This is a genomic window from Pseudomonas sp. NFPP12, assembly GCF_900103205.1.
Taxonomy (GTDB): domain Bacteria; phylum Pseudomonadota; class Gammaproteobacteria; order Pseudomonadales; family Pseudomonadaceae; genus Aquipseudomonas; species Aquipseudomonas protegens.
In genome coordinates, this window is the sequence record NZ_FMWW01000002.1 from 398717 (window position 1) to 454409 (window position 55693).

At 62.6% G+C, this 55693-nt stretch carries 53 protein-coding genes and 1 riboswitch (1 of these 54 only partly in view); of the genes, 18 read left to right on the forward strand and 35 right to left on the reverse strand.

Features of this window, described 5'->3' with window-relative positions; genetic code table 11:
• Positions 1-44 precede the first annotated feature (44 nt).
• The 4 genes from csrA to ltaE all read right to left on the reverse strand — a co-directional run bounded on the left by csrA (position 45) and on the right by ltaE (position 5535).
• The gene (gene csrA, locus BLS75_RS09405) at positions 45-233 is read right to left on the reverse strand and encodes a carbon storage regulator CsrA (protein WP_002554426.1); all 189 of its coding nucleotides are present in this window, start codon (positions 231-233) and stop codon (positions 45-47) included.
• Between the two features lie 187 nt (positions 234-420).
• Entirely contained in the window at positions 421-1662 is a 1242-nt protein-coding gene (locus tag BLS75_RS09410; RefSeq protein WP_011062761.1) for an aspartate kinase, read from the reverse strand.
• Positions 1663-1759: 97 nt separating this feature from the next.
• The gene (gene alaS / locus BLS75_RS09415; RefSeq protein WP_072450713.1) at positions 1760-4384 is read right to left on the reverse strand and encodes an alanine--tRNA ligase; all 2625 of its coding nucleotides are present in this window, start codon (positions 4382-4384) and stop codon (positions 1760-1762) included.
• 146 nt (positions 4385-4530) lie between these two features.
• Positions 4531-5535 carry a low-specificity L-threonine aldolase gene (ltaE, locus tag BLS75_RS09420; protein ID WP_072450986.1) on the reverse strand — a complete coding sequence of 335 codons (1005 nt, stop codon included), beginning with the start codon at positions 5533-5535 and terminating at the stop codon, positions 4531-4533.
• A gap of 218 nt (positions 5536-5753) precedes the next feature.
• Positions 5754-5924: riboswitch (FMN riboswitch) on the forward strand.
• A 121-nt stretch (positions 5925-6045) separates the two neighbouring features.
• Between ltaE and BLS75_RS09425 the strand changes: the two genes are divergently transcribed.
• Positions 6046-6555 (forward strand): 6,7-dimethyl-8-ribityllumazine synthase, encoded by a 510-nt coding sequence (locus BLS75_RS09425; protein ID WP_011062764.1) that lies wholly within the window; start codon positions 6046-6048, stop codon positions 6553-6555.
• Positions 6556-6613: 58 nt separating this feature from the next.
• Here the strand turns inward: BLS75_RS09425 and astE are convergent, their stop codons facing one another.
• From astE to acs, 14 genes are all read right to left on the reverse strand, one after another.
• Complete coding sequence (gene astE / locus BLS75_RS09430; protein ID WP_011062765.1) at positions 6614-7624, reverse strand: succinylglutamate desuccinylase; 1011 nt, start codon at positions 7622-7624, stop codon at positions 6614-6616.
• A 13-nt stretch (positions 7625-7637) separates the two neighbouring features.
• The gene (locus tag BLS75_RS09435) at positions 7638-7925 is read right to left on the reverse strand and encodes a hypothetical protein (RefSeq protein ID WP_011062766.1); all 288 of its coding nucleotides are present in this window, start codon (positions 7923-7925) and stop codon (positions 7638-7640) included.
• A gap of 56 nt (positions 7926-7981) precedes the next feature.
• A complete protein-coding gene (astB, locus tag BLS75_RS09440) occupies positions 7982-9328 on the reverse strand; it encodes an N-succinylarginine dihydrolase (RefSeq protein WP_011062767.1) in 1347 nt (448 codons plus the stop codon).
• Between the two features lie 136 nt (positions 9329-9464).
• Entirely contained in the window at positions 9465-10931 is a 1467-nt protein-coding gene (gene astD, locus BLS75_RS09445) for a succinylglutamate-semialdehyde dehydrogenase (RefSeq protein ID WP_072450714.1), read from the reverse strand.
• Positions 10928-11956: an arginine N-succinyltransferase gene (astA, locus tag BLS75_RS09450; RefSeq protein WP_011062769.1), complete on the reverse strand. Its 1029-nt coding sequence runs from the start codon at positions 11954-11956 to the stop codon at positions 10928-10930. Before astA ends, astD begins: the two co-directional genes overlap by 4 nt.
• Before the next feature lie 84 nt (positions 11957-12040).
• The gene (aruF, locus tag BLS75_RS09455; protein WP_011062770.1) at positions 12041-13060 is read right to left on the reverse strand and encodes an arginine/ornithine succinyltransferase subunit alpha; all 1020 of its coding nucleotides are present in this window, start codon (positions 13058-13060) and stop codon (positions 12041-12043) included.
• Positions 13061-13193: 133 nt separating this feature from the next.
• Positions 13194-14414: an aspartate aminotransferase family protein gene (locus tag BLS75_RS09460; protein WP_011062771.1), complete on the reverse strand. Its 1221-nt coding sequence runs from the start codon at positions 14412-14414 to the stop codon at positions 13194-13196.
• 362 nt (positions 14415-14776) lie between these two features.
• Positions 14777-15757: a transcriptional regulator ArgR gene (gene argR / locus BLS75_RS09465; RefSeq protein WP_011062772.1), complete on the reverse strand. Its 981-nt coding sequence runs from the start codon at positions 15755-15757 to the stop codon at positions 14777-14779.
• A 112-nt stretch (positions 15758-15869) separates the two neighbouring features.
• The gene (locus BLS75_RS09470) at positions 15870-16634 is read right to left on the reverse strand and encodes an ABC transporter ATP-binding protein (RefSeq protein WP_011062773.1); all 765 of its coding nucleotides are present in this window, start codon (positions 16632-16634) and stop codon (positions 15870-15872) included.
• Between the two features lie 23 nt (positions 16635-16657).
• Positions 16658-17770 (reverse strand): succinylglutamate desuccinylase/aspartoacylase family protein, encoded by a 1113-nt coding sequence (locus BLS75_RS09475; protein ID WP_072450715.1) that lies wholly within the window; start codon positions 17768-17770, stop codon positions 16658-16660.
• 1 nt (position 17771) lies between these two features.
• A complete protein-coding gene (locus BLS75_RS09480) occupies positions 17772-18470 on the reverse strand; it encodes an ABC transporter permease (protein WP_015636682.1) in 699 nt (232 codons plus the stop codon).
• A complete protein-coding gene (locus BLS75_RS09485; protein ID WP_011062776.1) occupies positions 18467-19156 on the reverse strand; it encodes an ABC transporter permease in 690 nt (229 codons plus the stop codon). The genes BLS75_RS09480 and BLS75_RS09485 overlap by 4 nt, the downstream gene beginning before the upstream one ends.
• A gap of 92 nt (positions 19157-19248) precedes the next feature.
• Positions 19249-20025: an ABC transporter substrate-binding protein gene (locus BLS75_RS09490; RefSeq protein ID WP_072450716.1), complete on the reverse strand. Its 777-nt coding sequence runs from the start codon at positions 20023-20025 to the stop codon at positions 19249-19251.
• Positions 20026-20628: 603 nt separating this feature from the next.
• Complete coding sequence (acs, locus tag BLS75_RS09495; protein ID WP_011062778.1) at positions 20629-22584, reverse strand: acetate--CoA ligase; 1956 nt, start codon at positions 22582-22584, stop codon at positions 20629-20631.
• A gap of 411 nt (positions 22585-22995) precedes the next feature.
• Here acs and BLS75_RS09500 point away from each other — a divergent pair, with 411 nt between their 5' ends.
• The 3 genes from BLS75_RS09500 (at position 22996) to BLS75_RS09510 (ending at position 26397) form a co-directional block, all read left to right on the forward strand.
• Complete coding sequence (locus BLS75_RS09500) at positions 22996-23259, forward strand: DUF2790 domain-containing protein (protein ID WP_011062779.1); 264 nt, start codon at positions 22996-22998, stop codon at positions 23257-23259.
• A gap of 753 nt (positions 23260-24012) precedes the next feature.
• A complete protein-coding gene (locus tag BLS75_RS09505; RefSeq protein WP_011062780.1) occupies positions 24013-25260 on the forward strand; it encodes a ribonucleotide-diphosphate reductase subunit beta in 1248 nt (415 codons plus the stop codon).
• Between the two features lie 156 nt (positions 25261-25416).
• Positions 25417-26397, forward strand: a complete 981-nt coding sequence (locus tag BLS75_RS09510) for a hypothetical protein (protein ID WP_072450717.1) — start codon at positions 25417-25419, stop codon at positions 26395-26397.
• 12 nt (positions 26398-26409) lie between these two features.
• Here BLS75_RS09510 and BLS75_RS09515 read toward each other — a convergent pair whose 3' ends face one another.
• Together BLS75_RS09515 and BLS75_RS09520 are read right to left on the reverse strand one after the other, a co-directional pair.
• Entirely contained in the window at positions 26410-27609 is a 1200-nt protein-coding gene (locus BLS75_RS09515) for a hypothetical protein (RefSeq protein WP_072450718.1), read from the reverse strand.
• A 121-nt stretch (positions 27610-27730) separates the two neighbouring features.
• The gene (locus BLS75_RS09520; protein WP_011062783.1) at positions 27731-28546 is read right to left on the reverse strand and encodes a sulfite exporter TauE/SafE family protein; all 816 of its coding nucleotides are present in this window, start codon (positions 28544-28546) and stop codon (positions 27731-27733) included.
• Between the two features lie 114 nt (positions 28547-28660).
• Here BLS75_RS09520 and BLS75_RS09525 point away from each other — a divergent pair, with 114 nt between their 5' ends.
• Both BLS75_RS09525 and BLS75_RS09530 read left to right on the forward strand, forming a co-directional pair.
• A complete protein-coding gene (locus BLS75_RS09525; RefSeq protein ID WP_011062784.1) occupies positions 28661-29452 on the forward strand; it encodes an AraC family transcriptional regulator in 792 nt (263 codons plus the stop codon).
• A 106-nt stretch (positions 29453-29558) separates the two neighbouring features.
• Positions 29559-29876: an XRE family transcriptional regulator gene (locus BLS75_RS09530; protein WP_026020019.1), complete on the forward strand. Its 318-nt coding sequence runs from the start codon at positions 29559-29561 to the stop codon at positions 29874-29876.
• A gap of 169 nt (positions 29877-30045) precedes the next feature.
• Here the strand turns inward: BLS75_RS09530 and BLS75_RS09535 are convergent, their stop codons facing one another.
• The gene (locus BLS75_RS09535; protein WP_072450719.1) at positions 30046-31104 is read right to left on the reverse strand and encodes an MBL fold metallo-hydrolase; all 1059 of its coding nucleotides are present in this window, start codon (positions 31102-31104) and stop codon (positions 30046-30048) included.
• Between the two features lie 203 nt (positions 31105-31307).
• On the opposite strand from BLS75_RS09535, the gene BLS75_RS09540 reads away from it, so the two are divergent.
• The 4 genes from BLS75_RS09540 (at position 31308) to BLS75_RS09555 (ending at position 35476) form a co-directional block, all read left to right on the forward strand.
• Entirely contained in the window at positions 31308-31916 is a 609-nt protein-coding gene (locus tag BLS75_RS09540; RefSeq protein ID WP_011062787.1) for a TetR/AcrR family transcriptional regulator, read from the forward strand.
• A gap of 183 nt (positions 31917-32099) precedes the next feature.
• Positions 32100-33170, forward strand: coding sequence for a diguanylate cyclase (locus BLS75_RS09545; protein WP_072450720.1), 1071 nt, complete (start codon positions 32100-32102; stop codon positions 33168-33170).
• A 357-nt stretch (positions 33171-33527) separates the two neighbouring features.
• Positions 33528-34847: a methyl-accepting chemotaxis protein gene (locus BLS75_RS09550; RefSeq protein ID WP_072450721.1), complete on the forward strand. Its 1320-nt coding sequence runs from the start codon at positions 33528-33530 to the stop codon at positions 34845-34847.
• A gap of 89 nt (positions 34848-34936) precedes the next feature.
• The gene (locus tag BLS75_RS09555; RefSeq protein ID WP_072450722.1) at positions 34937-35476 is read left to right on the forward strand and encodes a DUF1003 domain-containing protein; all 540 of its coding nucleotides are present in this window, start codon (positions 34937-34939) and stop codon (positions 35474-35476) included.
• A 5-nt stretch (positions 35477-35481) separates the two neighbouring features.
• On the opposite strand, the gene BLS75_RS09560 is transcribed toward BLS75_RS09555, so the two are convergent.
• Complete coding sequence (locus tag BLS75_RS09560) at positions 35482-36360, reverse strand: LysR family transcriptional regulator (protein WP_072450723.1); 879 nt, start codon at positions 36358-36360, stop codon at positions 35482-35484.
• Between the two features lie 88 nt (positions 36361-36448).
• Here BLS75_RS09560 and BLS75_RS09565 point away from each other — a divergent pair, with 88 nt between their 5' ends.
• Positions 36449-37168 carry a CTP synthase C-terminal region-related (seleno)protein gene (locus BLS75_RS09565; protein WP_072450724.1) on the forward strand — a complete coding sequence of 240 codons (720 nt, stop codon included), beginning with the start codon at positions 36449-36451 and terminating at the stop codon, positions 37166-37168.
• Complete coding sequence (locus BLS75_RS09570; protein WP_011062793.1) at positions 37165-37488, forward strand: antibiotic biosynthesis monooxygenase family protein; 324 nt, start codon at positions 37165-37167, stop codon at positions 37486-37488. Before BLS75_RS09565 ends, BLS75_RS09570 begins: the two co-directional genes overlap by 4 nt.
• 55 nt (positions 37489-37543) lie before the next feature.
• On the opposite strand, the gene BLS75_RS09575 is transcribed toward BLS75_RS09570, so the two are convergent.
• Positions 37544-37879 (reverse strand): DUF2025 family protein, encoded by a 336-nt coding sequence (locus BLS75_RS09575; RefSeq protein ID WP_072450725.1) that lies wholly within the window; start codon positions 37877-37879, stop codon positions 37544-37546.
• A gap of 247 nt (positions 37880-38126) precedes the next feature.
• Here BLS75_RS09575 and BLS75_RS09580 point away from each other — a divergent pair, with 247 nt between their 5' ends.
• Both BLS75_RS09580 and BLS75_RS09585 read left to right on the forward strand, forming a co-directional pair.
• Positions 38127-39254, forward strand: coding sequence for a glycerophosphodiester phosphodiesterase (locus BLS75_RS09580; protein WP_011062795.1), 1128 nt, complete (start codon positions 38127-38129; stop codon positions 39252-39254).
• On the forward strand, positions 39255-39935 hold the full coding sequence (locus BLS75_RS09585) for a helix-turn-helix domain-containing protein (RefSeq protein WP_072450726.1): 681 nt from the start codon (positions 39255-39257) through the stop codon (positions 39933-39935).
• Here BLS75_RS09585 and BLS75_RS09590 read toward each other — a convergent pair.
• On the reverse strand, positions 39913-40824 hold the full coding sequence (locus BLS75_RS09590; protein WP_072450727.1) for a sterol desaturase family protein: 912 nt from the start codon (positions 40822-40824) through the stop codon (positions 39913-39915). The two genes, BLS75_RS09585 and BLS75_RS09590, sit on opposite strands and share 23 nt — an antisense overlap.
• A 155-nt stretch (positions 40825-40979) precedes the next feature.
• On the opposite strand from BLS75_RS09590, the gene BLS75_RS09595 reads away from it, so the two are divergent.
• Complete coding sequence (locus tag BLS75_RS09595; protein WP_072450728.1) at positions 40980-41303, forward strand: PepSY domain-containing protein; 324 nt, start codon at positions 40980-40982, stop codon at positions 41301-41303.
• 69 nt (positions 41304-41372) lie between these two features.
• On the opposite strand, the gene BLS75_RS09600 is transcribed toward BLS75_RS09595, so the two are convergent.
• Positions 41373-41816 (reverse strand): hypothetical protein, encoded by a 444-nt coding sequence (locus BLS75_RS09600; protein ID WP_072450729.1) that lies wholly within the window; start codon positions 41814-41816, stop codon positions 41373-41375.
• A 110-nt stretch (positions 41817-41926) separates the two neighbouring features.
• Positions 41927-43552 (reverse strand): methyl-accepting chemotaxis protein, encoded by a 1626-nt coding sequence (locus BLS75_RS09605; protein ID WP_072450730.1) that lies wholly within the window; start codon positions 43550-43552, stop codon positions 41927-41929.
• 273 nt (positions 43553-43825) lie between these two features.
• On the opposite strand from BLS75_RS09605, the gene BLS75_RS09610 reads away from it, so the two are divergent.
• Positions 43826-44848 (forward strand): transporter, encoded by a 1023-nt coding sequence (locus tag BLS75_RS09610; RefSeq protein ID WP_011062801.1) that lies wholly within the window; start codon positions 43826-43828, stop codon positions 44846-44848.
• A 241-nt stretch (positions 44849-45089) separates the two neighbouring features.
• Positions 45090-46700, forward strand: a complete 1611-nt coding sequence (locus BLS75_RS09615; RefSeq protein ID WP_015636700.1) for an inorganic phosphate transporter — start codon at positions 45090-45092, stop codon at positions 46698-46700.
• A gap of 122 nt (positions 46701-46822) precedes the next feature.
• On the opposite strand, the gene BLS75_RS09620 is transcribed toward BLS75_RS09615, so the two are convergent.
• The 5 genes from BLS75_RS09620 to BLS75_RS09640 form a co-directional block, all read right to left on the reverse strand.
• Positions 46823-47797, reverse strand: a complete 975-nt coding sequence (locus BLS75_RS09620) for a 5-oxoprolinase subunit C family protein (protein WP_072450731.1) — start codon at positions 47795-47797, stop codon at positions 46823-46825.
• Complete coding sequence (locus BLS75_RS09625) at positions 47794-48666, reverse strand: 5-oxoprolinase subunit B family protein (protein ID WP_072450732.1); 873 nt, start codon at positions 48664-48666, stop codon at positions 47794-47796. The genes BLS75_RS09620 and BLS75_RS09625 overlap by 4 nt, the downstream gene beginning before the upstream one ends.
• The gene (locus tag BLS75_RS09630) at positions 48663-50036 is read right to left on the reverse strand and encodes an acetyl-CoA carboxylase biotin carboxylase subunit (protein WP_072450733.1); all 1374 of its coding nucleotides are present in this window, start codon (positions 50034-50036) and stop codon (positions 48663-48665) included. The genes BLS75_RS09625 and BLS75_RS09630 overlap by 4 nt, the downstream gene beginning before the upstream one ends.
• A gap of 10 nt (positions 50037-50046) precedes the next feature.
• Entirely contained in the window at positions 50047-50289 is a 243-nt protein-coding gene (locus BLS75_RS09635; RefSeq protein ID WP_072450734.1) for an acetyl-CoA carboxylase, read from the reverse strand.
• 95 nt (positions 50290-50384) lie between these two features.
• Positions 50385-51143: a 5-oxoprolinase subunit PxpA gene (locus BLS75_RS09640; RefSeq protein ID WP_015636704.1), complete on the reverse strand. Its 759-nt coding sequence runs from the start codon at positions 51141-51143 to the stop codon at positions 50385-50387.
• A 199-nt stretch (positions 51144-51342) separates the two neighbouring features.
• Here BLS75_RS09640 and BLS75_RS09645 point away from each other — a divergent pair, with 199 nt between their 5' ends.
• The gene (locus tag BLS75_RS09645; RefSeq protein WP_011062808.1) at positions 51343-52260 is read left to right on the forward strand and encodes a LysR family transcriptional regulator; all 918 of its coding nucleotides are present in this window, start codon (positions 51343-51345) and stop codon (positions 52258-52260) included.
• 103 nt (positions 52261-52363) lie between these two features.
• Here BLS75_RS09645 and BLS75_RS09650 read toward each other — a convergent pair whose 3' ends face one another.
• The 4 genes in view from BLS75_RS09650 to BLS75_RS09665 are tightly spaced (each overlapping or abutting the next) and all read right to left on the reverse strand, a layout consistent with a single transcriptional unit that may run on beyond the window.
• Positions 52364-52948, reverse strand: a complete 585-nt coding sequence (locus tag BLS75_RS09650; RefSeq protein WP_072450735.1) for a PqiC family protein — start codon at positions 52946-52948, stop codon at positions 52364-52366.
• Positions 52945-54636 carry a PqiB family protein gene (locus tag BLS75_RS09655; RefSeq protein ID WP_015636705.1) on the reverse strand — a complete coding sequence of 564 codons (1692 nt, stop codon included), beginning with the start codon at positions 54634-54636 and terminating at the stop codon, positions 52945-52947. The genes BLS75_RS09650 and BLS75_RS09655 overlap by 4 nt, the downstream gene beginning before the upstream one ends.
• Positions 54629-55243 (reverse strand): paraquat-inducible protein A, encoded by a 615-nt coding sequence (locus BLS75_RS09660; protein ID WP_011062811.1) that lies wholly within the window; start codon positions 55241-55243, stop codon positions 54629-54631. The genes BLS75_RS09655 and BLS75_RS09660 overlap by 8 nt, the downstream gene beginning before the upstream one ends.
• Positions 55243-55693 carry the 3' portion of a paraquat-inducible protein A gene (locus tag BLS75_RS09665; RefSeq protein ID WP_015636707.1) on the reverse strand. It continues 158 nt past the right edge of the window, so the window shows 451 of its 609 coding nt (coding positions 159-609); its start codon lies beyond the right edge, outside the window — the gene reads right to left on this strand; the stop codon is at positions 55243-55245. Before BLS75_RS09665 ends, BLS75_RS09660 begins: the two co-directional genes overlap by 1 nt.

Consider the following 55693-nt stretch of genomic DNA (forward strand, 5'->3'; position numbering starts at 1 on the left):
TAACCAGCTTTCTCCCCGTTTGCAAACAAAAAAAACGATAAAAATTAATGGCTTGGTTCTTCGTCCTTCTCTTTCTTAATCCGCAGGTAAATTTCCTCACGGTGAACCGCCACTTCTTTGGGGGCGTTGACACCAATACGCACTTGATTACCTTTGACGCCGAGCACGGTCACAGTGATCTCGCCATCACCAATGATCAGGCTTTCTGCGCACCGACGAGTCAGAATCAGCATACCTTTCTCCTCACGCATTACATTTTCAGGGACTACAGTCTGCAAAAAAAAGGGTGTTGGCCTACAACCGGGTCGGCTGCAGTCCTACACGCCTAAGTATTGACTAGCACGGGCAAAAGAACAGTTTTCTCCCGTGCCGATCAAAAACACAAAGGGCGCGGTCAGACCGCGCCCTTTCAAACACGCATCACTCGCCCTGTCGGGCCGGAGCGTCGAGCTCGAAAGCGGTGTGCAGCGCACGTACCGCCAACTCCAGGTACTTCTCCTCGATCACCACCGAAACCTTGATTTCAGAAGTGGAGATCATCTGGATGTTGATGCTCTCTTTAGCCAGGGCCTCGAACATGCGGCTGGCAACGCCCGCGTGGGAGCGCATGCCGACACCAACGATCGATACCTTGGCAATGTCCGTGTCGCCTACCACTTCGCGGGCACCGATTTCACGTGCGGTGTTCTCCAGCACGGTCTGGGCCGCCAGGTAGTCATTGCGGTGCACGGTGAAGGTGAAGTCGGTGGTGTTATCGTGCGAAACGTTCTGCACGATCATGTCGACTTCAATGTTCGCCGCGCTGATCGGGCCAAGGATCTTGAAGGCCACGCCAGGATTGTCTGGCACGCCACGGATAGTCAGCTTGGCTTCATCGCGGTTGAAAGCGATGCCGGAAATGATCGGCTGTTCCATGGATTCCTCTTCATCAATAGTAATGAGGGTGCCCGGACCCTCCTGAAAGCTGTGCAGAACGCGCAGCGGAACGTTGTACTTGCCAGCAAACTCGACCGCACGGATCTGCAACACCTTGGAACCGAGACTGGCCATTTCCAGCATCTCTTCAAAGGTGATCTTGTCCAGGCGCTGAGCCTTGGGCACAACCCGCGGATCGGTGGTGTAGACGCCGTCGACATCGGTATAGATCTGGCACTCATCGGCCTTCAGAGCCGCCGCCAGCGCCACACCGGTGGTGTCGGAACCACCACGCCCCAGGGTGGTGATGTTGCCGTGCTCGTCAACGCCCTGGAAACCAGCAACCACTACCACACGACCGGCTTTCAGATCGCCACGAATCTTCTGATCATCAATCTGCAGGATTCGCGCTTTATTGTGAGCGCTGTCGGTTAGGATGCGCACCTGGTTACCGGTATAGGACACCGCCGGAACACCGCGCTTGATCAACGCCATGGCCAGCAACGCGATAGTCACTTGCTCGCCGGTGGAGACGATCACATCCAGCTCACGGGGAACCGGTTTGGCTTCGCCACTGATCTGCTTGGCCAGATCGATCAGGCGGTTGGTTTCGCCACTCATCGCCGACAGCACGATCACCAGGTCATCGCCGGCTTCGCGGAACTTCTTCACCTTGTCGGCGACCTGCTCGATCCGCTCGACAGAGCCGACCGAGGTGCCTCCAAATTTCTGTACGATCAAAGCCATTTTCTAAGCCGCCTCAGCCCGTAAAGGGGCGCCCGTTAAACAATCAAACTGCACAGCGCAAGGACCCGCCACTAGACGACGGGCCCGGCTCGGCGCCTTAAATACCCTGCTCGACAAATGGCACGGTCAGGGCCAGCGCGGCATCCAGTGCAGCGGCATCAACACCGCCGCCCTGCGCCATGTCTGGACGACCACCGCCCTTCCCGCCCACTGCCGCAGCGGCTTGCTTCATCAAATCACCGGCTTTGAGTTGGCCAGTCAGGTCCTTGGTTACACCGGCAACCAGTACGACCTTTTCCTCATGGACACTGCCGAGCAGGATCACTGCGCGGCCGAGTTTGTTTTTCAACTGATCCACCAGCGCCAGCAGCGCCTTGCCGTCCTGGCCGTCGAGACGCGCAGCCAGCACTTTCACGCCCTTGACGTCTGCCGCCTGAGCGGACAGATCATCGCCCGCGGCGCTTGCAGCCTTGGCCTGCAACTGCTCGAGTTGCTTCTCCAGCAAGCGGTTGCGTTCCAGCACTGCCGACAGCTTGTCGATCAGGTTGTCGCGGCTACCCTTGACCAGGGTCGCCGCTTCCTTGAGTTGTTCTTCCGCCGCATTCAGGTACGCCAGGGCCGCAGCACCAGTCACTGCCTCGATACGACGCACGCCGGAAGCCACACCGCCTTCGCTGGTAATTTTCAGCAAGCCGATATCGCCGGTACGGTTGGCGTGGATACCGCCACACAGTTCTACCGAGAAGTCGCCGCCCATGCTCAGTACGCGCACGCTGTCGCCGTACTTCTCGCCGAACAGCGCCATGGCGCCCTTCTTCTTGGCGGTATCGATATCAGTTTCTTCGGTTTCCACCGGGGTGTTCTTGCGAATCTCGGCGTTGACGATGTCTTCCAGCGCCTTGATCTGCTCGGGCTTGATCGCCTCGAAGTGGCTGAAGTCGAAACGCAGGCGCTGGCTGTCCACCAGCGAGCCCTTCTGCTGTACGTGCTCGCCCAATACCTGACGCAGCGCAGCGTGCAGCAAGTGGGTGGCCGAGTGGTTCAGCGAGGTCGCGTGGCGCACTTGCGCGTCGACCTGGGTTTCAACCGGCGCACCAACAGTCAGGCTACCCTTGGCCAGCACGCCATGGTGCAGGAAGGCACCGCCGGTCTTGGTGGTGTCGCGCACGTCGAAACGCGCGTTGCCAGCCTGAAGATAACCGCAGTCACCGATCTGGCCGCCGGATTCGGCATAGAACGGGGTCTGGTCAAGAACCACCACACCCTCTTCGCCTTCGCTCAGCACGTCGACCGATTGTCCTTCCTTATAAAGAGCAACCACTTTCGCCGAACCGCTGGTGGCGTGGTAACCGGTGAACTCGGTAGCCACGTCGACCTTGACCAGGCTGTTGTAGTCCATGCCGAAAGAACTGGCGGAGCGGGCACGCACACGCTGGGCTTCCATTTCGCGCTCGAAGCCTTCCTCGTCGAGAGTCAGGTTGCGCTCGCGGGCGATATCGCCAGTCAGGTCCATCGGGAAACCGTAGGTGTCGTACAGCTTGAACACCACGTCGCCCGGCACCACCGTGCCCTTGAGCTCGGCCAGGTCCTGCTCGAGGATCTTCAAGCCCTGCTCCAAGGTCTTGGCGAACTGCTCTTCTTCGGCTTTAAGCACACGCTCGATGTGCGCCTGCTGGGACTTCAGCTCCGGGAAGGCTTCGCCCATCTCGGCAACCAGGGCGGCAACGATCTGATAGAAGAAGCTGCCCTTGGCGCCCAGTTTGTTGCCGTGACGGCAAGCGCGGCGAATGATCCGGCGCAGCACATAGCCACGGCCTTCGTTGGACGGCAGTACGCCGTCGGCAATCAGGAAGCCGCAGGAACGAATATGGTCCGCCACCACTTTCAGCGAAGCCTGGGCATCGTTGGTGCAGCCGATGGCCTTGGCTGCCGCATCCAGCAAGCTCTGGAACAGGTCGATCTCATAGTTCGAGTGCACGTGCTGCAGCACCGCGCTGATCCGCTCCAGGCCCATGCCGGTGTCCACCGACGGCGCGGGCAGCGGGTGCAACACACCATCGGCGGTGCGGTTGAACTGCATGAACACGTTGTTCCAGATTTCGATGTAACGGTCGCCGTCCTCTTCCGGCGAGCCGGGCGGGCCGCCCCAGATATCGGCGCCGTGATCGTAGAAAATCTCGGTGCAAGGGCCGCACGGGCCGGTATCGCCCATGGTCCAGAAGTTGTCGGACGCGTAAGGCGCACCCTTGTTGTCGCCGATACGCACCATGCGCTCGGCGGGTACACCGACTTCCTTGGTCCAGATGTCGTAGGCCTCGTCGTCGGTGGCATACACCGTGACCCAGAGCTTTTCCTTGGGCAGGTTGAGCCACTTGTCGGAGGTCAGGAAGGTCCAGGCGAAGGTGATCGCATCACGCTTGAAGTAGTCACCGAAGCTGAAGTTACCCAGCATTTCGAAGAAGGTGTGGTGACGAGCGGTGTAACCGACGTTTTCCAGGTCGTTGTGCTTGCCGCCGGCGCGGACGCACTTCTGGCTGCTGACAGCGCGGGTATAGGCGCGCTTTTCCTGCCCCAGAAAGCAATCCTTGAACTGGTTCATCCCCGCGTTGGTGAACAGCAGGGTGGGGTCGTTGCCTGGGATCAAGGAGCTGGAGGCTACACGGGTGTGGCCTTGCTCTTCGAAGAAGCGGAGGAAGGCTTCACGGATTTCTGCGCTTTTCATTAGGTTCTTCCACGGAGACTGCGGCCAAAGGCCTGTGCGCAACGTCAACAGACGAAACGACGGCAAAGGGCCGCATTATATCGGCGTTAATCACTAGGTACAGCGTGTTTGTACGATACAAACAGTCAATTGGACGGAGAACACTGTCAGTTACGGGAAAACTCGGCAAAAGTGCTCAGCACGTGCTCGATTTGCCCGGCGCTGACGTCCAGATGAGTGACCAGACGCAACCGTGATGCGGCGCTGAGCTTGATCCCGCGCTCGGCGGCGAACGCCTTGAGCGCCTCGGCCCGGTCCCCCATCTCTACATACACCATGTTGGTCTGCACCGGCTCGACACTGTAGCCCAACCGCCGCAGGCCATCGGCCAGCAATTGTGCATGGGCGTGGTCGTCAGCCAGACGCTGTACCTGATGGTCCAGGGCATACAGCCCCGCTGCCGCCAAACCGCCTGCCTGGCGCATGCCGCCACCGACCATCTTGCGCAGGCGCCGGGCCTTGGCGATCAGTTCCACCGAGCCACACAGCACCGAGCCCACCGGCGCACCAAGACCTTTGGACAGGCACACCGACACCGAGTCGAAATGCTCGGCAATCACCCGTGCATCCACCCCCAGCTTGACCGCTGCGTTGTACAGCCGCGCGCCATCCAGATGCAGGGCCAGCCCGTGTTCCCGGGTAAAGGCCCGCGCCTGGGCCAGGTAGGCCAAGGGCAGCACCTTGCCCTGCATGGTGTTTTCCAGGGCCAGCAGGCGGGTGCGGGCAAAATGAAAGTCATCGGGCTTGATGGCCGCAGCCACCTGGACAAGGTCCAGCGAACCGTCAGCCTGCAATTCCAGTGGCTGGGGCTGGATAGAGCCGAGTACCGCCGCGCCCCCGCCTTCATATTTATAGGTATGGGCCTGCTGCCCGACGATGTACTCGTCGCCCCGCTCACAGTGAGCCATCAAGGCCAGCAGGTTGCTCATGGTGCCCGAGGGCACGAACAGCGCCGCAGCAAAACCCAGGCGCCGCGCCAATTCACCTTCCAACCGATTGACTGTCGGATCTTCGCCGTACACATCATCCCCGGTGGGCGCACTGGCCATGGCATCGAGCATGCCAGGGGTCGGCTGGGTCACGGTGTCACTACGAAGATCGATCACGCTCATCACATCTGGCCTCGGCTGTGGGACCTGCAAGGTCCGCTCTTGAACAGGGGGAACTCCCTTTCAAAACGAAACTGCGGCCATGGCCGGCAATAATCAAGCAACAACTGTAGAAAAGCCTGAGTCTGGCGTTGAAAAATCCGATGAGAATTATCCAAAAGGTGCGATGCGTCTCGCGAGGATCTGTGTTAAAAACTCACCGCCCGCGAAAAATTGCGGGCAAACGTTCTCAGGGCGGGGTGCAATTCCCCACCGGCGGTAATTGCGTGCAATGCGCATAGCCCGCGAGCGCTTGGCGAGACCGGTGGCTTGGCCACAGGTGACGACAAGGTCAGCAGACCCGGTGTGATTCCGGGGCCGACGGTCATAGTCCGGATGAAGAGAGAACGGGATTGGCGCCAAAGGGCCGTTGCCGGGCAGTTCGTGGGAAATCCACGACCGTTCTGCGCGCACCCTTAAATCCCATTCGATTCATATATGCCCTGTTTTTCACACAAACAGGAGTCAGAACAGATGCAACCCACTGCAATCGATAGCAAAAGCAAACACCACCCCAACGAGCGCGTCGCCTTTATCCAGGCCTGCTGGCACAAGGAAATCGTCGATCAGAGCCGTCAGGGCTTCGTCACTGAAATGCTCGCCCAGGGCTATCAGGAATCCGATATCGACTTCTTCGAAGTCGGCGGCGCCTTCGAAATCCCGCTGCACGCCAAACTGCTGGCCAAATCCGGTCGTTATACCGGGATCGTTGCTGCCGGCCTGGTGGTGGACGGTGGCATCTACCGTCACGAGTTCGTCGCCCAGTCGGTCATCAGCGGCCTGATGCAAGTGCAACTGGAAACCGAAGTGCCGGTCTTCTCGGTGGTGCTGACCCCGCATCATTTCCATGCGGGTGAAGAGCATCAGAAGTTCTTCTTCGAGCACTTCGTGCACAAAGGCCAGGAAGCGGCAAGAACCTGTGCCGACACCCTGCAGAAGGTCCGCGCCCTGCGCCGTAACGAGCAGCGTGCGGTAGCGGTTTAAGCGTTAGCGGTATCGCCGGCAGGCCGGCTCCTGCGGGGGCCCGGCTTGCCGGCGAACCTCAGGCCAGGCCGTCGGCCGTGGCCGGCACAATCAGAATCCCTGCGCGCAAGCCGTTCTTCACCTTGGGATTGGGAAAAATGATCCGTGCCCCCGTCTCCTCGATGACCCAGCGGGTCTGGGCGATATCCTCGGCCAGCAGGTAACCCACTTCCAGTTCGGAAAAGTTCTCGATGTCTGCCGGCAGATGCAGGTGGAAGCTGTCGCTGTGCTTGATGACTTCCCGAGCCACGCTGAACAACTGCAACCCGTCGAGGCTGTCCTGCTCCGCAGGTGGTTCGCTACCGTCGATGATCTGCTTGAGCCGGGTTTCCAGGCGTTCGACATTGACCCCCTGGTTCTGCCCGAATGGCCGTGCCTTGCCCAACTCCAGGGTGAAGGACTCGGCCCCCAGCTGATCGTAGGTGTAGGCACTGAAGACGATGGAGGGCTTGTTCTGCAACAGCACCGCTTCCATACCGGCAGCCCGCAGGCGGGCCAGCTCGCGGCGTGAGTGCTGACGCCCGTCCTTCCATGGGTACAGGGCAAACTGCTCGATCTTCGAGCCGCGGATTGCCGTGTGCAGGTCGTAGTGCAAGCGCTGGCGATCGGGCTGGCTGAAGAAGCTCGCCGCCAGTCGCTCCAATTCACAAGCGCGCAGGGCTTCGAAACCACTGCTCGATTCATGCCGGCCATTGAATAGCCGGTTGACGTCCTGTTCGACAAAACGCTCGCCGCGGCGCATGGCCTCGGGGTTGCCGAACAGGAACAGGATACGTGCGCGGGGCTTCAGATCGCCCCGGGCGATGTCATGCAACAAGCGGTCGAGCAGCTCGATGGGAGCCGTCTCGTTGCCATGGATTCCCGCGGACAGCAGCAGGTCCAGGCCGTTATCGCGAGCCTCGGGCGGCCGCACTTCCAGCGCCCCCTCGCTCAGCCAGCGCATGCGCACGCCGTCGACAGTCAGTTGAGTCTTCTCCGCCGGTTCACGGCCGGCGAGGGTCAGTTCAAGCAGTTTGCCGAGGGCGAGCATAGAGCGGACTTCCTTAGTGGGCGTGGCCGCAGTCAGGGCCGTGCACGTGATCATCGTCACCGGCATCGGCCGGCTCCATTTCCAGTTGCAGGCTGACCAGGTTGGTCGCCAGTGGGCGCAGCAGCAGGCTGGCGTATTCCGCATCGCCTTCTTCCACATCCACGCCGATCAGCAGCTGGCCGCGGCCGTCCTGCTGGATCCACACTTCCTTGCCCTGCCACAGCACGGCGAAGCGGGTGCAGGACGTTTCCAGCTGAGTGCCGTCGGTGTCTTCAAGGATCAGCTGCAGGGTATCGCTCATGGGTCGGTTCTCATCTGGGGTAAAGCTGCGCGCCCGGGATCGCCGGGCGCTGGCTTTCAATTGATCTGGAAGGGATAAACCGCGCCCAGTTTAAGGATTTGCGTCAGTTCATCCAGTGCCGTCCGGCACTCAAGCAGCAGTTGCGGGTCAGCCAGGTCGCTTTCGCTCAGGCGGTCGCGATAGTGCTTGCCGACCCATTGGGTCAGGGTGTCGTACAACGGCGCGGTCATGATAACCCCAGGATTGACCGCCGCCAGCTCGGTTTCCTTGAGCGCCACGCGCAAGCGCAGGCACGCCGGGCCACCGCCGTTCTGCATGCTCTGCTTGAGGTCGAAGACCTTCACTTCACGAATCAGCCCGCCAGAGCTGGTGAGGCTTTGCAGGTACTGCCAGACCCGCTCGTTGCCGCGGCATTCCTCGGGCACGATCAGCAGCATCGAGCCGTCGGCGCGTGACAGCAACTGGCTGTTGAACAGGTAGGAGCGCACGGCATCTTCCACCGTCACCTGCGAACGCGGCACGCAGATCGACTGGAAGTTGCCGCCGCGCTTGCCCAGCTTGCCCTGCAACTCGGCGAGCATCTTATCGGTCTCGAGGAAGGCGTCCTCGTGATAGAACAACACCTCGCCATTGCCCACCGCGATCACGTCGTTGTGGAACACGCCCTGGTCGATCACCGAAGGGTTCTGCTGGGCATAGACCACCCCTTCCTCGCTCAGGCCATGCAACCTGGCGACGGCCTGGGAAGCTTCCAGGGTCTGGCGCGCCGGGTACTTCTGCGGTGCCGGGTAGCGAGTATCGAAAGCACTGCGACCGAAGACGAAGAACTCCACGCCGGCCTGCCCATAGTCACGGCAGAAGCGCGTGTGGTTGGCGGCGCCTTCGTCGCCGAACTGCGCAACCGCCGGCAGGGCCGCGTGATGGGCGAAATGCTTCTGGTCGGCGAACATGGCCCCCAGCACGCGGCTGGTGGTGGGGTGCTCGATGCTGCGGTGGTATTTGCAGTTGAGGTTGGCGGCAGTGAAGTGCACACGGCCATCGGCGGTGTCGGCACTGGGGCTGACCGTGGCGGCGTTGGCCACCCACATGCTCGATGCCGAGCAACTGGCGACCAGCAATGGCATCGCCTGCTTGGCGGCCTGCTGGATGACTTGGGCGTCTGTTCCGGCAAAACCCAGGTTGCGCAGGGCGGCCACGTCCGGGCGCTCTTGCGGGGCGAGCACGCCTTGCTGAAAGCCCATTTCCATCAGCGCTTTCATTTTCGCCAGGCCTTGCAGCGCCGCTTCCCTGGGATTGGAGCCCTGCTGGCTGTTGCTCTGGGAGGCAACGTTGCCGTAGGACAGGCCGCCGTAGTTATGGGTCGGCCCCACTAGCCCGTCAAAATTGACTTCATAGGATTTCATCAGCGAGGCTCCACGAATCTGTTTGTTATAGGCAATCGATATCTACACATGGCGAACGCGCTGCGCTCGTTCGCCGGCAAGTCGGCTCCTGCACAGATCTGCAGGAGCCGACTTGCCGGCGAAAAGGCCACGCCAATCAGGACAGGCGCACACCCGGCGTCAACGCACTCGGCAGCACCAGGCTCGGGGTTTCCAGGGAAGCCACCGGGTACGCGCAGTAGTCCGCCGCGTAATAGGCACTGGCCCGATGGTTGCCCGAGGCCCCCACGCCACCGAATGGCGCGCTGCTGGCGGCGCCGGTCAACTGCTTGTTCCAGTTGACGATACCTGCTCGACTTTCCAGCCAGAACTGCTGGTAGCGCTCGGCGGAGTCCGACAACAGACCGGCCGCCAGGCCGTACTGAGTGTTGTTGGCCTCGGCGATCGCGTCATCGAAATCAGCGTAGCGGATCACTTGCAGCAACGGCCCGAACAGTTCCTCATCAGGGCGCTCGGCCACGGCGCTAACGTCCAGGATGCCCGGGGTCAGCAAGGCGGCCTGGGCCTGGGGCTGGGTCATTTCCAGCAAGGCTACGGCGCCGTTGGCCAACAGCTGCTGCTGCGCATCCATCAGTGCGCGGGCGGCGCCCAGGGAGATCACCGAGCCCATGAACGGCGCAGGCTGCTGGTCAAACGCGCCGACCTCGATGGTTGCGCTGACCGCCACCAGGCGCGCCAGCAACGTGTCACCCCAGGCGCCTTGCGGCACCAGCAAGCGCCGCGCGCAGGTGCAACGCTGGCCAGCCGAGATAAAGGCCGACTGGATGATGGTGTACACCGCAGCGTCCAGGTCGGCGACCTGCTCCACCACCAGGGGGTTGTTGCCGCCCATTTCCAAGGCCAGGATCTTGTCCGGGCGCCCGGCGAACTGCTGGTGCAGGTGATTGCCGGTACGGCTGGAACCGGTGAAGAACAACCCATCGATACCCGGATTGGCCGCCAGGGCGATGCCGGTTTCCCGAGCGCCTTGCAGCAGGTTCAGCACACCGGCCGGCAGGCCGGCTTCGATCCAGCACTGCACCGTCAGCTCGGCGACTTTCGGCGTCAGCTCGCTGGGTTTGAACAGCACGCTGTTACCGGCCAGCAAAGCGGGAACGATGTGCCCGTTAGGCAGGTGGCCAGGGAAGTTGTAGGGGCCGAACACCGCCACCACACCGTGGGGCTTGTGCCGCAGCACGGCGGTGGCGTCGCCCAGCGGGCCGCTCTTCTCGCCGGTACGCTCGCGGTAGCTCTGCACCGAGATGGCGATCTTGTTGATCATGCTGGTGACTTCGGTGGCAGCTTCCCACAGCGGCTTGCCGGTTTCCTCGCCAATGCAGCGGGCCAGTTCGTCGGCACGGCTCTTCAGGCTGGCGGCAAAGGCTTCGAGCACGCTGATGCGCTCTTCCAGGGAACGCTTGGCCCAGGCCGGAAACGCCTGGCGGGCAGCCTGCACGGCGCTCTCCACTTGTGCGGCAGTGGCACCATTACCCGACCAGATGACCGCCTGGGTCACCGGATTGACCGAGGTGAAGGCCTCGCCCTGACCGGCCAGCCATTGGCCGGCAATGTACAGCGTGCTCATTGTTTCGACTCCCGAGAAGCAGACAGCGGAACCGCGCGGACCTGGTCGCCGGCGTTGAGTTGCAGGCGCTTGGCGGTCAGGGGATCGACCACCAGGGTGCCGGCGGCAAAGCGCGCCGGTGCCGCGGTGATGCGGCAGTCCTCGCGCTTGCGGTTGTGGATCAGGAACGGCGTGGCGTCGTCGCCCGGGGTGCCGATGGCCAGCACCAGCGCCTGGCTGTCACGCACTGCGCGGATCTTGCTGGTCTCGCACTCCACCGCCGGGCCGGCGTCGAAGATGTCGACATAGCCCTGGTAGCTGAAGCCTTCGCTCTTGAGCATGGCCAGCGCCGGCTCGGTGTCGGTGTGGACCTTGGCGATGACGTTGCGCGCATCTTCGGACAGGAAACAGGTATAGAGCGGGAACTTGGGCATCAGCTCGGCGATGAAGGCCTTGTTGCCGACGCCGGTCAGGTAGTCGGCCTGGCTGAACTCCATCTTGAAGAAGTGCCGGCCCAGGCTTTCCCAGAACGGCGAGCGGCCATTCTCGTCGGACATGCCCCTCATCTCGGCAATGATCTTGTTGCCGAACAGCTGCGGGAACTCGGCGATGAACAGCATCCGCGCCTTGGCCAGCATGCGGCCGTTGAGGCCGGTGCGGTAATCGGCATGCAGGAACAGCGAGCACAGCTCGGAGTTGCCGGTCAGGTCATTGGCCAGGAACAGCGTGGGGATCTCGCGGTAGATGTTCAGCTCCTGGGAGGCGCTGACCGTCAAGCCGACCCGGAAGTTGTACCAGGGCTCGCGCAGGCCGACGGCGCCGGCGATGGCGGAAATGCCCACCACCCGGCCGTTGTCGTCTTCCAGCACGAACAGGTAGTCCGCATCGCCGCGCTCGGCTTCACCGCGAAAGGTCTTTTCCGCCCAGCCGACCCGGTGGGTCAGGCGCTCTTCGTTGGCCGGCAAGGTGGTGAGGCCAGTGCCGGTGCTGCGGGCCAGGTCGATCAGCGCGGGTAAATCGCTGCTGCGTACGGGACGAACGATCATGCTATCTCCTCAGACGCAGGCCGCTGGCGGCCTGCGCGAAACTCGCTGCTTCTAGGCTTGCTTTCCAGGTAGTGAAAGCAGGCGTTAAACCGCCACCAGGCGCACGCTGGCGCCTTCGCCGACGCCCAGGGCTTCGGCGGCTTGCAGGTCCAGGGTCACCGGTTTGCCCGGGGCGTAATCCAGCTCCAGCAACACCGCGCGGTAATCCTGCAACTGGCCATTGGAGACCAGGTACTGGCGGCCGCCGCCCTTGGCTGCTTCACCGATCTTCACCGGCACCACGCGGCTCTGGGCAATCGAGCGGATACCCGAGACCCGCGCATGCAAGGTCGGGCCACCGTCGAAGATGTCGATGTAGTGATCGGTTTCAAAACCTTCGCGCATCAAGATGTCGAAGGTGATCTGTGCCCGCGGGTGCACCTGGCCCATGGCTTCCTGGGCCGCATCCGGCAGCAGCGGCACGTAGATCGGGTAATGGGGCATCAGCTCGGCGAGGAAGGTCCGGCTTTTCAGGCCGCACAGGCGCTCGGCCTCGGCGTAGTTGAGGTCGAAGAAGTTGCGCCCGATGGCATCCCAGAACGGCGAGTCGCCATGCTCATCGCTGTAGCCGACGATCTCGGTCACCACCGAATCGGCGAAGCGCTCCGGGTGGCTGGCGACGAACAACAGGCGGCCGCGGGAGTTGAGCTCCGACCAGGCCGAGCCCACCAGCTCCGGTACCACGTAGAAACTGGTCAGCAGGCTGTTGCCGGTGAGGTCGTGGCACTGGGACAGGACGTGGATCTTGTTGTGGATCTTCAGCTCGCGGGAGGCGTGGACGAAGGTTTCGTTGCGAAAGCTGTAGAACGGCTCGGAGTAGCCGGCCGAGGCGACAATCGCCGAGCAGCCCACCAGCTTGCCGCTGTCGGTGTCTTCCAGGACGAAAAAGTAACTCTCTTCACCGTTGAAGCTCACTTCAGCGGCGAACGAAGCCTCGCTTGCGGCGATCTTGTCGCTCAGGCGATCCACATCATCCGGCAAGGAGGTGACACCAATCGGGCTGTCTGCAGCCAGACGCTGTACCTCGCCCAGATCAGCCATTTGCGCGGGGCGCATCACCAGCATGGTGTCACTCCTTACTCTAAAACAGGTCGGAAACCGTCCGACTCAGGGAAAAAAATGCCGGGATAGCCCGGCACAGGAATTAGGCTCGACGCCGGCCGCAAAAGCCGGCGCCGAGAAGCACCGCCGCCCTGGATCAGGCTTGAGTCAATTTCGCCACGGCGCGCTCGAAGCGGTCCAGGCCCTGGTCGATATCGGCATCCTCGACCACCAGGCTCGGCGCGAAGCGCACCACGTCAGGGCCGGCTTGCAGGATCATCAGGCCTTCTTTCTCGGCCGCGTTGAACACGTCCTTGGCCTTGCCCTTCCAGGCCTCGCTGAGCACGCAGCCGAGCAACAGGCCCAGGCCGCGGACTTCAGTGAACAGGCCGTACTTCTCGCCGATCTGCAACAGACGGGTCTTGAAGCGGTCGTGCTTGGCTTTCACACCATTGAGCACCTGTGGGGTGTTGATCACGTCGATCACCGCCTCGGCCACCGCACACGCCAGCGGATTGCCGCCGTAGGTGGTGCCGTGGGTGCCGACTACCAGGTGCTTGGCCAGCGCTTCGGTGGTCAGCATCGCCGCGATCGGGAAACCGCCGCCCAGGCTCTTGGCGCTGGTGAGGATGTCCGGGGTCACGCCGTAATGCTGATAGGCGAACAGCTCGCCGCTGCGGCCCATGCCGGTCTGCACTTCGTCGAACACCAGCAGCGCGTTGTGCTGGTCGCACAGCTCGCGGGCGCCTTGCAGGTAGGCCAGCTCGGCCGGCAGCACGCCGCCCTCGCCCTGGATCGGCTCCAGCACCACGGCGCAGGTCTTGTCGGAAACCGCGGCTTTCAGGGCGGCCAGATCGTTGTACGGCACATGGGTGATGCCGGTGATCTTCGGACCGAAGCCATCGGAGTACTTGGACTGGCCACCCACGTTCACGGTGAACAGGGTACGGCCGTGGAAGCTGTTCAGGGCCGCGATGATTTCGTACTTCTCGGCGCCGAAACGATCGTGAGCCACGCGACGGGCCAGCTTGAAGGCGGCCTCGTTGGCTTCTGCGCCGGAGTTGCAGAAGAACACGCGCTCGGCGAAGGTGGCGTCGATCAGCTTGTGGGCCAGGCGCAGGGCCGGCTCGTTGGTGAAGACGTTGGACACATGCCACAGCTTGCCCGCTTGCTCGGTCAGTGCGCCTACCAGGGCCGGATGGGCGTGGCCCAGTACGTTGACCGCGATGCCGCCGGCGAAGTCGATCAGTTCCCGACCCGACTGATCCCATACTCGGGACCCCGCGCCACGCACAGGAATGAAGGCCGCAGGTGCGTAGTTGGGAACCATCACCTGGTCGAAATCGGCGCGTTGCACCGGAGCTTGCTCAACGGACATCGGAGTCTCCTGAAGAGGAACACCCGCCTGAAACTGGCGAGCGATGGAGGGATTGTAAGGACAGTTTTGTGCCCGGCCTTGTCGCCAAGCGACAACTTCTTATAGCGCCAACCCAGGTTTTAAGCGGGTTTATGGCAATGCGACAAATAGCGTCGCAAAGGCGCAGTTTAAACTGCGCACAGCCTCAGCGGCAGATTTGCCGGGCAATTTGCCCAAGGTAATTACCCAGGTAGTTACGTGGCGGGCAGCCCCAAATCTCGAAAAGGTTATCGACGTTACGACAAGAGGGCGTCGAACGGGATTTTGCGGGCGAGCGGGTTGCCTGTGGGATTCGCCGGCAAGCCGCCTCTTACAATACGGGGTCAACCGCGCTCGGAAGGCACGGAGGAGAGTTCGAACGGGCTGCTGCTGCGCCGCTGATTGCGATCTTCACGCGGGGTGGCGCCAAAGAAGTTGCGATAAGCGCTGGAGAAGTGCGGGCCGGAAGAAAAACCACAGGACAGGCCGATCTGAATGATTGACTTGCTGGTCTGCATCAGCATCTGCCGGGCCTTGTTCAGGCGCAGCTCCAGGTAATACTGGCTGGGCACGCGGTTCAGGTACTGCTTGAAGATCCGCTCCAACTGACGACGGGAAACACAGACGTGCTGGGCAATCTCGTCGGTGGTCAGCGGCTCCTCGATATTGGCCTCCATCAGCAGCACTGCCTGGGTCAGCTTCGGGTGGCTGGAGCCCAGGCGATTTTGCAGCGGGATACGCTGGCGCTCGCCGCCTTCACGAATGCGCTCCACCACCAGTTCCTCGGACACCGCACCGGCCAGCTCGGCGCCATGATCCCGGGCCAGCACCGCCAGCAGCAGGTCCAGCACCGACATGCCACCGCACGCGGTCAGGCGATCACGGTCCCAGTCGAACAGATGGCTGGTGGCGATGACCTTGGGAAAACGCTCAGCGAAATCATCCTGCCAGCGCCAGTGCACCGCTGCCCGATAACCATCGAGCAACCCCAGTTGTGCCAAGGGGTAAACCCCGGCTGACAGCCCACCAATCACACAGCCTGCACGCACCAGCTGCTTGAGGGCACTGCTCAAGCCGGAACTCATCGGCGCCGGCGGCTCGTCCGCCAGCAGGAACAGTTTCTGACAACCTTCCAGCTTGCCCGCCCAAGGCTCGCCCGGCAGTTGCCAGGCGCCTTCGGCCGGGGCCTCAGCCTGCAGGAAAGCCAGCTCATAGACCACTTCCGGGTGCACCCGCTGGGCAACACGCAAGGCCTCCTCAGCCAGCGCCAGCGTCAAGGCTTTAGTGCTGGGCCAAATCAGGAAACCAATTCGATGGGCAGTCATGGCGGGCAATCCGAAACGAAAACAAGGTGAGAAGCCAAGGGCGGCAGCACCAAGTTAGACCATCTGGCGCGCGGTGCGCAGCATGACCTAATTTGGTGCACAACGGCAGCTATTACTTGAGGCTGCCCGAGAGGAATTGTTGCAAACGTTCTGATTGCGGGTTCACCAGCACTTCACGCGGGTTGCCGCTCTCTTCCACCACACCCTTGTGCAGGAACACCAACTGGTTGGACACCTCACGGGCAAAGCCCATTTCGTGGGTCACCACCACCATGGTCCGGCCTTCCTGGGCCAGGGCCTGCATGACCTTCAGGACGTCGCCCACCAGTTCCGGATCCAGGGCCGAGGTCGGCTCGTCGAACAGCATGACTTCCGGTTCCATCGCCAGGGCCCGGGCAATCGCCACCCGTTGCTGCTCGCCACCGGACATGTGCCCCGGATAGGCATCCTTGCGGTGCGCCACACCGACCTTGGCCAGGTAGTGCTCGGCCTTCTCGCGAGCCTCGGCCTTGGACACACCCAGCACATGCACCGGCGCTTCCATGATGTTTTCAATCGCGGTCATGTGCGACCACAGGTTGAAATGCTGGAACACCATCGACAGGCGCGAGCGCATGCGCTGCAGCTGCTTGGGATCGGCGGCCTTCAAGGCGCCGTCCTTGTTGGCTACCAGCTTCAGCTCTTCGTTGTTCAGCAGGATCTTGCCCGCATGGGGCTGCTCCAGCAGGTTGATGCAGCGCAGGAATGTACTCTTGCCCGAGCCACTGGAGCCGATGATGCTGATTACATCGCCAGCTGCGGCCTTCAGGGACACGCCCTTGAGCACTTCGTGACTGCCATAGCGCTTATGCAGGTCTTGGACTTCAAGTTTGTACATGCGGTCGGTTCTCACAAAAACAGTCAGTCGTTGAGCAAGCGCCCGTGACGCAGCGCTTCGCGCCCCGCCACCTTGGCCAGCCAGAAACCGGGTTGGGCATAACGCAGCCGCTCAACGGCGAACAGCACGCCGCTGGTGCCAGCACACACCGTGCTGACCCGATCGGATAGGGGATCAATCACTTCAAAAACCGGCTCGCCCGCCTCCACCCAGCTACCGGCCGGACGCAGAAAGCTCACCACGCCGGGGTGCGGCGCATACAGCAGTTGGGTGCCTTCGAAAGGCATGGCCTCGCAGGCTTCGCGCCCGGGGGCCGGCCAATCACCGGCAATCAACCCCTGCTCGGCAAGAAACGCCAGGATGCCTTCGGCGTGCGCTTGGGCCTGAGGCCGCCCGGTGTCGGCCTGGCCGCCCAGCTCGAGGGTGGTTGCCAGGCAAGCCAAGGGGATCTGCGCTTCAGGGAACTGCCGCGACAGGCGCAACCAGGGCAACGAACAGGCTTCGTCGAACGAACTGCCACCGGAATCTTCCGCCAGCAGGCCGACCTTCACATCCAGGTGCGCGGCCAGGGAGCGCCACTGCGGCCAATGCTGCGGCAATGCATACATGTGCAGCGCCGCCTCGGCATCGCAATGCAGGTCCAGCACCACATCAGCGCTGCAGGCATGGCTCAGGAGCACCCGCTGCATGCCCTGCAACTGGCTGGACGCCGGCGGTAGCTCAGCCAGCACCTCGGCCATGGCCTGGCGAATCAGGCGCACATTGGCGTGCGGATCATCCCCCAGGCGCCCTTGCAGGCGCTGGCCGACCGGCTCGCTCAACTCGACGAAATCACGGTTGAAGTTCTTGCCGCTGCCGGCCTCGAAACGCCCCTGGTGATTGCCTTGCAGCAACTGGCCCAGGCCCAGCGGGTTGGCCACCGGCACCAGTTCGATGACGCCGTTGAGAGCCCCCTGGGCTTCCAGTGCGCCGAGGCGCTTCTTCAGCTCCCAGGCAGTACGCATGCCCGGCAACTCGTCAGCATGCAGGCTGGCCTGGATATAGGCCTTGCGCTCGCCGCTGCCGAAACGGAACACCGAGATATGCCGCTCGCTACCCAGGTGATTCCAGGGCAATGGATGATCAATGCGCTCCATATCAGTGCTTCCGCGGCGCCAGGTAGCGCAGCCAGCGGCCTTCGGCCAGCTTGAACAGGCGCACCAGGATAAAGGTCAGGCACAGGTAGAACACGCCGGCGGTGATGTAGGCCTCGAACGGCAGGTAGTACTGCGCGTTGACCGTCCGCGCCGCGCCGGTGATGTCGATCAGGGTCACGATGGACGCCAGACTGGTGGTCTGCAGCATCATGATCACTTCGTTGCTGTACTGCGGCAGCGCGCGGCGCAGAGCCGACGGCAAGAGAATGCGGCGGTACATCTTGTAGCGCGACATGCCCATGGCCTTGGCCGCCTCGATCTCGCCATTGGGCGTGGCCTTGAGGCTGCCGGCGATGATTTCCGCGGTGTAGGCGCTGGTGTTGATGGCAAAGGCCAGGCAGGCGCAGAAGGTCGCGCTGGACAGCCAGGGCCAGAGGAAACTCTCGCGCACCGCTTCGAACTGAGCCAGGCCGTAGTAGATCAGGAACAGCTGCACCAGCATCGGCGTGCCGCGGATCACATAGGTGTAGAGCCAGGCTGACATGTTCACCAGCGGCTGCTTGGACACCCGCATCAGCCCCAGGGGCAGCGCCACCAGCAAACCGAAGAACAGCGACAGCGCCAGCAGTTTCAGGGTGGTCAGCAGGCCGCCGAAGTACAGCGGCAGGGCCTCATAGATGACGTTGTAGTCGAAGATCATAGATCAGCCGCCCTTACGCCTACCGAGTAGCGCTTCTCAAGGTAACGCAGTGCCAGCAACGAGACACTGGTGATCACCAGGTACATCGCCGCCACTGCAAGGAAGAAGGTGAATGGCTCGCGAGTGGCATCCGCCGCCTGCTTGGCCTTGAACATCATGTCTTGCAGGCCCACCACGGAAATCAGCGCGGTCGCCTTGGTCAGTACCAGCCAGTTGTTGGTGAAGCCGGGAATCGCCAGGCGAATCATCTGCGGCACCATCACCCGGAAGAACACCTGGAAGCTGCTCATGCCGTAGGCCATGCCGGCTTCCGCCTGCCCCTTGGGGATCGCCATGAAGGCGCCACGGAAGGTTTCGGAGAGGTAGGCACCGAAGATGAAGCCCAGGGTGCCGATACCGGCCGCCAGCGGATTGAGGTCGATGTAATCGTCATAACCCAGCAGCGGCGCCACCCGGTTGAGCAGATCCTGGCCGCCGTAGAAGATCAGCAGGATCAGCACCAGGTCGGGAATACCGCGGATTACCGTGGAGTACAGGTCGCCCAGCCAGGCCAGCCAGCGCACCGGCGAGAGGCGCAGCGCAACCCCGATCAGACCCAGAACAATGGCCAGGGCCATGGACGACAAGGCGAGCTGAAGCGTCAGCCAAGCGCCATCGAGGATGACAGCCCCGTAGCCTTTCAACATGATTCAGGTCCTCGAAAATTGGGATGAAAAAATGGCGCAAACTTCAGAGATTCTGCTGCTTGCGCCATCTCGGACTGACTGATTCGACGGTCTTACTTGCCGTAGATGTCGAAGTCGAAGTACTTGTCCTGGATTTGCTTGTACTTGCCGTTCTCACGAATGGCAGCGATGGCGGCGTTGATCTTGTCCAGATCGGCCTTGTCGCCCTTGCGCACGGCGATCCCTACGCCGTCGCCGAAGTATTTGACGTCGGTGAAGGCCGGACCAACGAAGGCGAAGCCCTTGCCAGCGTCGGTTTTCAGGAAGCCGTCATTCAACAGGGTAGCGTCCGCCACGGTGCCGTCGAGGCGACCGGCGGCCACATCCAGGTAGATTTCGTTCTGCGAGCCGTAAGGCTTGATCTGCGCCCCCAGGGGAGCCAGCACTTCACGGGCGAAACGCTCGTGGATCGAACCGCGCTGCACGCCGATGTTCTTGCCCTTGAGCTCGGCCAGGCCGTCGCTGATCTGGGTACCGGCCTTCATCACCAGACGCGCCGGGGTGTTGTAGTACTTGTTGGTGAAGTCCACGGATTTCTTGCGATCTTCAGTGATCGACATGGACGAGAGGATGGCGTCGATCTTGCGAACCTTCAGGGCCGGGATCAGGCCGTCGAACTCTTGCTCGACCCAGACACACTTGACCTTCATCTCTTCGCACAGGGCGTTGCCGATGTCGTAGTCGAAACCGACGATGCTGCCGTCCGGCGCCTTGGAGGCAAACGGAGGGTAAGCCGCTTCGATACCAATTTTCAGGGGCTTTTCATCGGCAAAAGTCGGCAGGGAGAGCACGGACAGTGCCAGGGCGCCAAGAAGCACGAGTTTCTTCATCTTAGAACTCCATCGGTAAAGGGCGAAAACGGCAGAGTGAGCGACAGCCCAATATGCGAATGGGTGAAACAGCAAATAGCGGCGCTGCGGCCCGGGCAGCCCGCAGGGGGCTCACACACAGGCAACGACGAGCGAGTGACCGGCATTCTAACGACAGGCTGGAAGCCGATATTTCCTCAATGCGACAACAAATTACAGAAGCATCGAGAATGCCTGGCCAGCGCATTGACAGCTCTTCAATTCTATGCAAGAGCGAAAGACGGGGAACCGATCTATGCTGCAAATTGCGGGCCTATTATTGGCAAAGCCTTCTATTCCGGCAAGCGCAGCGTGATGACTTATTTTTTATAAGGGTATAAAAGGCCCTGAAATGGGGCCCGGCGTTTCCCATTGCCCCGAAAGTAGGCGCGAGGTTACATCTTCGGCCGTACCGGTAACATTCGGATACACCGAAGGGATAAATCCGATATTTATTCGCCCCTTCTTCGCGGGCAAGCCGGCACCTGCAACAGCCACGCAGAGGGCTTTGCGGCCCATCGCCACCGCACAAAAAAGCCCCGCCCGGCACAGGGCCGGGCGGGGCTGGGTGACTCGAAAACCGCCTCAGGCGACGTTCATGGTCTTGTGGGTATCGATCAGGTGCTGCACCACACTCGGGTCAGCCAGGGTCGAGATATCGCCCAGACCGTCGTACTCCGCCGTGGCGATCTTGCGCAGAATCCGCCGCATGATCTTCCCGGAACGAGTTTTCGGCAGGCCCGGCGCCCATTGGATGACGTCCGGCGAGGCGATCGGCCCGATTTCCTTGCGCACCCAGTTCTTCAATTCCAGGCGCAGGGCTTCGTTCGGCTCTTCGCCACCATTGAGGGTCACATAGACGTAGATGCCCTGCCCCTTGATGTCGTGAGGCACGCCCACCACCGCCGCTTCGGCGACCTTCGGGTGCGCAACCATGGCGCTTTCGATTTCGGCGGTACCCATGCGGTGCCCGGAGACGTTGAGCACATCGTCCACCCGACCGGTGATCCAGTAGTAGCCATCTTCGTCGCGACGGGCGCCGTCACCGGTGAAGTACATGCCACGGAAAGTCTTGAAGTAGGTATCGACGAAACGATCGTGGTCGCGGTACAGGGTCCGTGCCTGGCCTGGCCACGAGTCGAGAATCACCAGGTTGCCCTCGGCCGCGCCCTCGATGATGTTGCCCAGGTTATCCACCAGGGCCGGCACCACGCCGAAGAACGGACGCGCTGCGGAACCCGGCTTCAAGGCATGCGCCCCCGGCAGCGGGCTCATGAGGGTGGCGCCGGTTTCGGTCTGCCACCAGGTGTCGACGATCGGGCAGCGGGACTGACCGACGTTCTTGTAGTACCAGTCCCAGGCTTCCGGGTTGATCGGCTCGCCCACCGAGCCCAGCAGGCGCAGGCTGCTGCCATCGGCGCCTTCGCAGGCAGCGGTGCCCGAAGCCATCATGGCGCGGATTGCGGTCGGTGCGGTGTAGAGGATGTTGACCTTGTGCTTGTCGACGATCTTCGCCACCCGAGTGACATCCGGGTAGTTCGGCACCCCCTCGAACAGCACGGTGGTGGCGCCGTTGGCCAGCGGGCCGTAGACAATATAGGTGTGGCCGGTGACCCAGCCGACGTCGGCGGTGCACCAGTAGACTTCGCCCGGGCGGTAGTCGAACACCCGCTCATGGGTCAGCGACGCATACAGCAGGTAGCCGCCGGTGGTGTGCTGCACGCCCTTGGGCTTGCCGGTGGACCCGGAGGTATAGAGGATGAACAGCGCTTCTTCGGCGCCCATCTCTTTCGGCGCGCAGACGCTGCCGGCGACTTTCATCAAGTCTTCGTACCAGATGTCGCGGTGCTGGTTCCACTTGATGTTGCCACCGGTGCGCTTGCACACGATGACCTTCTGAATGCTGCTGGTTTCCGGGTTGGTCAGGGCATCGTCGACATTGGCCTTGAGCGGCACTTTCTTGCCGGCACGGATACCTTCGTCGGCAGTGATCACCACCTTGGAGCGGCAGTCGATGATGCGCCCGGCCAAGGCTTCAGGGGAGAAGCCGCCGAACACCACCGAGTGGATCGCGCCAATGCGGGTACAGGCCAGCATGGCCACCACCGCCTCGGGAATCATCGGCATATAGATAGTCACCACGTCGCCGCGGTGCACGTCCTGGCCACGCAGGGCGTTGGCGAACTTGCAGACTTCCTCATGCAGTTCGCGGTAGGTGATGTTGCGGCTTTCGGAAGGATCGTCGCCTTCCCAGATGATCGCGATCTGATCACCGCGCTCGGCGAGATGGCGATCCAGGCAGTTGTAGGAGACGTTCAGGGTGCCGTCGGCGAACCACTTGATATCGACATGGTGATCGTCGAAGGAGGTCTGCTTCACCGTGGTAAAAGGCTTGATCCAGTCGAGACGCTTGGCCTGTTCGCGCCAGAAACCGTCCGGGTTCACGACCGACTGCTGGTACATGGCCTTGTAGGTCGCCTCGTCAGTCAGCGTATTGGCCAAAACCTCGGGACGAACGGGATACAGAGAAGCCGCACTCATCTTTCTTACCTCGGTGACATAGTTGTTTTTGTATGACCCCGTTGTAGCCGGGGGGCGTCTATAGAACCATTCGACGATGGTAGTAACAACCCCCTGCGAAATACCCCTTCATTTGCCAAACCCCTTCAAGAATGCGCCTTACAGCGATATCCACCCTACCCAAAAAAGTTCCAGCCAGCTGCCAAACAGCCCTTTTTCGGCGATTGTTACAAAAACTGTCAAAGGTGTTTATCAAAAGTACGCCTATATGACTGCGCCCCCCGCGCCTAAAATCTGCCTCGCCCAACAGGCAATCTGATTAACCAAGTTGCAGCCCCCACGAAGGCAGTTAATCAAACTTCTACTCAAGTTCCACACGCAGCCCCATAAAGGCTGCGTGACCTCACACGACCTTAGAAAGGTAAAACGCAAATGAAAGCTTTATTAGTTCTGGCCCTCAGCAGTCTGTGCGTAACCGCGATGGCTGATGAGATCCCGACTGATGTCGCCAACCAGCAAGTACCGGTAGAGGAATACACTTACTCGACTGATCTGGATATCGCCAAAGTTATCTCCATGAGCGAAGTTCCAGAAGTATGCGAAGTTGTACCAGCGCGCATGGAATATGAAGACTCCCACGGCCAGCGGCATATTCTTCAATATCGCGTAATGGGCAACGGTTGTTCTAACGGCTAATAGCAAAGTTCATTGCACATACCTTGATGACTGCCGGCCGCAAGAAATCCCTCTTGCGGCACAGATGCCTGGTGACTACCCACCCATGGGCAGCAAAAGGCCTCAGCCTGACGACGTGCGAGCCCGGCAATCGCACGCACCTTTCCTCCTGAGGTTGCTGGCCTCCTCATGGCACCGCCACCACCTTGCGAGCAACTCCAGCGACGACTTCGACGGAGGAAATCCGGCCCCCCCCCCCCTGAAGACCTGCTCCAAGAGATTTCCCAAGGCAAGACCGAGCGATTCGAGTTGTGTTCAAAACCTCAAAAAGGCTTGCAAAAACACAACATCTAGTAAAATTGGCTATTTTTTGGCCATTTCCGGCTGTTTTTTTCAAGCGTGAAAAAAAATCTTCAACCGCCAAAGCCTTGTAAACCCGCGCTCTGCTCCAAGTCCCCCCCCTTCTCGGGCTCGCCTGCGCCCATCGGTCGCCCCACGCCCCCGAAAATATCCTTATAATGCGTCCTCAAAACGGGCCTGCAACATTCCCTTACCGGATGAAAACGACCTGCTGAATCCTGCGCAGGAGCTGGTACGCCAAGCTCCGCCCGACAGCGGTCACCAGGCACCCGGACACGTATTTCTGTTTATTGCCTGCGTTCACTGCTGCAACAAACGATTTCCAATGATTTAACGCGGCCAGCGTGCCGTGTGAAAAACCACCCCTTTTGTTTTCACACGGGCATCTGGCCCTCGAGCAGGAGACGACACGTCATGCTGAGCTGGGACGAATTCGACAAAGAAGAAGGTGAAGTTGCGGTCAAAGGCGCCAACGCCGGCCACGCTACTGAAGCCAACATGGACCGCCTCGACAGCGCCGGTGGTGCCGCCGCTCTTGAAGCCCGCGCCGTGACCGCCAGCGACTCCGCTGCCGTTGCCCGCGCCAAGGCGTCTCTGGATCAGCTCGACATCGCCGAAGGCCTGGCTGAACTGGAAGGTTCTTCCGCCCGTGTCGCGGTTGACGAGAAGCGCATGATCAACTGCCGCGCCGACCTCAACCAGCTGGTGCCGTTCAAGTATGACTGGGCCTGGCAGAAGTACCTCGACGGCTGCGCCAACCACTGGATGCCGCAAGAGGTCAACATGACCGCCGACATCGCCCTGTGGAAAAACCCGGAAGGCCTGACCGACGACGAGCGTCGCATCGTCATGCGCAACCTGGGCTTCTTCTCCACCGCCGACTCCCTGGTTGCCAACAACCTGGTACTGGCCGTGTACCGCCTGATCACCAACCCGGAATGCCGCCAGTACATCCTGCGCCAGGCGTTCGAAGAGGCGATCCACACCCACGCCTACCAGTACTGCATCGAATCGCTGGCCATGGATGAAGGCGAGATCTTCAACATGTACCACGAGATTCCATCGGTCGCGAAGAAAGCCGCCTGGGGCCTGAAGTACACCCGTTCGATCTCCGATCCGAAGTTCGAAACCGGCACCGTCGACACCGACAAGGAACTGCTGCGCAACCTGATCGCCTACTACTGCGTTCTGGAAGGCATCTTCTTCTATTGCGGCTTCACCCAGATCCTGTCCATGGGCCGTCGCAACAAAATGACCGGTGTCGCCGAGCAGTTCCAGTACATCCTGCGCGACGAATCCATGCACCTGAACTTCGGCATCGACGTGATCAACCAGATCAAGATCGAAAACCCGCACCTGTGGGATGCCGAGATGAAGGAAGAAGCGACCCAGATGATCCTCCAGGGCACCCAACTGGAGATCGAATACGCTCGCGACACCATGCCGCGCGGTGTACTGGGCATGAACGCCGCGATGATGGAGGACTACCTCAAGTTCATCGCCAACCGTCGCCTGTCGCAGATCGGCCTGAAGGAAGAGTACCCAGGTACCACCAACCCGTTCCCATGGATGAGCGAGATCATGGACTTGAAGAAAGAGAAGAACTTCTTCGAGACCCGCGTGATCGAGTATCAGACTGGCGGCGCCTTGAGCTGGGATTGATTCCCGGATCAATGACACAAACAAGAAGCCCTGACCTGGTCAGGGCTTTTTTATTGGCCGCACCAATGTACACAGGGACTGGTTCATCAAAGTACGTGCAGGCGGCATGACCTGCCGCTATAAAGAACCCTCTTCCGCTTAAGGATCAAAGCGCCCATGAAATTCGATACTGCGTACTGCATCAGCCTCGACGACAAGTTGTCGATCTATGACGTGCGTGATCTGAATTTCGATGAAACCCTGGTCTTCGATTCGGCCAGGGAAAGTTTCCAGTGCCCCAACGATGAATGCCGCGCAGCGTTCGATAGCACTAATCAACTGGGCACTTTCAACGCCAAGAACGTCAACTACATCCGCACGCCGCATTTCAAGAACCTGCCCGCCACGCTTCATATGGAAGGATGCCCTTATGGGGTCAGCAAAAGCGCCGGTAGCGTGGAAGGCACCGCGACCGAAGAGGAACGCGAGGAGCATTTCCCCTCGGAGCTGCTCTTAAGCCGCCGTGAATACGTGCGCAAGCCGGCCAGCCCCCAAGCGGCAGTGGATGCCCCACAGGACACTCCGCCAGCCGCTAAGGCCAGTTCGCACAAGCCCCATCCCGGGCGCGACACTACCCCGGACAAGACCAGCGTCTTCGCCCACCCAGTGGAGTGCTTTGTGTCGAACATCGACGACAAGGAACTGCTCAAGCGCATGCCGCTGAAGGTCGGCGAACACACGGCCAGCTACGCCTCGTTCTTCAAGAAGATCGAGTACCTGCTGGACAACAAGGGGCTGATCTACTGGGGCAAGATCAAGGAGATCAAGGATTACACCCAGAGCTTTCGCATCGATTTCGAGCAGAAAGTCTGGTTCAAGGCCGAGGGCGAAACCAAGAAGAAGCCCTACTCGGTCAATGTCTACCTGAGCAAGAAGCTGATCGACAGCTACCGCAAGCGCAAAGCCTTCCTCGAGGAGATCAAGGGCGCCGCCGACAGCCAGCGGGAGCTGTACTGTTTCTTCTATGGCGTGACGCCGGCGCTCAAGCAAGTGCCGAGCAAGAAAGACCCCGAGTCGACCTTCGGGGTCTTCAGCGCCAATATCGAGAACCTGGATCACTTCGTGATCCGTGAGGCGCCGGGGCTGGAAGCAAAATAACCTCCTTCGGTTTCAATGCTTGGGCAGCTCCAGAGCGACGGCCCCGGGGTGCTTCCTGACCAACGCATACGGCAGCACCGCCCACTCAGGCCCGTCACAGGCCCGCGCTACCCGAGGAAAGTAGGCCTTGAGGAACAGCCCCTTGGGAGTGAAGTACCAACTGTTATCGCCCCAGACGCTCTCATCGCTGTAGTTGCAGCCCTCGTCGGGGTCGGTAGGCTCGCGCATCTTGTCGGGGTACAAGGCGCGAAACTGCTGGACCAGCCAGGGTGCCAGTTTTTCCTGGTTGTATTCGTAGAGGCCTGTGCGCTCAGCTTCGGTGAGACGAGTGTCTCCTTTGCCATTGCGGTCGCTGTGCAATAGCGGTTGGCCTTGCCCCACCCAGAGCACATCGGACAGTGACAACGGGTGGCCACTGTTCACGTCGATACTCATGGGGGAGTCGCCAAAGTCCGGGTGAGCACCGCCGCAGGAATAGCTGGTGGAGATATTCACGCTCAGTACCGCCGGTGAGAAGAACTGTGGTTTTACCGTCTGCATGAATTCGCCCCCCTGGGAGCCGGCTCCCAGCAGGCACTCGTGGTAGGCGCTCACCTCGCGCCACAGACGCTCCATCAACAACTGATTGAGACGCTGTTGCTGAGCTTCCGGGTAACCGCCGACCACCTTGAACATCGACAGCTTCGACCCTGGCTCACTCCACCATTGCAGGGTGTAACCCATGAAGCTCTGCTGCTTGCCCTGCTTGAGGGCCAGGCCCTGCAGGCGCAGGTATTCGTACAGATCATTCGGATAAAGCTGCGCCAGATAGGGCAACGCATCCGGCTTGGGCGCCTCAGCCTTGGCCGTGGACAACTGCACATCGAGAGTCTTGCCCTTGGAATCCTGCCACTGTCCCTGCCAGCCATCGCCAGTTTGCTGCAACTTGAAGGTGGGCAGGGCCGCCTGCTCATCGTCAGGGCGGCCTCCTCCTTCCCGCAGCTCCAGCGCCTGCCCGACAAGCGTGCCGTTGAGTGCCAGATCATGGTGATACTTCTGATAGAAATATCGCCCTGTGACGTCCTTGGGATCGTCGGTATTGATTTCCAGCACAATCGGCATCTTGCCCAGAGTGCCGCTGAGAACCTGTCGAGAGGGCGAGGCCTGCAGGCCCTGAAGGTAGATACACAGCAACAGGGCACCGAGGATCTGGCGCATCAATCCGTTGAACATGGAAACTCCCTTGCATGAAAAGGCCGCCAGCGTCGTCAACAGCGCCTGGGCCTGTGGTAAGCGACGAGCAATTATGGACCGGCGCCCCAGGACAATCGAGCGGCCAAGCGTGACGCTTCTATCACTTCAGGCACATGCTCAGCAGCACCAGAAACAACAGACCGATGTAAACCCTCGCATGTACCCGGTCAGGGATCCTGCCGATCCAGGGCGCGGCCAGACGAATACCCAGCAACGAACCCAGGGTGAGGACAAAAAACGCCAGCAGGTCGACATAACCGACAAACCAGGGCCCCAGATCGAAGCGGCTATAGCCTGCCAGCGCCATATAGGTCGCAGTACCCGCCAGCGCCACGGGGACACTCAGCGGATTGGCCATGGAGGTGGCCTGGGTCATGCTCAGGCCGCAGCGACGTAGCAGGGGAACAGTCATGACACTGCCGCCCACTCCGAGAAAGGTAGCAATGACGCCTATTCCTACACCGCCAAAGAGCGTTTCGCCTGATCCCAGGTCACGGGTTTTCTGCCCTACCGACTGTTCAAGAAACCCCCGGCGCAGCAGGCAGTCGGCAATGGTCAGGCCCAGGTAGGCAATAAAGGCATAGCGGATCACCTCGCCACTCACCCACATGGCCCCCGCCGCGCCAACTATCGCCCCCAGCCCGATATAGCCACCCAGGGGCCACAGATAGCGGCGGACAAGATTGCCTGCGCGCTGGTGCCTGCCGGTGGCAACCAGGGCGTTGACGATCATCACGCAGGTCGAAGTGGCTACCGCGACATGCATCGCCGCCTGCCCCACCGCCGAATCGGCGCCCTGGCTGCCGAGCAACATCCAGTACAGCAGCGGCACCACCACAAACCCGCCACCAAAGCCGAACAGCACGGCGCTGATGCCCGTCATGCAACCAAAAAGTGCCAACAGTAGATAGAACATCAAGGCGTTTCCATTCAGGTAGACGCCCTGGAAGATAGAACCCCAGCGCTTGGCCGGCTTCAGCAAATTGGCCAATAATGTTTGCGTTTACGCCAAATACGGGACTGTGTCGGCATGCGCAATATCTCCATCGACCAACTGGATCAGACCCCGCGTCCCGTGCTCGCCATTGGCACCGACTACCCAGACGGGCAACGCCTGCCGCGCCATCGGCATCGGCGGGCACAACTGCTCTATGGCGCCACCGGAGTGATGCAGGTCAGTACCGATCAGGGCAACTGGGTGGTGCCACCGCAGCGGGCGGTGTGGATTCCACCGGGGGTGGAACATGAGGTGCTGATGCTTGGGGTCAGCACTCGCAGCCTGTATATCGAGCCGGCTGCGGCGCCACTGGACAGCAGCGGCTGCCGGGTCATCGGCATCTCGCCACTGCTGCGCCAGCTACTGCTGGAAGCAGTGGACATGCCCCTGGAATACGACCTGGACGGGCGCGACGGGCTGCTGATCAACCTGCTGCTGCACGAAATCCAGCGTTGCCCTGGCCTGCCGCTGCACATTCCCTTGCCGGCCGGCGGCCCACTGCTGGAGTTGTGCCGGGCTTTTCTCGCCCGGCCCGATGTCCATCAATCCCCCCTGCATTGGGCAGACCGACTGCATGTCAGCCTGCGTACCTTCAATCGCTGGTTTCGCCAGGAGACCGATATGAGCTTCGTGCAGTGGCGGCAACGGGCCTGCGTGATCCAGGCCCTGGCCCGGCTGGCGGCCGCGGAGCCGGTAACCCGAATCGCCCTGGACCTGGGTTATGACAGCCCTGGCGCGTTCTCCACCATGTTCCGTCGGGTGCTGGGGCAATCCCCCAGCACCTACCTGAATCAAGAGCATCCCGCCCCTGGAAAAGCCTTGTGACCAAAGGCTGGCGCAGTGGCAGAAATTGAGTTTGATCCGGACGCAAAACAACTGTACAAATATCCAGTACAAAGCCAACGCACTGCCTAACCTCCCGGAGAAAACCATGGCCTCTCTCGCGATGAAAATCACCCTGGAACGTATCGCTCTCTATCAATTCACCCCACAACACTGTGCCCAGGCCCGGGACATGCTGGGCTGGGACATGGATCAGCTGTCCCGCGAGTCCGCGGTCTCGGTGCAAGCCATCCAGCGCTTCGAAGCGGGCTACGAGGTCCGTGACGTAACCCGCCTGGCCCTGGCGTTCTGCCTTGAGGCCCAGGGCCTGGTGTTCTTCCCGGGCTTCACCCCGGGCCGCGGCATGAACATCAAGGGAGCCACTCCCAACCCGATGGAGCGGCCCGACTACGCCCTGATCGAATGATCCAGCCGCCTGGGCAGGTGCTCGTACAAGGCCGGTACTGGCAGAGGGGTCGAGCCCGGACGAACCCGCGGGCAGGCCAGGGTTTTGATCCAGGCCTCATGGCGCCGCAAACGGCGGATGCCATGGTCACCATCCTCATAACCCGCCGCCCGGGTGAAGAAGGCCTGGGTCAGGCGGATTTGACGCCCGCCTGCTCCAGTGCACCTTCCACCTCCAGCCACCAGGCGGCTCCCCGCTGCGGCTGCGCCAGGTTGAAGGCTTCGCCCATTTGCGGCGTGGTGATGTTGGTACTGCGCTCCCAGGCCAGGGCCAGGATGCGGTCGAAGGGTTCGTGCCAGGCGTGCATCGCCAGGTCGAAGGTGCCGTTGTGGATCGGTAGCAGCCAACGACCTTGCAGGTCGATGTGGGCCTGCAGAGTCTGCTCGGGCTGCATGTGCACATGGGGCCATTCGACGTTGTAGGCCCCGGTTTCCATCAGTGTCAGGTCGAATGGGCCGTACTGCTGGCCGATACGCTTGAAACCGTCGAAATAACCGGTATCGCCGCTGAAGAAGATCCGCGTGGGGCCATCGATCATCACCCAGGAGGCCCACAAGGTCCGGTTGCCATCGAACAGACCACGCCCGGAAAAGTGCTGCGATGGGGTGGCAACGAAACGGACGCCAGCGACCTCACAGCCCTGCCACCAGTCCAGTTGCCGGACCTTGGCCGCCGGCACGCCCCACTTGATCAGGGTATCGCCCACCCCCAGCGGGGTGAGGAAATGCCGAGTCTTGTCCGCCAGGACCAGCACGGTCTTGTGATCAAGGTGATCGTAATGATCATGAGACAGGATCACCGCCTCGATATCGGGCAATTGCTCCAGGCTGATCGGCGGCTGGTGAAAGCGCTTCGGCCCGGCCCATTGCACGGGTGACGCGCGCTCGGCAAACACCGGATCGGTGATCCAGAACTTGCCGCGCATCTTCAGCAGCACGGTGGAATGCCCCAGGCGGTAGACGCTGTGATCGGGCGCCGCCAGCAACTGCTCGCGGGTCAGCGGCTGCACCGGAATGGCTCCGGCCGGGCGGGTATTGCGCGGCTTGTGGAACAACATGTTCCAGAAGATCTGCAGGGTCTTGCCAAAGCCGGCACGACGCACCGGCGCATGGTTGCGAAAAGCCCCCTGCTCCTGGCGCGAGGTTTCCTCGCGGGGAGCACGGGTGATGCTTGACGAGACAGTGGCCATGATTGAAATGACTCCATGGAACGCAGCAAGGTTGCGACGTGGTATTGCGGGACGATCTACTGGCCAAGGCACGCAAGCATCAGCCGCCAATCATCGTTTCAAGGACGAACTACACTACACAGTGTAGTTTCTACATTGCAACAGGAAACAGACGAAGTAGACTGCCGAGTGTTTTTACCGACCACCCTGACCGAACCCAACTTATGACAGCCCCGAAGCGCCTCACCGACCTCAAACGCAGTGCCATCGTCCAGGCGGCGATCAGTGAATTTCGCACCAGCGGTTTCGAGATCACCAGCATGGACAAGATTGCCGCTACGGCTGGGGTGTCCAAGCGCACGGTGTACAACCACTTCCCCAGCAAGGAGGAACTGTTCGCCGAGATCCTGCACCAGCTCTGGGCCAGCATCAGCGCGCAATCGGAAATCATCTACCGCAGCGACCTGCCCCTGCGCGAGCAGTTGGAAAAGGTCGTGCGGGCCAAGCTGCAACTGCTGGCGGACGACAACTTTCTCGATCTGGCCCGGGTGGCCATCGCCGCAGCCATTCACTCGCCGGAACGGGCGCAGAACATGGTGGCGCGGCTTGGCGAACGGGAAGAAGGCCTGACCCTGTGGATTCGCGGCGCCCTGGCCGACGGTCGCCTCAAGCCGGTAGACCCGGAATTCGCCGCGACCCAGATGCACGGCCTGCTCAAGAGCTTCGCCTTCTGGCCGCAGATCACCATGGGCCAGGCGCCACTGGCAACAGGCATGCAAAATCAGGTCGTCGAGTCGGCGCTGGACATGTTCCTGGGCCACTACCAGGCCTGAGTTCCCGGGGCATCTGTGCGCGCCGAACCGCAGCCGGCGGTCGCCACCACTGTGAAATGGCTTGGAAGGACACTGATTATTCTCACTGGAATAAATGACAATATTCACCAGACTGATCCGATAAACGGCTAAGCCGAAAAAACACCATAAGGTGTTTCAGTACAGAACCTGGTGCAGGAATTTATGGAAAACCAACGCGGCAAGGGGCTGTCATTTGCCCGGCGCATCTATCGGCCAAGGATCATCGGCCTGGGTATTGGCGGTATCAGTGTATTCGCCACCCTCTACCCCCTTGCACTGCCCGGTTGGATCTGGGCCCTGCTCCTGTTCCACGGCCTGCTCTGGCCTCACCTGGCCTATCAACTCTCCACCCGTTCTACCTTTCCCTACCAGGCAGAACGTCGCAACCTGCTGTATGACTCGATGCTGGGCGGTTTCTGGGCTGCCACCATGCAGTTCAATCCCCTGCCCGCCGTCACCATCCTGTCGATGATGGCCATGAACAATGTGGCCGCCGGGGGGGTGCGTCTGTTCATCCGTGGCGCTCTGGCCCAGGGCATCGGGGTCCTGTTGTCCTGGTCGCTGTTCGGCGCCAGCTTCAATACCCGGATCAGCCCGCTGCAGATCTATGCCTGCCTGCCGATGCTCACGCTCTATCCGCTGGCCGTGGGCATGGTCTGCTACCGGCTGGCGATCAAGCTGTCCGAGCACAAGCGCGCCCTGAGCGCCCTGAGCCGCACCGACAGCCTCACCGGTCTGCTCAACCACGGCTCCTGGAAAGACCTGCTGCATATCAAGTTCCACAAATGCCAGCAGCAACAGATCGATGCCAGCATCGCCCTGATCGACATCGACCACTTCAAGGCGATCAACGACACCTACGGACACATCATCGGCGATACGGTGCTGCGCCATCTGAGCAACGAACTGCGGCGCAACCTGCGTCACGACGACCTCGCCGGCCGCTACGGCGGTGACGAGTTCTGCGTGATCCTGCCGCGCATGGACCGCCAGCAGGCACTGGAGGTCATGGAACGCCTGCGCCAGGTCTTCAGCCAGTACCGGCATCCGCAAGTGGCTGAACTGAAAGTCAGCCTGAGCATCGGCCTGGCCGCCTTCGACCGCGAATTCCAGGACCCTTCAAGTTGGCTCAACGCCGCCGACAAGGCCCTGTACCTGGCGAAAAACAGTGGCCGCAATCGAATTGCCAGCAATGACGACGAGGCTCATTCCCGGCAAACACAAATGGCATAAAAACCTAAAAAACTTATACAAAAAGGGAGTAAAAAACATTTTTGTACAACTTTATTTGGATTTATCCCGATAATTGCCATCATAATGCCGCCACTTCGCTACCGCACAAGACCTCCATTCGGGGACAAATGCCGCAGCCCATCAATCCAACTAAATCGATTCGCAGCCACTACGTCTCCTCTTGATGCGGCCAACGATGCACGCCAGCAACGTCGCCCGCGTCATCGCTGCGAATTTATCTGTCAGTCATGGAACGCTGGCATTGAGCAGATAATGCCGAACGCTGGGGAGCATTCGGCATACCGGCGAACTCAATAGGGATCGACGCGACGTTTCTCCCACAGAGCACCAGCTACCATGCTATTCAACCGCCACAACAAGACCATCGATTCCCTGCAGCAAACCATTGCCGAACAATCCCGAATGCTGGAAGCCATCGATCGCTCCATGGCGGTGATCGAATTCGACCTGCAGGGCAACGTCCTGCGAGCCAACGCCAACTTTCTCCAGACCCTGGGCTATCGCGAAGACCAGGTGACAGGCCAGCCGCACCGCCTGTTCTGCACCCCGGAGTACGTTCGCAGCAGCGACTACCAGCAATTGTGGAACCGACTCAGAAGCGGCCAGTTCGAATCCGGCACCTTCGAACGGGTGGCCAGCAACGGCCAGAGCCTGTGGCTGGAAGCCAGCTACAACCCCATCCGCGACGCATCCGGCGCAGTGTACAAAGTGGTCAAGTACGCCCTGGATGTCACCGCCCGAGTGCAGGAAGAGGTGGAGGCACGAAACAAGCTGGACGCCATCGACCGGGCCATGGCGGTGATCGAGTTCAACCTCGACGGCAGCATCATCGGTGCCAACAGCAATTTCCTCAGCCGCATGGGCTACAGCCTGGCCGAGATCAAGGGCAAGCATCACCGCATGTTCTGCAAACCCGAGCTGATCAACAGCAGCGCCTACCAGGACTTCTGGAACCGCCTGAACCGGGGTGAGTTCTTCAACGGTCAGTTCGAGCGGATCGACAGGCACGGACGTACGCTGTGGCTGGAAGCCAACTACAACCCGGTCTACGACGCCAGCGGGCGCCTGTGCAAAGTGGTCAAGTACGCCGCCGACGTCACCCAGCAGGTGGAAAAACACGAACAGGATGCCCAGAGCGCGAGCCAGGCTTATCACATCTCGGTGCAGACCCGAAAAGTCGCCGAACAAGGCACCGGAGTGATCCAGCAAGCCGCCAGCGAAATGCGCCAGATCGCCGAGAACATCGAGGGTTCTTCATCGCTGATCGCGCGCCTGGGCGAACGCTCCGAGCAGATCACCGCCATCGTCAACACCATCCGCGCCATTGCCGACCAGACCAACCTGCTGGCTCTGAACGCCGCCATCGAAGCGGCCCGGGCCGGGGACCAGGGCCGTGGTTTTGCCGTGGTGGCCGATGAAGTCCGGCAATTGGCGGCGCGCACCAGCGGCTCGACAGCGGAAATCTCCAGCATGATCGACATGATCCAGAACGAAACGCAGCAAGCCATCAAGAGCATGGACGGTACCCGGGAGCGGGCGGCCAAGGGCGTGCAACTGGCGGATCAGGCGGGCACGGTGATCCTGCAGATTCGCGACGGTGCCAGCGAGGCGGTAGAGGCCGTGAGCATGTTCGCCAACGAACGCGGCGCCCCCTGAGGGCAGGCTTTCCCGGCATTGGGAGCGACGTCGGGCCTGGCCCGGGAGGCTATAGTGGCCTGACGTCCCAGTGCCTGGCGGAGGCCATCATGAGTTCCAGCGACACCCCGAAGAAAACCACTCCGGTCATCGACCACCTGCGCTTTCATCGCGCCCATGCCCACCTGGCGCCGACCTTCGGCACCGATAACTTCGCCTTGAAGGCCGAAGCCTTCGCCCGGTTCTTCGGCACCCCGACCTTCCTCGGCGCCCAAACCCTGGTGGTGCTGGTCTGGGTGGCCCTGAACCTGACCGGCGTCACCCATTTCGACGTCTATCCCTTCATCCTGCTGAACCTGGCCTTCAGCCTGCAATCGGCCTATGCCGCCCCGCTGATTCTCCTTGCACAGACCCGCCAGGCCGCGCGGGACAAGGCCCAGGCGGATGCCGATGCGCAGCACCGCGAAGCCCTGGCCGTTGCCAACAGCGAACGCCAGGCCCAGGCCGCACAGACCACCACGCAACTGATGGAGCTGCTGGAACAGAACACCCGCCTGACCGAAATGACCAAGCAACTGACCGAGCGCATCGAGAATCTCACCAGCGAGATGCATGAGCATTTCGTGCGCAAGGATCAATCCAAGGCCTGAAGGCCTCAGGGCCAGCGCAGGTGCCGCGCCAACTCGTCGAACAGTGTCACCACCGAACGCAAGGCCCGACAGTCCGGGCGGGTCAGCAGCCACAGGGCGGTTTCCTGGCCCAGGGGTTCACTCAACGCTTCCAGCCCGGCGCTGCCCACCAGGAAATCCGGCAGCGCGGCCACGCCCAGGCCAGCGCGCACCAGCTCGGTAACCGAAAGCATGCTGTTGCAGCGGTAACTGGGCTGTACGCCGGGCCATTGCTGGCGACGCCAGACCACGGTGGGGTGATCGGGCAGGAAATCGTCCGGGGCGATCCAGGCCAGCCGCGACAGATCAGTGCAGTCGACCCGTTGCCGATAGGCCGGGCTGGTGCATACCCGGTAGGACACCGCCCCCAGGCAGCGCCCCACCAGGTGCTCTGGAGGCCTCGCGGTCAGGCGCACGGCAATATCCGCATCACGCCGGTTGAGATTGGCGAAATCATTGGACGTGCACAGCTCGATGACCAGTGCCGGGTAGTTCGCCATGAACTGCGCCAGGGCCGGCAGCAACAGGCCTTGCAACACCGAATCGGTACAAGTCAGGCGTACCGTGCCGCTGACCACTTCGCCGCCCCGGGCCACGCCGATACGCGCCGCTTCCAGGGCCTGTTCAGCATGTTCTGCCTGCTGCGCCAGGGCCTGGGCCAGGCTGGTGGGCAAGTAGCCGGCGCGGCTCTTGTCGAACAACTGCTGGCCCAGCCCGGCCTCCAGCCGGCGCACGGCGCGAAACACCGTCGAGACATCGACCTTGAGCAGGGCCGAAGCACGCGCCAGGGAGCCGCCGCGAACCAGGGCCAGGATCAATGAGAGATCGGGGTAGTCCAACTGATAGTGCGCTGGTGCAATGATCATTTGGGTAAACGCCAATATTGATTGCGTAGGCGCCAATTTATAGTGGGCCCAGGCCATCGACAAGTCAGGGTCACAACCGGAGAGTTCCATGCATCCACAGGTACCAGCACCGACCATTCGTATCGCCCTGGTGGGGGATTACGACCCACAGATCACCGCGCACCAGGCCATCCCCCTGGCCCTGGAGCGGGCAGCGCAGGAGGGTGCCGGCCCAGTGGAATACCAGTGGCTGGCAACCGCCGATCTGCACCAGGAGAAAGACTTGGAGGGTTTCCACGGTATCTGGTGTGTCCCCGGCAGCCCCTACCGCAACATCGAGGGTGCCCTGCTGGCGATCCGCGTGGCGCGTGAACAGCAGCGGCCATTTCTCGGTACCTGTGGCGGCTTTCAGCACGCGGTCCTGGAATACGCCCGCAATGTGCTGGGCTGGGCGGATGCTGAACACGGCGAAACCGCGCCCGACACCGAGCGCGTGCTGCTCACGCCCTTGAGTTGCGCCCTGGTGGAAGCCCGGGGCTCGATTCAGTTGCGCGCCAACAGCCGCATCGCCAGGGCCTACGGCACAACCTGCATCGAGGAAGGTTATCGCTGCCGCTATGGCGTCAATCCGGACTTCGCTGGCGCCCTGCTCAGCGGCACCTTGCTCCCCACTGGCCATGACAGCGCCGGCGACCTGCGCAGCCTGGAACTGGACGAGCATCCGTTCTTCGTCGCCACCCTGTTCCAACCCGAGCGCGCGGCCCTCCAGGACCGCACACCGCCTCTGGTCAGGGCGTTGCTCACGGCCTGCCGGGAGTGCCAAGCATGACTGACCGGACTCCCGCACCGCCCTACTACGCCGTGATTTTCAGTTCCCAGCGCGGTGAAGCCGACCCCGCCTATGAACAGGCAGCCGAACGCATGCTCGAACTGGCGCGCCAGCAGCCGGGGTTTCTCGGGGTCGAATCGGCACGAGGTGAGGACGGCTTCGGCATCACCGTGTCGTACTGGAGCAGCGAAGCGGCGATCCTGGCCTGGAAGCAGCACCCCGAACACAGCGCGATCCGCGAGCGCGGTCGGGCACAGTGGTATCGCCAGTTCAGCACCCGGGTGAGCAAGGTCCAACGGGCTTACGGCTTTCCAGGCTGAGCCCGCTTCAGGCACGGATTCCCGAGCCGCCCGGGTGACGGCTCGGGGGCACGCATCAGCCCTGCGTGGTCGACAGCAGGCTGCGCACCGCCTGGATTTCCGGCAAGTCGCTGCGGCGCATGTATACCCGCAGCGGCTCGCTGATATTGATCCGGTCGTCGATGTTCTGATCCAGCAGCAGCTGGATCTGCTCGCGCTTGAGGCTCATGGCCTGGTCCGACACCGGCGCCCAGACAAACTCGTGGGCCGGCACGATGGCGTCGGCGGCCACGTCCATGCCAAAGGAGTCTTCGCTGAAGCGCACGATATAGCGACCGGTCTTGCGATTGAAACCGACAAAGCCCTTGAGCTGGTCGGCAGCCTGACAGATGAGTTCGGAGGTGATGCTCATGGTAAACCTCACTAGAGTCCCGCAGGACAGGTGATCAATGGTCTACACGCGAGGCAAGGGACAGCGGAGTTTTCAGGGCCTCCCTCTGATGGGGAAACTGCAGCGCCCAAGAGTACTGCAAAGCGCCGGAAAAAAGCGCTGAAAAATGCAAATGAGAGGGATTTATGTCGCTCTGGAGATAGCACAAGCGTCATCGAGTTGTTAAAAGATATCCCCTTGCACACGCCCCCACGAAAGGATTTCGAGCATGCCCGCGACCTTCACCCCTTGTGCCCTGATGCTGGGCCTGATGCTCGCTTGCGGACTGGCCCAGGCCTCTGAACAGCCTGACCCGGACGCCCTGGCCGCTCGCCAGGGGATTCCACAGCCAGCGGTGATCGCCCACCGCGGCGCCTCTTTCGATGCCCCCGAATCCACCGCGGCTTCCTACACGCTGGCCCGGGACCTGGGCGCCGACTACCTGGAAATGGACCTGCAACGCAGCAAGGATGGCGTGCTCTTCGCCCTGCACGACAACAACCTGCAACGCACCACCGACGTGGCGCAGAAATTCCCCGAACGCAAGGACAGCCCGGCCAACGCCTTCACCATGGCGGAACTGAAAACCCTCGACGCCGGCAGTTGGTTCAACCAGGCCCACCCCGAGCGGGCGCGGCCGGGCTTTGCCGGGCTGAAGATCCTCACCCTGGATGAAATCATCGACATCGCCCAGGGCAATGCGCAGCACAAGCCCGGGCTGTATATCGAGACCAAGGAACCCCAGCTGTTCCCCGGTATCGAGCACGACCTCAAGGAAAAACTCCAGGACCGTGGCTGGCTGAGCCCGGCCGGTTCCAAGCTGGCGAAAAGCGAACTGGCGGTGGGCCAGGGCAAGGGCAAGGTGGTGCTGCAGACCTTCGACAAGCACAGCCTGGAACTGCTGCACCAGGCAATGCCCAACGTGCCGAAAGTGCTGTTGCTGTGGGTCGCGCCCGGCAGTATCGAACCCGCGTCCGGCCAGAGCTTCGCCAGCAGCGGCGAAACCGACAAGGCCGCGTTCTATGCCCGGCAGCAGCCCAAGGACCAGGCCGAGTTCAAGCGCTGGGTGGATTTCGCCAAGGCCCAGGGTGCCATCGGCACCGGCCCTTCCGCGGCCCTGACCGGCGGTGGCGAGCAGAGCTACTCGGACCTGGTGCAACCCTGGATGAACCAGTACACCCACGACCAGGGCCTGCTGGTGCACGTCTACACCATCGACGAGCCGGTGGACTTCAAGAAGGTCATGGATGCCGGGGTCGATGGCATCTTCACCAACCGCAGTGCCGAACTGCTCAAGTACTTCAAGCGGCCGGCCAGTGCCAGCGTGGCGCAATTGCTGGACGCCAGCGGTTACTGAATGGCGGTTTCGCACTGGCACGGCGAGCTCTGGCTGGGCCGGGATTTCGGCCTGATCCACGGGGCGATGGGGCCAACCGAGCCCCATGCCCACTATGCCCATCAGTTGATCATCGCCCCCGGGCAACCGGTCACGGTGGCGCTCGCGGGCGGGCTGCAGAGCGCTCATTACCTGTTGATCCCGGCCTTGCAGCGCCACGCCATCGTTCAGGCTCCCGAGCAGGCCTTCACGGTGTACGCCGAGCCGCTGCTGATCGCCGTCGAAGACCTGCAAGCATGCGTCAGTGGCGCCGAACCCTCACTGCCCGGCCTGGAAGCGGCGCTGCGCGGTTGCCCGCGCCAGCCCGTTGCCGACCCACGTGTAGCGCGGGCACTGCACGCCGTGGATGCCGCCCTGGAGGGCAAGGTGGCGGCCGCGCAACTGGCGGCCCGGGCCCATGTATCCCTGAGCCAGCTGGAGCGTCTGTTCGCCCGTGACGTCGGCCTGCCGGTAAGGCGCCTGGTGCTCTGGCGCCGCCTGCGCCTGGCCATGGCCCTGGTGCTGGAGGGCCAGACCCACACTGGCGCGGCACACGGCGCCGGGTTCGCCGACAGCGCGCACTTCTCCCGCACCCTGAAGAGCCTGTTCGGCGTCACCGCCAGCCAGGCCCTCAAGCACCTCAAGCCCCGCTTGCTGGCCTGACGCGCCGGCGCAACTGCTCGGGCACCACGGGTTCTGCCCCATAGCGCTGGGCCTTGAACGGCTCCAGCAACTGCGGCCAGTAATCCACCGGGTAGTCGGCACGGCTGCCAATCCCCAGGTCGCCCTGGCGCATGCAATAGTCATCGCGATAAAACGCGGTGCCCAGCAGCCAGTCCCAGAGATTGAAGAACAGCCCGAAGTTCACATCCCCGGCGCGTCCGTACTTCATGTGGTGAAAGCGATGCACCGGCGCCCAGGCGAAGATCCAGCGCAAAGGCCCCAGGCGCATGTCGACATTGGAATGCTGCAACAGCAGCTGGACGGCAATGGCCAGGGCCAGCAACTGCGCCACCGTCAGCGGGATGCCCAGCAACACCAGCGGCAGCAGCCCGGCCGAAGCTTCGATCAACTGGTGCAGGGGATGCTTGAGCAAGCCATTGAAACCGTACATGCGCTGCACACTGTGATGCACCGCATGCAAGCGCCAGAGCCAGGCCAGGCGGTGGCTGGCGTAGTGGGCCAGGGTAATGCCGCAATCGGCGATCACGATGGCCAGCAGCAACTGCCCCCAGAGCGGCCAGCCCTGGGGCCAGAGCCCATCATGGGCCAGCAGCGCAACCAGCCCGGGCAACGCCAGCAGCCCCAGCGCATTGAGGCTTTCATTGACCAGGGCATGCAGGCTGTCGCGCAGCCGGTCGCCTTGGGAACGGTTCCAGCCAGGCTCATAGGGCAAGCACCATTCCGCCAGGAACGACACCCCCAGCGCAGCCCCGAACACCCCCAACAACCCGCTGGCAGACGCCGGCCCAGCACTCATCCACCACACCCCGGCGCCGATGAACCCGGCAAACACCAAGGGTGCGTACAACCATGCAAGCATTCGTTTCATTTGCTGCAGCTCCTGTAGGGAAAACCGCAGCTTGCGACCCGATGCCGGGGCGCGGCTTGAACAAACGACGCAAAGAGTGACCTGAATTAAGGGTGAATTAAGTTGCGTTGGCTAACCTGTGCCCATCGAAACCCATCACCCCAAGGAATCAACCCATGACCAAGTTCTCCGCCCTGTTCGCAGCCGCCGCCCTGACCCTGACCCTGACCGCTGGCCTGGCCCAAGCCGATGTGCGCCCGGACCTGATCCCCGGCCTGCTCAAGTCCGGCGCCATCATGGACCTGGAAAAACTCAACCAGGCCGCCCTCGCCCAGCACCCGGGCACCACCGCCGCCAGCATCACCGACACCGAGCTCGAGCAGACCGCCACTGGCGCCTACGTCTACCAGGTGGAACTGCGCGACAGCAAAGGCATCGAGTGGGACGTGGACCTGGATGCCAAGACCGGCAAGGTCCTGAGCAACAAGCAAGACAAGTAACCCCCCGCCCCTACAAGGCCGCGCCCCGCTTCGGGAGCGCGGCCTTGTGCGTTGGGGCGTGCGGATCAGTCAGGCACTGGTGCTGACCAGGGAGCCCGCAGTACTGCTCTGGGATTGCTGCAGGGCCTGGAACAAGGCCGCGGTGGCGGTCTGCAACGAAGCGCTGGTGCTGGCCACCTGAGCCTGGGCTGCCGCTACTTGCGCGGCCTTGGCATCGGCACTTTCCTGCTGGCTCTGCGCGGCCTGCAACTGCTGCTGTTGCTCCTGCAATTGCTTTTGCAGTTCAGCGATCTGCTTGCGCAACTGCTTGACCGAGTCGCTGCTGGAATCATCGCTGCTGGAACTGCCGCCGGCCGCGCCAGCACCCGTGGCCGGCGCCTTGGTCGCGTCGCTGGCAGCAGTGGTACTGGCGGTGGAGGTCGCTGAAGTGTCGCTGTCCGAACTGCCGGCGATGCGGGTCTTGCTCGGGCTGACCTGGGTCTGGTTGATCGCGATGGAAGTGATGCTGGCCATGGTGTGAGTCCTGTCGGGTGTGAAGATACCCGGTCATCGACACCCGCCCCGGCCACTTGAGAGTGGTCGTGTATCGGCCTGGTAAGCAGGCCGATACACCCCGGCCGACCTCAGGCGCTCAAGCGCGCCGTGACCTCGCTCAACTGCCCCGACAGGCCGTGCAGATTGCGGCTCGCCGCCTCGGTGCGCTGCACGTTGTCCAGATTGGTACTGGCGATGGACGTGATCTCGGTGAGGTTGCGGGAAATGTCCTCGGCCACCGACGTCTGCTCCTCGGCGGCGGTCGCGATCTGCCGGTTCATGTCGCGAATCGCTTCCACCGCTTCGGTGATGCGCTCGAGCATGGCCCCGGCCTCGGTCACCTGCTGCACGCTCTGCTCGCTGCGGGACTGGCCGCTCTCGATGGCCTGGGCCGCATCCACGGCCCCGGTCTGCACGCTCTGGATGATCTGGTTGATCTCGGTGATCGAGGCCGCGGTGCGCTGCGCCAGGCTGCGCACTTCATCGGCGACCACGGCAAAACCGCGCCCGGCCTCACCGGCCCGGGCCGCTTCGATGGCCGCGTTGAGGGCCAGCAGGTTGGTCTGTTCGGCAATGCCCTGGATCACTTCCAGGACCTTGCCGATGCGCCCGCTGTCGGCCTCCAGCCGGCGGATCACGGTGGCGGTGTTGGCAATCTCGCCACGCATCTGGGTGATGCTGTGGATGGTCTGCTGCATCACCTGTTCGCCCTGCTGCGCCGACTGGTCGGCATCGTCTGCGGCACGGGCGGCGTCGGCGGCGTGGCGCGCCACTTCCTGGGCGGTGGCGGACATCTCGTTCATCGCCGTGGCCACCTGGTCCGTGCGGTTGAACTGCTCGTTGGTGCCCTGGGACATCAGGGTGGCGATGGAGTTGAGCTCGCCGCTGGAACTGTCCAGGTCCGAGGCACTGCGCTGCAAGCTGGCGAAGGTCTGGGCCAGGAAATCCCGCAGGGTGTTGGCGGCCATCGCCAGCTTGCCCAGTTCATCCTGACGCTCGCTGGCCACCCGCTGGGCCAGTTGGCCGCGGCTGAGCTGGGCGACATAGTCGATCAACTGACGGATCGGCTGCACCAGGCTGCGATTGACCAGCCACAGGCTGAGCAGGCCGATCAGCAAACCGGAAGCCAGCATCACCAGAATACCCAGCCACACCGTGCGGTCGGCCGCTGCACTGATCTCGGCGGACTGCCGGTCGCCGTGCTGGCGCAGCTCGGTCACCAGTTCGCCCATCTGCTCGCTGGTGGCCCGGTCCACGCCCTTGACCGCGGCATCGCCGGCACTCGGATCGGCACCGCCGGCCACATAGGCATCGCGGCCCTTCTGGTAGGCCGAACCCAACTGCCGGTGCTCATCCGCCAGGCGCTGCACCCGGCTCTTGAGGGAGGCGTCCAGCCCGGGGGTCTGCACCAGCTGGCCGAGGATGTTCTGCACATCGCGCTGGCGGTCTTCAAACTGCTGCCAGTACTTGTTCAACTCCTGGGGCTGCTTGCCCCGCAACAATACGTTCTTCCACTCCTGTACCTGGCTCTTGAACTGCAGGTTGGCCTCGTCGATCAACTGCGAACTGCGCAGCGGACCTTCAATCAGCTCGCGGTAGCTCTGCACGCCACCGGACAGCAAATGAAAACTCGCCAGGGCGATCAACAACATCGCCAGCAGGCTACCGCTCAGCAGGGCAAGGATTTGCGCTCTCAGGGATTTTTGCAAAAACATCGAGGAGATCTCATGGCAGGGATAGAGCAGGCCCGATGAAGGCATGCGTAGTGCCGAACATCCCTGTAAGGCGCATTCGAGAGGGGTCGAATGAGTGCAGCGTAGGTGTGTGATCGGCCTGCGCAAGACAATCTTGAGTGCCGCCGACCATCGGTATGACGGGCTCTATCATGCACTTCAAAACGTCACAAAAATGTCAAAAAGCCTTGCCATGATGGGGCTCAAGTGAACCTGAGAAACCCGCGCCAGGCACTGTCCCTCCTGCGAGACTCCATGAACCACAGCATCGACCAGAGTCACCGTGATTCCGATCTGTTCGGCCTGCTCTACGGTTTCAGCTTTCGCCCCGGCGAACGGGGCCGCGAACTGGACTCGGCCAAGGCCCTGCAAGCCCTGCAACACCCCGAGGACAGCGAGGAGTTCCTCTGGCTGCACCTGAACCTGGCTCACGCCGCGTGCGAGCGCTGGATGAAGTCCCACCTGCAATTGCCCGACGAATTCTTCGAGGCCCTGCACGAAGGCTCGCGCTCGACCCGCATCGAACAGGTGGATTCGGCCCTGCTGGCGGTGGTCAACGACGTGGTGTTCAACTTCGGCAGCATGGTTTCCTCGGACATCTCCACCCTCTGGGTCTGCGCCCGCAGCCGCCTGATCGTCAGCGCCCGCCTGCAGCCGCTGCACTCGGTGGACAAGCTGCGCTCCTCGGTCAAGGCCGGAGAACGCTTTCGCTCGCCCCTGGAACTGCTGGTGCACCTGCTACGGGACCAGGGCGAAGTGCTGACCCAGATCGTGCGCCGGACCAGCCTCAGCGTGGATCAGATCGAGGACCAGTTGCTGGCAGCCCGGGTCTCCACCAACCGTGCCGAACTGGGGGCCATGCGCCGGGTGCTGGTGCGCCTGCAACGGCTGCTGGCCCTGGAGCCGGGCTCGCTGCTGCGCCTGCTCAACCGCCCGCCGCAATGGTTGCAAAAGGAAGACGTCAAGGAGCTGCGCAAGTCCACCGAAGAGTTCGCCCTGATCATCAACGACCTCACCGCCCTGGGGGAGCGGATCAAGCTGCTGCAGGAAGAGATCGCCGCCAACCTCAACGAACAGACCAACCGCACCCTGTTCACCCTGACGGTGGTCACGGTGCTGGCGTTGCCGATCAACATCATCGCCGGTTTCTTTGGCATGAACGTCGGTGGCATTCCGTTCTCCGGCGACCCGGAGGGCTTCTGGATCCTGGTAGCGCTGGTGGCCACCTTCACCGTGATCGCCGGGCGCTGGGCCTTCCGCAAGCGCCAGGACTACTGACCCCGCCTTGTAGGAGCAGGCTTGCCGGCGAAGGTGTCCGCCAAGGCAGGTGCTTGGCTTGAGGGCCTCTTCGCCGGCAAGCCGGCTCCTGCGGGATGAGCGGGATGGAGGGATGGTCGTGCGTGATCGATCTGATCAACGGAACGGCTCAATTGCGTAAACCATGACCTGAGGCAGCCTCCCTGTAACATTCAGCAACGATCATGGGCAGCACTCCTTCTCGCCACAGGATTGTCCAGCAATGGCCACCCCGTCCCTGACTGCCGCTTCGTCCAACCTCGACAGCAAACCGCAACTGGATAAAAAGCCCGGCCCCTTCACCCTCGTCGCCTTCTTCGCGGTGCTGGCCATGGGCTTGCTGTTCACCGCCTACAGCCTGGTGCACGACATGCACGAGCTGGGCACCACGGTCACCACCTGGACCCCGTTCCTGCTCCTGGGCGTGGCGTTGCTGATCGCCCTGGGCTTCGAGTTCGTCAACGGTTTCCATGACACCGCCAACGCCGTGGCCACGGTGATCTACACCCACTCGCTGCCGCCGCAGTTCGCGGTGGTCTGGTCCGGCCTGTTCAACTTCCTCGGCGTACTGCTGTCCAGCGGCGCGGTGGCTTTCGGCATCATCGCCCTGCTGCCGGTGGAACTGATCCTGCAGGTGGGTTCCTCCGCCGGTTTCGCGATGATCTTCGCCCTGCTGATCGCCGCCATCCTATGGAACCTCGGCACCTGGTGGCTGGGCCTGCCGGCTTCGTCTTCCCACACCCTGATCGGCTCGATCATCGGTGTCGGCGTGGCCAATGCCCTGATGCATGGCCGCGACGGCACCAGCGGCGTGGACTGGGGCCAGGCCACCAAGGTCGGCTACGCCCTGCTGTTCTCGCCCCTGATCGGCTTCGTGTTCGCCGCCCTGCTGCTGTTGGCCCTGCGCCTGTTCGTCAAGAACCGTGCCCTGTACAAGGCACCCAAGGGCGACGCACCGCCGCCCTGGTGGATTCGCGGGCTGCTGATCCTGACCTGCACCGGCGTGTCCTTCGCCCACGGTTCCAACGACGGCCAGAAAGGCATGGGCCTGATCATGCTGATCCTGGTGGGCACCCTGCCCATGGCCTACGCCTTGAACCGCACCATGCCCGCCGACCAGTCGCTGCAATTCGCCGCGGTGGCCGAAGTCACCCAACAGGCCCTGGTGAAGAGTGCCCCGCAACCGGCGCCGGCCGATTCCCGCGCGGTGCTCTCGGAGTACATGCGCAGCAAGGAAGCGACACCGGAACTGATCCCCGCGCTGGCCGCCCTGACCGGCGCCATCGGCACTGAAGTGAAGGGCTACGGTTCGCTGGCCAAGGTGCCCGCCGAAGCCATGGGCAACGTGCGCAACGACATGTACCTGACCAGCGAGGCGATCCGCCTGATGGACAAGAATCAGGTAGGCCACTTCGACCAGGACACCCGGGACAAACTGCAACTGTTCAAGCAACAGATCGACAACGCCACGCGCTTCATTCCGCTGTGGGTGAAGATCGCCGTGGCCATCGCCCTTGGCCTGGGCACCATGGTGGGCTGGAAGCGCATCGTGGTCACCGTTGGCGAAAAGATCGGCAAGACCCACCTGACCTACGCCCAGGGCGCCTCGGCGGAAACCGTGGCGATGCTGACCATCGGCGCGGCGGACATGTTCGGCCTGCCGGTGTCCACCACCCACGTGCTGTCCTCGGGGGTGGCCGGGACCATGGTGGCCAATGGCGGCGGCTTGCAGATGCGCACCATCCGCAACCTGGCCATGGCCTGGGTGCTGACCCTGCCGGCGGCGATCCTGCTGTCCGGCAGCCTGTACTGGTTGTTCACTCAGCTCTTCTGAGGGGGCTTGCCTCCCCCCTCTGTAGCCGCTGCCGAGCCTGCGAGGCTGCGAAAAGGCCCGCGGGGATCCCTCGCCAAACCTGCAGCAACCTCAGGCTCCCAGCGGCTACACGAGCAAGAAGGTCAGGAAGGAAACAACTTGCTCAGGCAACTGAGCTTTTTCTTGTAGGAACGCCGGGCCTCCAGCGCTTCTTCCAGGGTCACCGCGACAAAACGGGCCTTCTGGTTGGGCTGCATCTGGCCGATCAGGTCGAGGTCGGCGCTGATCACCGTGCCGATCATCGCGTAGCCACCACCGGACACCGCGTCCCGGTGCAGGACGATGGGTTCGAGCCCCGCCGGCACCTGGATCGAACCGATGGGATAGCAGCTGTCGACGATGTTCGACGGATCGGAACCGGCGCCGAACGGCTGCTCCCGGGGCTGGAAGCTCAAGGCGCTGCCGCCCTTGAAGCGATAGCCGATGCGGTCCGCCTCCGAGCCCACGGTCCAGGGTTCGGCGAAGAAGCTGGCCTTGGCCGCCTCGCTCAAGCGCTCGTAGTACAGACCCGGCACCACCCGCAGGGTGATTTCGCCCCCCAGGGACTGGCGCAGCGCCATGGGCAAGCTGGCACCGGGACGGCTTTTGCCGCTGGCGACGCCCACCGGCAGCTCATCACCCGCCACCAGGCGCCGGCCCTGGAAACCACCCAGGGTACCCAAGGCGTAAGTCGAGCGGCTGCCCAGCACCAGCGGCACATCGATGCCACCGGCCACCGCCAGATACGCCCGGGCCCCGGCCTTGGGAAAGTCGAAACGCAGCACTTGCCCGGCCTTGACCGCAAAGGCGGTGTCCAGGTGCATGTCCACGCCATCGAGCTTGGGGGGCATGTGGGCACCGCAGACCGCCACCAGGGCATCGGCGCTGAACGCAAGCTCAGGGCCGAGCAAGGTGCACTCCAGCCCCGCTGCCCCCGCCGGGTTGCCCACCAGCTGGTTGGCGGCGCTCAGGGCGTACTGGTCCAGGGCCCCGGACGGCGGAATCCCCAGGTGATAGAAACCTTCGCGACCCAGGTCCTGTACCGATGTGGCCAGGCCCGGTTTGATGACCTTGATCATGCCAGCACCTCCTGCAGCGACGTGGGATAGCCGACCGGGTCGGCGAGAAAGGCATCCAGGGAAAACTCCACCTCGCGGATGCGCAAGTCGAAACGCCCGGCCTCGACCTCGGCCACGGCAAGGTCATAGGCCTGGCGGTCAATGGGCTTGAACTGCACGATGTCCCCCGGACGGAAGAACACCATGTGCTGCTTGAGGTAGGCCAACTGTTGCTGCGGGTCGTAGATCGGCGCCGGGGTGACGCCGAACATCTGGTAGCCGCCGGCACCGCGCACCGAGTAGATGCAGCCGAAACAGCCGCCATGGCCCAGGGTCAGTTTGGGCGTATCGGTGCGCGGCCGCAGGTACTTGGGCACCTGCAGTTGCCGTTCACGTTCGACCATCTGGAACATGAACGGCAGGCCCGCCACAAAGCCCACCATGGAGACGAACCAGGGCGCGCCGCTGTGGGCGGCGATAAAGGCTTCGACATCCGCCAGGCCGTTGATCCGCGCCGCGTACTCAAGATCGGTGGCGCTGGGGTCCTGGTGCCGGTCGCGAAAACGCATCAGGGTTTCATGGGTCCAGGGGTCGTTGTAGAGCACCGGGATCTCGATGATCCGGGTATGCAGGCTGCGCTCGGCCACCGCGCAGGCCTCGGCCTGCTGCACCGCCTCCAGCAGATCCTGCGGGGCGATGCGGTCCGGGTCGAAGCGGATCTGGAACGAAGCATTGGCCAGGCACACATCCAGCACGCCATCCAATTCCAGGCGCTCCACCGCGCGGGTCACCGCCATGCCCTTGAAGAAGGCTTCCAGGGACATGCTGTCGCTGACTTCGGCGAACAGGTGCTCGTCGGCACCAAAGCTGTAGCGGATAGGCAGGTTCATGCGACACCTCCGGCGCGGCGCTCGGCCAGCCAGGTTTCCAGGGTTCCGGTGTGAAAGTCGGCCTGCTCCAGCCAAGGTTCGGCCAGCAGTTCACGGTGCAGCGACAAGGTACTGGCCATGCCGGTCAGGGTGGTGTGCTCCACGGCAATCCGCGCCCGGGCCAGGGCTTCGCCACGGTCACGGCCATGGACGATCAGCTTGGCCAGCAGCGAGTCGTAGTAAGGCGGCACAGCATAGCCCGGGTACAGGTGGCTATCGACTCGCACCCCTGCGCCTTGCGGCCAGATCAACTGCTCGACCTTGCCCGGGCTGGGGAAGAAATCCCGCGCCGGATCTTCGGCGTTCAGGCGCATCTGCAAGGCCGCGCCGTTAAGCCGGATATCACTCTGGCGCAGGCCCAGGGGCTCGCCCCCGGCAATACGCAGCATGGCCTGGACCAGATCGATACCGGTGATCAGCTCGCTGATGGGGTGCTCCACCTGGATCCGCGTGTTCATCTCGATAAAGAAGAACTCGCCGGTGCTGTCGTCGTAGAGGTATTCCAGAGTGCCCGCGCCCTGGTAGCCCAGGGCTTGGGTCAGGCGCACGGCACTGCTGCACAACTGCTCACGCTGCTCGGCACTGAGCACCGGCGAAGGCGCTTCCTCGAAGATCTTCTGCCGGCGCCGTTGCAGCGAACACTCGCGCTCGAACAGATGCACCGCGTGTTTGCCATCGCCCAGCACCTGGACTTCGATATGCCGGGCACGGCCAATGAAACGCTCCAGGTACACCGCGCCATTGCCGAACGCGGTCTGGGCTTCGCGTTGCGCCCTAGGGAATTCCTCGGCCAATTGCGCCGCGTCCCGGGCCAGGCGAATCCCGCGCCCGCCACCGCCGGCACTGGCCTTGATCAACAGCGGAAAGCCCACGACTTCAGCGGCCGCCAGCGCACTGTCCAGGTCGAAGAGTTCTCCTGGGGAGCCCGGTACCACCGGCACTCCCGCCGCCTGCGCAGTGCGCCGGGCTTCGGCCTTGTCACCCATGCGGCGGATGGTTTCGGCACTGGGACCGACGAAGATCGCCCCGGCCTCGACCACCGCCTCGGCGAAGTCGGCATTCTCGGAAAGAAAGCCATAGCCCGGATGTACCGCGTTGGCACCGCTGGCCTGCAAGGCACCGAGTAGGGCCTGGACATTCAGGTAGCTCTTGTCGGCCCGCGCCGGGCCGATGATCTGCACTTCATCGGCCATACGTGCGGCCATGGAATCGGCATCCGCCTCGCTGCACGCGGCAACGGTGGGAATCCCCAGGGCCTTGGCCGCGCGAATGATGCGCACGGCAATCTCGCCACGGTTGGCCACCAGCAATTTGTTGATTGATCCAGTCATGCCCCGGCCCTCACTGTTCGAGCGTCGCGACGACCTGACCCGGTTCCACCGGATCACCGTCTTCCACCAGAAAGGCGCTGACTTGACCCGCGCTCCCGGCGGTCAGTTCGGAAAACTGCTTCATGACTTCGATCAGGCCGATCACGGTTTCGGCGCTGACGCTGTCGCCGACCTCGACGAAAGGCGCCGACTCCGGGGTGGCCTTGCGATAAAAGGTGCCCGGCAAGGGGGTGATAACACTGTATTCGGCCATGTCTGTTCCTTTTGGAATAGTTGTAGAAAGGCAGGCAAAAAAAACAAAACCAGATGAACCCCGCGTCTGTGCGCGGTGCTTCGTGTCGATGCGCCTCAACGCGGTGCGCGGACCTCGATACCGGCCTGATCCAGCGCCGTTCGGGTGGCCTGCACCAGGTCCAGGGCGCCGGGGGTGTCGCTGTGCAGGCAGATGGAATCGAATTCGAGAAACAGCTCCTCGCCTTCGACGGTGCGTACCAGGCCGGTCTGGCAGGCGCGCAGCACCTTGGCCGCCACGGCTGCCGGGTCCAGGGCGCGGACGTTGCGGGTAAACACGATGGAGCCGCTGAGGTCGTAGTCGCGGTCGGCGTAGAACTCGCGGATCACCGGCTGCCCCAGTTCCTGGGCCACGCGCCAGATCACCGAATTGGGCATGCAATACAGCAGCAACTCGGGCTCCAGCCGGCGCAGGTTTTGCACCAGCAGCCGCGCCGCTTCCTCGTCCCGGGCCAGGTGCATGTAGAGCGCACCATGAGGCTTGATGTGCTGCAGCTTCACGCCTTGTACCCGGGCCATTTCCCGCAGGGCGCCAAGCTGATAGAGCATGTCGTCCACCAGCTCCTGGGCCGGGGCATTGATGTGCCGGCGGCCGAAACCCACCAGGTCGCGAAACCCCGGATGGGCGCCGATGGCCACCCCCAGGCGCTTGGCCTGTTCGATGGTGCGGCGCATGGTGCCGGGGTCGCCGGCGTGAAAGCCGGTGGCGATATTGGCCGAGCTGATAAAGCCCATCAGCTCGTTGTCGACGCCATCGCCGATGGTCCACGGGCCGAAGCTTTCGCCCATGTCCGAATTGAAATCCACTGCCTGCATCACTGTTGCTCCAACTCTCGTGACTTCGTGCGACGAAAATTAGAGCGCCCTTGACCCCTTGGGAAGATCTATTATCAGATAGAGCTTGTTCTGAAAAACAGATAAAGCTAGCAGGCAGCGTGATGCGTGACGGCACAGGCGCTTGCACGATCGCTTTCGCCGGCAAGCCGGCTCCTGCAGCGTTAGAGGGGAATGGGCCGTGTCGTTGACCTTGCGCCAGGTGCGCTATTTCGTTGCTACCGCCGAGATCGGGCAGATTTCCCAGGCGGCGCTGCACTTGAATATTTCCCAGTCGGCGGTGACCACGGCGATCAAGGAGCTGGAGGCGATGCTCGCCGTGCAGCTGTTCGTGCGCTCGGCCCAGGGCATGAACCTGACCGATGCCGGGCGGCATTTTCTCAACCGCGCCTACGTGATCCTGCGCAGCGTCGAAGATGCCCTGAACAGCCCGTTGCCGGACTATCGGGCCAGCGGCGTATTGCACCTGGCGGCCAGCTACACGGTGATCGGCTACTTCCTGCCGCACCACCTGCAGCGCCTGCAGCACTGGCACCCGGACGTCACCATCGAGCTCCATGAACAGGAACGCCAGGCCATCGAGCAAGGCTTGCTGGAAGGCCGCTTCGACATGGCAGTGGTACTCACCGCCAACCTGACGCACCCTGACATCGTCTCGCAGACCCTGTTCAACTCCGAGCGCCGGCTGTGGCTGCCGGCCCACCATCCGCTGTGCGAGCGCAGCAGCATCAGCCTGGCGGACGTGGCCGAGGAGCCGTTCATCCTGCTCACCGTCGACGAAGCCGAGCAAAGCGCCATGCGTTATTGGGAACAGGCCGGCCAGCAGCCCCGGGTGCGGGTGCGCACCAGCTCGGTGGAAGCGGTGCGCAGCATGGTGGCCAACGGCAGCGGCGTGGCGATCCTCTCGGATCTGGTGCACCGGCCCTGGTCACTGGAAGGCAAGCGTATCGAGACCCTGAGCCTGAGCGATGCGGTCACGCCCATGAGCGTGGGGCTGGCCTGGCACCGCGAGCGTACCTTCACCCCGGCCATGCAGGCCCTGCGCGATTATTTCCACGACGCCTTCCTGGCGCCCCAGCAACTGAGCGCCCGGCGCTGAACACCTTGCTTGGCGATCTCTTGCCGAACCTCCAGCGGCCTCAAGATCCACGCGTCTCCTACGGAGACGTTCGCAGCCTGCGGCAGCGGCTACACAAACCTAATCAGGGGCAGGTCCAGCTACGCGCCGCGCCCGCAATCTGCCCGGCCAACTGGGCGATGGCCTGCTGGTGGGCCTGCACCAGGCTGTTCAGTTCCACACCCGCCGGCTGGCGGATCTGGCTGCTGCAGGTCAGGCTGCGGGCCGGGCCGCCCTCACCCCGCTGGCGCAGGCTCCAGACCACATCGATCAGTGCATAGCGCCCGGGCAGGGACTCGAAGCGCCGCACATCGGTCTGCAACGACAGCACCGGGCGCCCGGGCTGCTTGGGCAGGCCTTCAAGGTTGCGGGTACCCAGCTTCTGCTCCATCTGGCTGGCCAGGGCGTCGTGGAACTCATCCACCAGCGGCGCGCTCCAGCGCTGGGTTTCGAGGATCGCCAGGGTGCCGCTGTCCTGGCGCACCACCAGTTGCGGCTGGTCCACCTGGACCGGAATCCGCACCGTGGACATTTCGAACTGCGGGCCCCCGGTGCGGGCCGCGCTGCTGCCTTCGGCCACCGGTGGCAGCAGGGTGTAGTAATGGGTGGGCGCGGAGCTGCAGGCGGCAAGTCCCAGGGTCAGGCAGAGCAACAGGGCACGGGTTTTCATGGCTGGGCTTCCGGTACGGATTCGCGAACAGAGGAGGATGGCGACTGGTAGGCATCCGGTTGATTGTCTTTGAGGCGCCCGCGGATCAGCGCTTCAGGATGACGCCCGAGGAAATCGCTGAGCACCCGCACCGAACGCGCGGTGCGCTGCACTTCCTCCATGGCCTGGCCGAGTTTCTGCCGCTGCGGCGAGTCTTCGGAGAAACTCTCGTTGGCGCTGGCCAGGGTCTTCTTGGATTGCTCCAGGGTGTCGCGCATCTGTGGCAGCACTTCGCCGTTGACCTGTTTGAGGGTCTTCTGCATCTCCGCCAGGCTGCCATTGAGGTTGGCGGCAATGGAGTCGATCGGCAGCTTGCTGATCTTGTCCACCACGGCCTGCAACTGCTCCTGCAACTTGTCCATGCTGCCAGGCACAGTGGGAATCTCCAGGGGCCGTGCGGTAGCGTCATAGGCCACCGGCTTGGCGTTGGTGACAAAGTCCAGGGAGATGTACAGCTGGCCGGTCAGCAGGTTGCCGCTGCGGGGCTGGGCGCGCAGGCCGTTCTTGACGAAGGCGCCGATCAGTTTCGCCGAGCGGGCATCGTCTTCGCCGCCGGTCTGCTTCACCAGCTTTTCGTGGGCCTTGCCCAGCCGCTCGGGGTAGATCACCGCGCCGACCAGGGTCGGGAAATACTTGCGCTGCTCGTCGTAGTCCAGGTCCATGGACACCACCTTGCCGATGTTCACCCCGAGGAACTCCACCGGGGCATTCACCGACAGGCCGCGCAAGGCCTGGTCGAAGCGCATGCGAATGTAATAGGGCGCGCCGTCGGGCGGCGCCAGGGCGGTGTCCTGGTCGCCGAACAGGGTGTACTCGGCGTTCTCGTCAGCCGGCTTGGCATTGGGGCTGTACTTGGGTTCGACGAAGGCAATGCCGCCGGCGAGGATCGACGACACCGACTCGGTGTTGACCTTCAAACCGTTGGCGCCGAGGGTCACGTCGACGCCGCTGGCGTTCCAGAAACGGGTGTCGGTGGTGACGTACTTATCGTTGGGCGAATTGACGAAGATCTTCACGTCCACGCCCTTGCCGCTGTTGGCCAACTGGTAGGACACCACCTGCCCCACCTCGATGCGCCGGTAATAGACCGGCGAGCCGATGTCCAGCGAGCCGAGGTCGTCGGTGTGCAGGGTAAAGCGCTTGCCCTTCTGCCCATAGGTGATGGGCGGCGGGGTTTCCAGGCCCTTGAAGCTGTCCTTGCGTTTTTCCGACTTGCCGGCATCGGCGCCGATAAAGGCCCCGGAAAGCAGGGTGTCGACCCCGGAAATGCCATTGGCGCCGATTCGCGGGCGCACCACCCAGAACAGCGAATCGTCGGCGGTGAAGGGTTCGGCGGACTGGTCCAGCTCGACCTTGGCCACCACCTTCTTGCGGTCGTCGCTCAGGGCGATGGAGGTCACCTTGCCGATCACCACGTTCTTGTACTTGACCTGGGTCTTGTTGGCTTCCAGGCCTTCGGCGGTCTGGAAGCTGATGCTGATTTCCGGCCCCGCCGAGAGTGAGTTGTGCACCACCATCGACAGCCCCACCAGGGCCGCGACAATCGGCACCAGCCACACCAGCGAGACATTGAAACGCCGCGTGCGCAGCGCCGGAGCGCCAGGAACGGGCGGGGGATTTGCTGCGTTGGAACCTGGATGATCAGACATCTTCAACCTCTGCGTCCCAGATAAGCCGGGGATCGAAACTCATGGCCGCCAACATCGTCAGCACCACCACCAAACCAAAAAACAGAATACCCATGCGCGGGTCGATCGAACTCAGGGCGCGAAACTGCACCAGGGCCGCCACCAGGGCCACCACCAGCACGTCGAGCATCGACCAGTAGCCGATCAGCTCGATGAAACGATAGAGCTTGGCCCGCTCGCGCTGGGCCCAGAGGCTGCGGCGCTGGCAGGTCACCAGCAGGGTGCCGAGGACAAAGAACTTGCTGCAGGGCACCACCACGCTGGCGATGAAGATCAGCAGGGCGATGTCCCAGGAACCGTGTTTCCAGAACTCCACCACGCCACTCATGATGGTGTTTTCACTGGCGCTGCCAAAGATGCTGGTGTGCATCACCGGCAGCAGGTTGGCCGGAATGTAGAAGATCAGGCTGGCCAGGAGAAAGGCCCAGGTGCGCGCCAGGCTGTTGGGCTTGCGCGCATGCACCGGCGCATCGCAGCGCGGGCATTGATGCTCGGACGCCTGGCAGACCTGGCCGCAGGTGTGGCACAGCATCAATTGGTGGTCCCGGGCGTAGGGCGGAGCGCTCATCAGTAGCGGCCCTCCAGGTCATCCCAGAGGTAGCGGATGTCCTTGCCGGAAATCAGGATGATCAGCACCGTGAGCATCGCCAGGGCCCATAGCCCCAGCCCCGGGTGCACATCGAGCATCCCCGCCAGCTTGACGATGGCCACCAGGATCCCCAGCAGGCACACCTCCAGCATGCTCCAGGGCCGCAGGTGCTCCAGAGCGCGCATGCTGGCCTTGAAGCCGGGCGCGGCGCGCCCCACATTGGCAAACCCCAGCACCCAGCACAGCAGGATGATCTGCAGGCAGGGCGCGAGAATGATGGTCAGGCCGGTGATCGCGGCAATCAGGCTGATGCGGCCCTGGGCCAGGGCCTCCACCGATTGCCAGAGGGTCGCCTCGTTGCTCAGGCCTTCAAGGCTGATCTTGATCACCGGAAACAGATTGGCGAAGACAAACAACAACCCGGCGGTG

Coding starts and splice junctions, on each gene's coding strand:
- csrA (WP_002554426.1), bottom strand. CDS start 233: ATGCTGATTCTGACTCGTCGGTGCGCAGAAAGCCTGATCATTGGTGAT.
- BLS75_RS09410 (WP_011062761.1), bottom strand. CDS start 1,662: ATGGCTTTGATCGTACAGAAATTTGGAGGCACCTCGGTCGGCTCTGTC.
- alaS (WP_072450713.1), bottom strand. CDS start 4,384: ATGAAAAGCGCAGAAATCCGTGAAGCCTTCCTCCGCTTCTTCGAAGAG.
- ltaE (WP_072450986.1), bottom strand. CDS start 5,535: ATGAGCGTGATCGATCTTCGTAGTGACACCGTGACCCAGCCGACCCCT.
- BLS75_RS09425 (WP_011062764.1), top strand. CDS start 6,046: ATGCAACCCACTGCAATCGATAGCAAAAGCAAACACCACCCCAACGAG.
- astE (WP_011062765.1), bottom strand. CDS start 7,624: ATGCTCGCCCTCGGCAAACTGCTTGAACTGACCCTCGCCGGCCGTGAA.
- BLS75_RS09435 (WP_011062766.1), bottom strand. CDS start 7,925: ATGAGCGATACCCTGCAGCTGATCCTTGAAGACACCGACGGCACTCAG.
- astB (WP_011062767.1), bottom strand. CDS start 9,328: ATGAAATCCTATGAAGTCAATTTTGACGGGCTAGTGGGGCCGACCCAT.
- astD (WP_072450714.1), bottom strand. CDS start 10,931: ATGAGCACGCTGTACATTGCCGGCCAATGGCTGGCCGGTCAGGGCGAG.
- astA (WP_011062769.1), bottom strand. CDS start 11,956: ATGATCGTTCGTCCCGTACGCAGCAGCGATTTACCCGCGCTGATCGAC.
- aruF (WP_011062770.1), bottom strand. CDS start 13,060: ATGCTGGTGATGCGCCCCGCGCAAATGGCTGATCTGGGCGAGGTACAG.
- BLS75_RS09460 (WP_011062771.1), bottom strand. CDS start 14,414: ATGTCCGTTGAGCAAGCTCCGGTGCAACGCGCCGATTTCGACCAGGTG.
- argR (WP_011062772.1), bottom strand. CDS start 15,757: ATGACTGCCCATCGAATTGGTTTCCTGATTTGGCCCAGCACTAAAGCC.
- BLS75_RS09470 (WP_011062773.1), bottom strand. CDS start 16,634: ATGTACAAACTTGAAGTCCAAGACCTGCATAAGCGCTATGGCAGTCAC.
- BLS75_RS09475 (WP_072450715.1), bottom strand. CDS start 17,770: ATGGAGCGCATTGATCATCCATTGCCCTGGAATCACCTGGGTAGCGAG.
- BLS75_RS09480 (WP_015636682.1), bottom strand. CDS start 18,470: ATGATCTTCGACTACAACGTCATCTATGAGGCCCTGCCGCTGTACTTC.
- BLS75_RS09485 (WP_011062776.1), bottom strand. CDS start 19,156: ATGTTGAAAGGCTACGGGGCTGTCATCCTCGATGGCGCTTGGCTGACG.
- BLS75_RS09490 (WP_072450716.1), bottom strand. CDS start 20,025: ATGAAGAAACTCGTGCTTCTTGGCGCCCTGGCACTGTCCGTGCTCTCC.
- acs (WP_011062778.1), bottom strand. CDS start 22,584: ATGAGTGCGGCTTCTCTGTATCCCGTTCGTCCCGAGGTTTTGGCCAAT.
- BLS75_RS09500 (WP_011062779.1), top strand. CDS start 22,996: ATGAAAGCTTTATTAGTTCTGGCCCTCAGCAGTCTGTGCGTAACCGCG.
- BLS75_RS09505 (WP_011062780.1), top strand. CDS start 24,013: ATGCTGAGCTGGGACGAATTCGACAAAGAAGAAGGTGAAGTTGCGGTC.
- BLS75_RS09510 (WP_072450717.1), top strand. CDS start 25,417: ATGAAATTCGATACTGCGTACTGCATCAGCCTCGACGACAAGTTGTCG.
- BLS75_RS09515 (WP_072450718.1), bottom strand. CDS start 27,609: ATGTTCAACGGATTGATGCGCCAGATCCTCGGTGCCCTGTTGCTGTGT.
- BLS75_RS09520 (WP_011062783.1), bottom strand. CDS start 28,546: ATGTTCTATCTACTGTTGGCACTTTTTGGTTGCATGACGGGCATCAGC.
- BLS75_RS09525 (WP_011062784.1), top strand. CDS start 28,661: ATGCGCAATATCTCCATCGACCAACTGGATCAGACCCCGCGTCCCGTG.
- BLS75_RS09530 (WP_026020019.1), top strand. CDS start 29,559: ATGGCCTCTCTCGCGATGAAAATCACCCTGGAACGTATCGCTCTCTAT.
- BLS75_RS09535 (WP_072450719.1), bottom strand. CDS start 31,104: ATGGCCACTGTCTCGTCAAGCATCACCCGTGCTCCCCGCGAGGAAACC.
- BLS75_RS09540 (WP_011062787.1), top strand. CDS start 31,308: ATGACAGCCCCGAAGCGCCTCACCGACCTCAAACGCAGTGCCATCGTC.
- BLS75_RS09545 (WP_072450720.1), top strand. CDS start 32,100: ATGGAAAACCAACGCGGCAAGGGGCTGTCATTTGCCCGGCGCATCTAT.
- BLS75_RS09550 (WP_072450721.1), top strand. CDS start 33,528: ATGCTATTCAACCGCCACAACAAGACCATCGATTCCCTGCAGCAAACC.
- BLS75_RS09555 (WP_072450722.1), top strand. CDS start 34,937: ATGAGTTCCAGCGACACCCCGAAGAAAACCACTCCGGTCATCGACCAC.
- BLS75_RS09560 (WP_072450723.1), bottom strand. CDS start 36,360: ATGATCATTGCACCAGCGCACTATCAGTTGGACTACCCCGATCTCTCA.
- BLS75_RS09565 (WP_072450724.1), top strand. CDS start 36,449: ATGCATCCACAGGTACCAGCACCGACCATTCGTATCGCCCTGGTGGGG.
- BLS75_RS09570 (WP_011062793.1), top strand. CDS start 37,165: ATGACTGACCGGACTCCCGCACCGCCCTACTACGCCGTGATTTTCAGT.
- BLS75_RS09575 (WP_072450725.1), bottom strand. CDS start 37,879: ATGAGCATCACCTCCGAACTCATCTGTCAGGCTGCCGACCAGCTCAAG.
- BLS75_RS09580 (WP_011062795.1), top strand. CDS start 38,127: ATGCCCGCGACCTTCACCCCTTGTGCCCTGATGCTGGGCCTGATGCTC.
- BLS75_RS09585 (WP_072450726.1), top strand. CDS start 39,255: ATGGCGGTTTCGCACTGGCACGGCGAGCTCTGGCTGGGCCGGGATTTC.
- BLS75_RS09590 (WP_072450727.1), bottom strand. CDS start 40,824: ATGAAACGAATGCTTGCATGGTTGTACGCACCCTTGGTGTTTGCCGGG.
- BLS75_RS09595 (WP_072450728.1), top strand. CDS start 40,980: ATGACCAAGTTCTCCGCCCTGTTCGCAGCCGCCGCCCTGACCCTGACC.
- BLS75_RS09600 (WP_072450729.1), bottom strand. CDS start 41,816: ATGGCCAGCATCACTTCCATCGCGATCAACCAGACCCAGGTCAGCCCG.
- BLS75_RS09605 (WP_072450730.1), bottom strand. CDS start 43,552: ATGTTTTTGCAAAAATCCCTGAGAGCGCAAATCCTTGCCCTGCTGAGC.
- BLS75_RS09610 (WP_011062801.1), top strand. CDS start 43,826: ATGAACCACAGCATCGACCAGAGTCACCGTGATTCCGATCTGTTCGGC.
- BLS75_RS09615 (WP_015636700.1), top strand. CDS start 45,090: ATGGCCACCCCGTCCCTGACTGCCGCTTCGTCCAACCTCGACAGCAAA.
- BLS75_RS09620 (WP_072450731.1), bottom strand. CDS start 47,797: ATGATCAAGGTCATCAAACCGGGCCTGGCCACATCGGTACAGGACCTG.
- BLS75_RS09625 (WP_072450732.1), bottom strand. CDS start 48,666: ATGAACCTGCCTATCCGCTACAGCTTTGGTGCCGACGAGCACCTGTTC.
- BLS75_RS09630 (WP_072450733.1), bottom strand. CDS start 50,036: ATGACTGGATCAATCAACAAATTGCTGGTGGCCAACCGTGGCGAGATT.
- BLS75_RS09635 (WP_072450734.1), bottom strand. CDS start 50,289: ATGGCCGAATACAGTGTTATCACCCCCTTGCCGGGCACCTTTTATCGC.
- BLS75_RS09640 (WP_015636704.1), bottom strand. CDS start 51,143: ATGCAGGCAGTGGATTTCAATTCGGACATGGGCGAAAGCTTCGGCCCG.
- BLS75_RS09650 (WP_072450735.1), bottom strand. CDS start 52,948: ATGAAAACCCGTGCCCTGTTGCTCTGCCTGACCCTGGGACTTGCCGCC.
- BLS75_RS09655 (WP_015636705.1), bottom strand. CDS start 54,636: ATGTCTGATCATCCAGGTTCCAACGCAGCAAATCCCCCGCCCGTTCCT.
- BLS75_RS09660 (WP_011062811.1), bottom strand. CDS start 55,243: ATGAGCGCTCCGCCCTACGCCCGGGACCACCAATTGATGCTGTGCCAC.